Here is a 56,082-nt window from a genome sequence, read left to right as displayed (position 1 = left end):
ACTCTTTTTAGATTACAATCATTCTTTTAAAGTATTTTAAAAACTCAGCTAAGATTAACAATACAATCATTTTAAATTATTTTAATACAATTAAAAAGAAGTGAAGAGGATTGAAGATTAATACATTTGGTTGCGAAGGGGAGATTTGAACTCCCGACCTTCGGGTTATGAGCCCGACGAGCTAACCACTGCTCTACTTCGCGGCATATAAGATACTTTGAAATATAAAATAAGAAGTGGATGGGGTAAAGGGATTCGAACCCCTGAATGACAGGACCAAAACCTGTTGCCTTGCCGCTTGGCGATACCCCAATAAATATTTTTTAAAAGTTTAATTATAGTGAATTTTAATTTATTTGTCAAGCAATTTAAGTTATAATTTTAAAAATTTTAAGGAAATAAAGGTGAAATTTGTTAGCGTAGAACAAGCGATTAAGGATTTGCAAGCAGGAAAAATGCTTGTTATGGTAGATGCAGAAGATAGAGAAAATGAAGGCGATTTAATCTTTCCTGCGCAATTTAGCACTCAAGAAAAAGTAAATTTCATGATAAAAGAAGCTCGTGGTGTGGTTTGTGTAGCTTTAGATGAAACTTTGGCAAAAAAATTTGAACTTCCTTTAATGGTGCCTAAAAATACTTCAAACCACGAAACTGCTTTTACCATAACCGTAGATGCAAAAGATGCTACAACGGGAGTTAGTGCTTATGAAAGAAATATGACTATACAAATTTTTGCTGATGATAATGCTAAAGCGAGTGATTTTGTAAGACCAGGACATATCAATCCTTTAATCGCAAAAAAAGGTGGGGTTTTAGAACGCACAGGTCATACAGAAGGCACGGTTGATCTTTGTAAATTAGCAGGATTAAAAGGTGCTTGTGTGATTTGTGAAATTGTAAAAGATAATGGAGATATGGCAAGAAGAGAAGATCTAGAATTTTTTTGCCAAAAGCATGATTTAAACATGATAGCCGTAAGCGATCTTATAGAATATCGCCTAAAACATGAAAGCCTTATTAAGCTTGAAGAAAAAAGTCAAAGTGTTTTAGCAGGCTTTAAAGCAGAAAAATTTATCTTTAGCGATCATAATCAAACCCAACACATAGCTTTTTGCTTTAATGATATCAAAAAATGTGAAAATGTAAAATTTCATATCAGTGGTAGTGATTTTGAGCTTTTAACTTCAGATAAATTTTCAAAACTTTTAGAGCAAATCAAATTTCTTAGTGAAAATGGTGGCGTTATAGTTTTCATGCAAGGAGAAAAATTCAGCACCACTCAATACAAAAACTATGGTATAGGAGCACAGATTTTAAGATATTTTGGTATAGAAGAAATTAAACTTTTATCTCAAAGTTGTGATAAAGACTATATAGGCTTAGAAGGTTTTGGTTTAAACCTTAAAGCTTGTAATTTTAACTAAAAAGGAAAAAAATGACTTTAAAAGAACAAATTTTAAACGATATCAAAGAGGCAATGAAGCAAAAAGATGATTTTAAAAGAGATAGTTTAAGAACTCTAAATGCAGCTTTTAAGCAAATAGAAGTGGATGAAAGAATAGAATTGGATAATGAAAGAATTTATAAAATCATTGCAAGTGAAATCAAAAAACGCAAAGACGCAATCGAACTTTATCTTAAGGCAAATCGTGAAGATTTAGCACAAAAAGAACAAAATGAAATAAGTCTTTTTGAAATTTATTTGCCTAAACAACTAAGTGATGAGGAGTTAACTCTAGCCTTAAAACAACTTATAGAAGAATTGGGCGTAAGTTCACTAAAAGAACAAGGTTTGGTGATGAAAGAAGCTAAAATAAAATTAGGTGCGAGTGTTGATGGCAAAAGACTTAATTTGGCACTTAAAGAGCTTTTACAATAATTTTTTGGAGTGTTATTATGAAAGAGTTAAGCGGTTCAGCAATGATTTGCGAGGCTTTAAAAGAAGAAAATGTTAAAATTGTTTTTGGCTATCCTGGAGGCGCTGCGCTTAATATTTATGATGAAATTTACAACCAAAAGTATTTTAAACATATTTTAGTGCGTCATGAACAAGCGGCTCTGCATGCTGCTGATGCTTACGCAAGAATGAGCGGAGAAGTGGGCGTAGCTATAGTTACAAGCGGACCAGGTTTTACAAATACTGTTACAGGTCTAGCTACGGCTTATAGTGATTCTATCCCTTTAATATTGATTTCAGGGCAGGTGGCAAATTCTCTTATTGGTACAGATGCTTTTCAAGAAATTGATGCAGTAGGTATTTCAAGACCTTGTGTAAAGCATAATTATTTAGTTACTTGCATAGAAGAGTTTCCACGCATTTTAAAAGAGGCTTTTTATATAGCAAGAAGTGGTAGACCTGGGCCTGTGCATATAGATGTGCCAAAAGATGTAAGTGCAACTTTGGGACTTTGGGAATATCCTAAAGAAATTTCTATGAAAACTTATAAGCCTGTTTATAAGGGCAACTCAAAGCAAATTAAAAAATTTGCAGAGCTTTTAAAAGAAGCAAAAAGACCTTTATTTTACTTGGGTGGAGGTTGTATCAGTTCTAATGCAAGCGAGCAAATCAGAGAGCTTGTAAAATTTACAAAAATTCCAGCAGTTGAAACCTTAATGGCGCTTGGAACTTTAAGAAGTGATGATGTTTTTAATCTTAAAATGGCAGGTATGCATGGAAGCTATGCCGCTAATATGGCTTTAAGTGAGTGTGATTTGCTCGTGAGTGTAGGAGCGAGATTTGATGATAGGATTACAGGAAAAACAAGTGAATTTGCCAAACATGCGACTATAGTTCATGTTGATATTGATCCTAGTTCTATTTCAAAGATTATCAATGCGCATTATCCTATAGTAGGAGATATTAAAGAAGTTCTTAAAGAGCTTTTAGAAGAGCTTAAAAAGGAAAATTTCAACACAACTTTTAAAGAATGGCACGAAACTTTAAAGCGTTATAATGAACTTTATCCACTTTCTTATGAAGATAGCAATGAAGTTTTAAAACCGCAATGGGTGATTGAAGAATGTGCGAAGATGGCTCCTGATGCAAGGATTATTACCGATGTGGGTCAGCATCAAATGTGGGTAGCACAGTTTTATCCTTTTAATTATCCAAGACAGCTTGCAACAAGTGGAGGGCAAGGAACTATGGGATATTCTTTGCCTGCTGCTTTGGGTGCAAAGCTTGCTGTGGATGAAGAAGTGGTGATTAATTTCGTAGGTGATGGATCGGTTTTAATGAATATCCAAGAGCTTATGACTGCTCGTGAGTATGGTATAAAAACTATAAATATTATTTTAAATAATGCCTTTTTAGGTATGGTAAGACAATGGCAAAGTATGTTTTATAAAGAGCATTTTTCACAAACAGATTTAAGCACTCAGCCTGATTTTATCAAAATTGCTCAAGGCTTTGGTTGCGAAGGTTATGAAATTTCAAGCAAAGAAGAATTCATTCAAGCTTTTAACCAAGCTTTAAAAAGTGATAAAACCTCTCTTTTAAATGTAAAAATTGATCGCTTTGAAGATGTTTTACCTATGGTGCCTGCAGGAAGTGCGATTTATAATATGATTTTACCAAAGGCAAAGGATAGACAATGAGAAGGGTTTTATCGGTAATTGTTTTAAATGAGCATGGGGTTTTATCTCGTATAGTAGGACTTTTTTCAGGAAGAGGTTATAATATTGACTCGCTCACAGTAGCACCTTTGGAAAATAAAGAATTTTCGCGTATTAATATAGTCACTTCAGGAAATGAAAGAACTTTTGAGCAGATAGTCAAACAACTTCATAAGCTTATTCCTACTTATAAAGTGATAGAAAGTGAAGAATTTATTGACAAAGAAATGGCTTTGGTGAAAATTCCTTTAAATGAAAATTTAGGTGGACTTGATGCCGTTTTGAAAGCTTATAATGGTACTATTGCAAATAGTAATGAGAATTTTTTGTTTTTAATGGTTGCTGATGATGCAAATCGCATTGATAATTTTTTAAAAACAATTAAAAAATACAATCCTAGTGATATAGTTCGCAGTGGATCTGTTTTGATGGAGATTAAATGAAATTAAGTGAAATAGCAGAATTTTTAAGCTTGGAGTATAAAGGTGAGGATATAGAAATCAGTGCTTTAAATTCTTTATTGAAAGCAAATTTTACAGAGCTTACTTATTGTGATGGTGAGAAAAATACCAAAGATATACCTCATACAGGAGCTGCTGCTATTTTAGTATCTAAAGAATATGAAAATTTAGTGCCTAAAGATACTAAAGCTTTGATTACTCAAAATCCACATTTGAATTTTGCTTTTTTAAGCAAGCTTTTTGCTAAGCCTTTGATAAGCACAGCTAAAGAAAAAGTGCAAAATATCGCAAAAAGCGCAAGAATTATGCCTAATGTCTATATAGGTGATAATGTCTATATAGGTGATAATGTAATCATTATGGCAGGAGCTTATATAGGCGATAATGTCAGCATTGGCGATGAGAGTATTATCCATCCTAATGTAGTGATTTATAATGACACTAAAATAGGTAAAAAATGTCATTTGCTTGCTAATTGTGTAATAGGAAGCGATGGTTTTGGTTATGCGCACAATAAAAACGGCGAACATTATAAAATTTATCATAATGGCAATGTGATTTTAGAAGATTTTGTAGAAGTGGGGGCTTGTACAACTATAGATAGAGCAGTTTTTGATAGTACTATTATCAAAGCAGGCACTAAGGTAGACAATCTAGTTCAAATCGGACATAATTGCAATATAGGTCAAAATTGTATCATTGTAGCACAAACTGGAATTTCAGGTTCAAGTGAGTTAGGACGCAATGTTATTATGGGTGGTCAAAGTGCAACGAGTGGACATTTAAAAATAGGCGATTTTAGTACTATAGCTGCAAGAGGCGGTGTGAGTAAAAATTTAGAAGGCGGGCGCGTTTATGGTGGTTTTCCTATCATGCTTCAAAAAGATTGGCTAAAACTTCAAGCTAAAATAGCAATAAATTTTAAAGAAAAATCACAAGATTAGCATCGCATCGCCATAAGAGTAAAAGCGATATTTTTCTTTTATGGCAAGTTCATAAAGTTTTAAACACTGTTCTCTACCGATAAAAGCTGAAACTAGCATGATAAGAGTAGATTTTGGTAAATGAAAATTGGTCAAAAGATGATTTTGTCTTATAGGTGGATTTTGCGGGTGTAAAAAAAGATCACAAAAACCATTTTTTGTTTTAGTTCTTGCGTAATATTCTATAGTTCTTGTTACCGTTGTTCCTACGCCTAAAATAGCTTGTTTTGAATCTATAATTTCACATGCTTGCTGCGGAATATTAAAAAATTCGCTATGCATTTTATGCTCTTGTATATTTTCACATTCCACGCTTTTAAAGGTTCCAGCTCCTACATGTAAGGTTAAATGATAAATTTCGTGTTTTTTTCTTAAATTTTCAAGCATAGTCTCACTAAAATGCAAACTTGCAGTTGGAGCAGCTACCGCGCCTAAATTTTTTGCAAAGATACTTTGATAATCTTTCAAATCACTTTTTTCATCCTCCCTTTTAATATAAGGAGGCAAGGGTATATGTCCTATCTTGTCAAGCAGGTTGTAAAGATTTGAGGTGTCTAAGGTTTTATCATTTTGAAAAAATTGAACTTTTCGAAGACCATCATCTAAAAGTTCTACAACGTGCGCTTTTAAATCCTCTCTAAAATATAAGATTTCATCTTTTTTAACACGCCCTTTAATTTGAGCTAGAAAAAGTGGATTGTGAGAATTTAAAAAAGGTTGATGCAAGAAAAGCTCTATTTTTCCTCCGCTTGCTTTATTGCCATAAATTCTTGCTTTAATAACTTTAGTATCATTGAAAAAAATCGCGCAGTTGGGTAAAAAGTCTTGTAAATTTTTAAAAGTAGTGTGAAAAATTTCTTTGTTTTTGCGATCAAAAACCAAAAGCCTAGCATTTTCTTTTGGATTTGCAGGATAGTTAGCTATGAGTTCATTAGCTAGAGTGTAATCATAGCTTGAAAGAAGTAAGTCTTTATTCATCACTTTCTTTATCTTTTGGGGCAGGATTTACCTTTTGAACAATTAAAATAGAAAGTCCATAAAGTCCGCAAAGTGGTCCTGCCATTAAAAATTGAGATAAAACATCAGGTGGAGTCATAAAGGCTGAAAAAACAAAAATAACTAAAACAGCTATGCGAAAATGGCGTTTTAAAAAACTATCATCTATAAGCCCGATTTTAGCAAAGAAAAAGGCAATTACAGGCATTTCAAAAGCTAAACCAAAAGCCACAACAACTTTTGTAAAAAAATCTACATAAGTTCCTATGGTAATCACAGGATTAAAATCTTCATTTAAACCAAAATTAATCAAAAATTTAAAAGCCAAAGGCACTACAACAAAATAGCAAAAACAAGCCCCTAAGGCGAACATAATGCTTGCAAAGCTAACAAAAGGCACCACAAGGCGTTTTTCATTATCATAAAGTCCTGGAGCTACAAATTTCCAAAATTGCCAAAAAATTACAGGTAAAGAAAAGATAAAGGCTGCAAAAAAACTAACTTTCATTGCAGTAAATAAGGCTTCTTGTACTTCAATTACATTCACATGTTTGGCTACTTCGGGCAAAACAGCTATAAGTGGAGCTTTTAGAATATCTAAGATATAGCTTCGTAGAGCAAAACATACAATAAACATAACTACAATGCAAGCAACGCTTATAAAAAGGCGTTTTCTAAGTTCTATTAAATGAGGTCTTAATTCTTCAAACATTTATTTTTCCGTTTTATCTTGTGTTTCTAATTTGCTAAGATTTGGTTTTTCTTCTGTATTTAAATTTTGTCCGCTAAGGTTATTTTTTGTGTTATCATCTCTGCTATCAAAGGTTAAATCTACCTTTGTTTTATCTAAAATATCTCTTTTAAGGTCATCAAATTCTTCAAAACTGAGTTTTTTGCGTATGTTTTCATTAGTGCTTGAAAATTCATCTTTGTATTTCTTAGCTTCTTCTTTTAAGTCATTGATGCGTATTTCTTTTTCTATGCTTGATTTTGCATCATCTATGTTGCGTTTTACAGCTTTTAGAATTTTTGCTATTTGTACTATAGCTTCTGGAAGTTTATCAGGCCCTAAGACTAAAATCGCTACAACTAAAATAACTATAATTTCACCAAAACTCATTAATCGTTACTCTTTGATTTGATATTTTAAATAAATATTTTACTTAAAAAACTTAAATTTAAGATGAGAGATATAAAGCAAGCTCATCGCTAATGAGAAAATTAGGATTAAAATATCTTTTATTTTTGTAAAAAAGTTTTTTTTCTTTTAATAATATATTTATTTTGTCTTTTTGCCATTGATTGAGTTTTGTTTCATCAATCCCTACTATACTTCTAAGTCCTAAAAATAGGTGTTCTAAATTCAAGTCTTTAAAACTTAGCTGCTCTATAGATCTAAAAGTGGGATTTTCTATGTAATTTTTTAAATTTTTTGCTGTATAAAAACGCTTGTTTTCATAAAATCCTACCGCACTTAATCCACAAGCTAGGTAGTTTTTTCCTTGCCAATAAGCAAGATTATGTTTGCAAATTTGGGCTTTGGTTTTTGAAAAATTACTGATTTCATATTGAAAAAAGTCAAGCTCTAGGAGTTGTTTGATGAAAAATTTCATTAAATTAAGAGCATTTTTTTTAAAGTGTTCTTTTTTGGCAAAGGCTGTGTTTGATTCTATGGTTAAATTATAAGCACTAAGGTGTGTGATTAAAGCCTTGATTTGTTTTAAGTATAAGAGTTCAAATTCAAGCATTTTTTTATTGTCTAATTTTGTATCATAAATAAGATCTAAATTGATATTTTTAAAACCTACTTTATTTGCGTTTTCTAATGCTTTGATAATCATTTCTTGATTATGAATTCTTCCAAGAAAGTGAAGTTTTTTAGGATGAAAACTTTGAGCTCCAAAAGAAATGCGATTAACTCCTAGATTTTTCATATTTTTAAGCCAATTTAATGCTGCTGAGTTGGGATTAGCTTCGCATGAAATTTCTACATTTTTATCTAGTAAAGGATATAAAATTTTAAAAATATCTTCATAATTATACGCATCAACACAACTTGGTGTTCCTCCGCCTATGAATAAGGTTTTAATTTGATTTGATTGAATGTTAAATTGTTTTAATTGAAAAACAATATCTTCTTTTAAAGCCTTAAAATAGGCTTTTTCATAATCATTTTTTTTCAAACTTGTAAAAGCACAATAATTACATTTGCTTTCACAAAATGGAATATGGATATAAAAATGCATAAAAACCCTAAAATATTTTATTAAATTTTTTTAATGTATTTTAATAAAAATTTGATTTGATTTAGGTTAAAATTATTTCCTTTAAATTAAGGAAAAATATTGTGGAAAACGAGAAAAATTATAGACCAAATGTTGCAGCTGTTATTTTGTCAAGTTCTTATCCTTTTGAGTGTAAGATTTTTATAGCTAGAAGAAGTGATATGGATAATATTTGGCAATTTCCACAAGGAGGTATTGATAAAGGTGAAAGTGTCAAAAACGCTTTATTTAGAGAACTAAAAGAAGAAATAGGCACCGATGAGGTTGAAATCATTGCTGAGTATCCAGAATGGTTGAGTTATGATTTTCCGAGTAAAATTGTTAAAAAAATGTATCCTTATGATGGACAGATTCAAAAATATTTTTTAGTGCGTTTAAAGCACAGTGCTACAATCAATATCAATACCAAGCATCCTGAATTTGATGATTATCAATTTGTGAGTGTTAAACAAATTTTTGAAATGATTAATCATTTCAAAAAAAATATTTATGTTAAAGTGATCAAATATTTTGAAGAGAAAGGTTATATCTAAAATGCTTATAGTTCAAAAATATGGTGGAACAAGCGTTGGAACACTTGAGCGTATCGAAGCAGTAGCCAATAGGGTTATTCAGAGTGCGCAACAGGGTAATCAACTTGTTGTTGTAGTATCTGCAATGAGTGGGGTGACAAATACTCTTATCGAGCAAGCTGAATATTTTAGTAAAACTCCTAATGGCAAAGATATGGATATGCTTTTAAGTAGCGGAGAGCGTGTAACAAGCGCTTTACTTTCTATTGCTTTAAATGAAAAGGGTTATCCTGCTATATCATTTTCTGGGAGAAAAGCAGGAATTATTACAGATAGTGTTTTTACAAAGGCAAGAATTCATCATATTGATACAAAAGCGATAAAATCAGAACTTCAAAATGGTAAAATAGTCGTTATAGCGGGTTTTCAAGGTGTAGATGAGGAAGGTAATGTAACTACTTTAGGGCGTGGCGGAAGCGATTTAAGTGCTGTGGCAGTAGCAGGTGCCTTAAATGCGGATTTGTGTGAAATTTATACCGATGTTGATGGGGTCTATACAACAGATCCAAGAATTGAACCAAAGGCAAAGAAATTGGATAAAATTTCTTATGAAGAAATGCTTGAACTTGCAAGTTTGGGTGCAAAAGTTTTGCAAAATCGTTCTGTAGAGCTTGCAAAAAAATTAAATGTTAACTTAGTAACCAGAAGTAGTTTTAACAATAACGAAGGAACAATGATAACAAAGGAAGATGGAATGGAACAAGCTTTAGTAAGTGGTATTGCTTTAGATAAAAATCAAGCAAGAGTGACTTTAAGAAATGTAGAAGATAAACCTGGAATCGCAGCTGAAATTTTTTCTGTTTTAGCAAATGAAAATATTAATGTAGATATGATTATACAAAATGTTGGAGTTGATGGTGCTACAAATTTAGGTTTTACAGTTCCTCAAAATGAACTTGAATTAGTCAAAAATGCTATGCAAAAAATTTTAAGTCCAAAAACAACCATAGAAAGCGATAGCGCTGTGGTAAAAGTTTCCATAGTGGGTGTAGGTATGAAGTCGCATTCAGGGGTGGCAAGCAAGGCTTTTAAAGCTTTAGCTGATGAGGGTATTAATATCGGTATGATTTCTACTAGTGAAATAAAAATTTCGATGATAGTTCATGAAAAATACGGAGAACTTGCAGTTAGAGCACTACATGAGTGCTATGGGCTTGATAAATAAATGAGTGATTTTTTAAGCTTTACTCTTGAAAATATTCGCAATGGCGGAGCTTTTATGGCATGGTTGGAGTCGCGTCGTTTAGAATGGGCTCCTTTGATGGCTGCAAGACTTAAATATCTTTTAGAGGGACGCACTTTTGTCTTAATGTGTGATGAACAAAGATCTTGGTATGAAGAGTATTTTTTAAAAAATATAAATTCAAAAGCCGCTCGTCCCATGCTTCCTTTTGTGTCGTTAAATTCTTTATGTAAAAAGAAAGTGCAAAGTTCAGAGGATATAGCTTTGCTTAACGACTTGCTTGACATTTCTTTTCCTAATGGTTATGTGTATTTTTATATAGGAAGTGCTTCTGATAATAAATCTTTAATCGCTAAATCAAGAGATGATAGTTTATTGTGGCTTTTTGATGAGCAGTTGCAAGATAGTTTTTATTTAAATTCTAAAGATAAAGACTTGGATATCAAGCTTATTAGTTTATATCAACTTTTTGATGTAAGTTTGGATGCAATATTATTTTCCAAGGTGCAATTAGGATAAATATTTTGTTTATTAGTAAGATTATTATCAGTGAAGATTTTTTAGGTATTAAAGAAGAAATGATTAATAATTTTGGTATTAAAAAATTAAGATTTTTTATGCCACAAAATGAATTTTTACTCGATGATGCAAGAGCAGTTGAAAAAGAAAGCTATATCGCAGAAACTGAAGAAAAAATTATTGTTTTAATGGCGGATTCTTATAGGGTAGAAGCACAAAATTTTTTACTTAAACTTCTTGAAGAACCTCCAAAAAATATTAAATTTCTTATCGTGGTACCTTCTAAAAATTTACTTTTGCCCACTATAAAATCACGTCTTATTTGTGAAAAAAGAAAAGTTGAAAAGGAGGTTAAAAAACTTGATTTGGATCTTAAAAGAATGGATTTAAGAATGCTTTTTGATTTTTTGCAAAAAAATGAAAATTTGGATAAAAATGAACTTATGGATCAAATCGCATTGCTTGCTAAAGAATGTGTGAAATATAAAGATTTTAACGCTGAAGAATTAGAGTTTTTTTATGAAAGTTATGAGCTTGCAAAATTAAATTCTAAAAGCGGGGTACTTTTGGCTACTCTTTTATTAAATTACTATACAAAGAAATAAAATGAAATTTTTTAAAATCAATCCAAATACCGATTTTAATTTACTTTGTTCTTTCATAAACCCTCATAAAATGGGGCAAAAGATTATGAGTAAAAAAACAAAAATTCATTTTATTTTTATCAAAGATATTTCTACTCCTGCAGCAAATATTTTAAAACAAGATGCCTTAAGAGTAGGAGCTGAGCTCATCACCCATAAAGAAATAATTACCGCAAAAATCACTCATTCAAATGCACTTTTAATGGCAAGTAAAGAACAAATTCAAAAACTTATTGCTAAAGAAAAACTTCAAGATTTTGGACTTAAAAATTTGGCTCTTTTTTTGCAAAAAGATTTTTTAAAACCAAAAAAAGCTGAGCTTATGGCAGTGATTAATGTCAATGAAGACAGTTTTAATGCAAAAAGTCGTGTGAGTGAAGAAGACTTTGAAAAAAGGCTTAATGATTTTCTTGCTTTAAAGCCTGAGTATATCGATATAGGTGCGGTTAGTTCGAGACCTGGGAGTGAGTATTGTGGCAAGGAAGAGGAATTTAAAAGACTAAAAAAAATACTTGACTTAATTTATGAGAAAAATTATCATGAAAAAGCGATTTTTAGTTTAGATAGTTTTGATGAATATTGCCTAGAATATGCTTTAAATAAGGGTTTTAAACTTATAAATGATATTACAAGTTTAAGAAATCTTAATCTGGCTAAACTTGCAAGTAAATATGAGGCAAAATATTGCTTAATGCACATGCAAAACAATCCGAATAACATGCAAGATAATCCTTTTTATGAAGATTTGCTCGATGAGATGACTTTGTTTTTTAAAGAAAAACTTGAACTTTTAGAAAGTTTTGGAGTAAAAGAAAGTATTTTAGATGTAGGTATTGGTTTTGGAAAGAGTGCGGAGCATAATATGATTTTAATCAAACACTTAGAGCATTTTTTGCAATTTAATAAACCTTTACTTATAGGTGCGAGTCGCAAAAGTGTGATTAATGCGTATTTTCAAAGCGAGATTAAAGATCGTTTAGCAGGAACTTTGTATTTGCATTTAAAGGCTTTTGAAAATGGTGCTAGTATTATAAGAGTGCATGATTTATACGAGCACAAACAACTTTTTGCTTTAGCACAAGCAATGGACAATATAGGAGTTTAGATGAAAAAAGAAGAGTATTTAGAAAAAGTTGCTTTAGCAAATTTGTGGATGAGGGCATATTATGAAAAAGATGAACCCTTGGCTAGCGATGAAGAATACGATGCTTTAATCAGAGAATTAAGAGTTTTTGAAGAACAAAACAAAGATGAAATTTCAAAAGACTCTCCAACGCAAAAAATAGCTCCTACTATACAAAGCGAGTTTAAAAAAATAGCTCATTTAAAGCGTATGTGGTCGATGGAAGATGTGTTTGATGAGAGTGAGCTTAGGGCTTGGGCAAAACGCACAAAATGTGAAAAAAACTTTTTTATAGAGCCTAAATTTGACGGAGCGAGTTTAAATTTACTTTATGAAAATGGTAAATTAGTAAGCGGTGCCACTAGGGGTGATGGCGAAGTGGGCGAGGATATAACGCTTAATGTTTTTGAGATAGAAAATATACCTAAAAATATAGCCTATAAAGAAAGGATAGAAATTCGTGGAGAAGTGGTGATTTTAAAAGATGATTTTGAGAAAATCAATGAAAAAAGAGCCTTTTCAAATCAAAGTTTATTTGCTAATCCACGCAATGCTGCAAGCGGAAGTTTAAGGCAGCTTGATACAAGCATCACTAAAGAAAGAAATTTGAAATTTTATCCTTGGGGGGTAGGGGAAAATACCTTAAATTTCACCAAACACAGCGAGGTGATGCAATTTATCAGAGAGCTTGGTTTTTTAAAAGATGATTTTGTAAGACTTTGTGTTAATTTAGACGAGGTTTTAAAGGCTTATAATGAGCTTTTAGCTTTAAGAGAAAAAAAGCCTATGATGATGGATGGAATGGTGGTAAGAGTTGATGATCTTGCACTTTGTGAAGAATTAGGCTATACGGTAAAATTTCCAAAATTTATGGCAGCTTTTAAATTTCCTGCACTTGAAAAAACCACGCGTTTAATAGGGGTAAATTTACAAGTTGGGAGAAGCGGGGTGATCACTCCTGTGGCGGTTTTAGAACCTGTAAATTTAGATGGGGTTGTAGTAAAATCAGCCACGCTTCATAATTTTGATGAGATTGCAAGACTTGATGTTAAAATCAATGATTTTGTAAGCGTGATAAGAAGTGGTGATGTTATTCCTAAGATCACTAAGGTTTTTAAAGAGCGTAGAGAAGGTTTAGAGATGGAAATTTCACGCCCTAAGCTTTGTCCTACTTGTCAAAGTGAGCTTTTTGATGAAGGAACTTTAATAAAATGTCAAAATATAGATTGTGAAGATAGACTTGTAAATTCTATCATTCATTTTGTTTCTAAAAAATGTCTTAATATCGACGGACTTGGAGAAAATATAGTAGAACTTTTATACAAGCATAAAAAAATCACTACGCTCGAGAGTATTTTTCATTTAAAATTTAGTGATTTTGAAGGCTTAGAAGGCTTTAAAGAAAAGAAAATTAACAATCTTTTAAATGCCATAGAGCAAGCAAGAGAATGTGAGCTTTTTCGTTTTATTACGGCTTTAGGGATAGAGCATATTGGCGAGGTTGCGGCTAAAAAATTAAGCTTAAGTTTTGGCGCACAATGGCACAAGCAAAGCTTTGAAGCTTATGCCAATTTAGAAGGTTTTGGAGAGCAAATGGCTTTAAGTCTTTGTGAATTTACACGTGTTAATCATACAAGAATTGATGAGTTTTACAAGCTTTTAAATTTGAAAATAGAAAAACTTGAAATCAAAAGCGATGGTGTGATTTTTGGTAAAACTTTTGTGATTACAGGCACTCTTTCACGTCCAAGAGATGAGTTTAAGGCTTTGATAGAAAAACTTGGGGGTAAGGTAAGTGGTTCGGTTTCTAAAAAGACTGACTATGTGCTTTTTGGAGAAGAGGCAGGTTCTAAGCTTAGCAAGGCTAAAGAGCTTGAAGTAAAATGTATAGATGAAAGTGCTTTTAATGAGCTTGTTAAAGAATAGTTCTTATATTTTAACGCTTTTAAGCCTTTTTGGCTTTTTGCTAACTTGGCAAAGGAGTACTTTTTCTTTGTTTTTTTTAATTCCTATTTTTTTAACACTTTTTTGGGAATTCTTTTTATTTTTAAAGCTTAGAAAAAATATTATAAAAGAAGCTACTTTGATTAAGGGAAGTTTGTTTTATCGTGTTAGTATGGGGGATTTTTATCTTTATATTTTTAGTTTTTTCTTGGCGATTTTTGGACTTATTTCTTTATTTTTAAATTTTTTAAATCTTGAAAAAATTGATTTTGTTTTTATATTTATAATTTTGCCTTTATTGATGATATTTTTAAAAAAAGAATTACATTTGCAATTTGTAGATAATGCTTATAATGACTTTAGAATAGTTGTTATCGCTAGTTTTTTTACTGCTTTATTTTATGCATTTTATGGGCTTTTTTTTACTTACAATGAAATTTTAAATTTAGAACTTTTTTCTAGGAAAATCATTGCTTATAAGAGTGCTTCTTTTGTTTATTTTGATTTTTTATCTGAATTATTGTATTTTGTTTCAAATTTAAAATTTTTTATTTTTTCTTATTTTGGATATTTGGGATTTAGGGTTTTAAATTTTATTTTTGATTTTTTTAATTTTTTTATGTTTTGCTCTCTTTTGGCTTTTGTTTTTAATTTTGTTTTGAAAATAAAGATAAAAATAATTGTTTTATTTTTGTGTTTTATCATGGTTTTAGCAAGTTATTTTTTAAAAGAGCAAAGAAATAATGCCTTAAAATCTGAACAAGAACAAATACTTTTATGGATGAATAATTTTAATTTTTTAAAAGATCATAATTTAAGTTTAATTCAAAAAGAAAAAGATCTTTTTGAAAAAGATCTTAAAGATCTTAGAGAAATTTTTAAAAAAAATGCTTTTGAAATAGGCATTTGGTGGTTTTCTAAAGAAAAAGAAGACTTGGAAAAAAGAATAAATGAGAGTTTAAAATGAGATTTGATTTTTTTGTTTCAAAGCGTTTAAATATCAGTAGAAATAAAGCTTTAGAGCTTATAGAAAATGAAGAGGTTTTGCTTAATGGTAAAAGTTTTAAAGCTTCTTTTGATGTGAAAAATTTTTTAGAAAATTTAAAAAAAACGCAAGATTTAAATCCTGAAGATATACTTTTAGCCAATGAGTTAAAATTGGATCTTTTAAGTGAAATTTATGTTTCAAGAGCAGCTTTGAAATTAAAAAATTTTTTAGAAGAAAATGATATTGAAATAAAACATAAAAATTGTCTTGATATAGGATCTAGTACGGGTGGTTTTGTACAAATTTTACTTGAAAATCAGGCTTTAAAAATCGCTGCTCTTGATGTGGGTAGTAATCAACTCCATCCAAGTTTAAGAGCAAATGAAAAAATTATATTGCATGAAAATACAGATCTTAGAGCCTTTAAAAGTGAAGAAAAATTTGAGTTTATTACTTGTGATGTGAGTTTTATTTCTCTTATTAATTTACTTTATTATATTGATAATTTAGCTTTAAAGGAAATTATTTTACTTTTTAAACCTCAGTTTGAAGTGGGAAAAAATATCAAAAGAGATAAAAAAGGTGTTTTAAAAGATGGCAAGGCAATCTTAAAGGCAAGAATGGATTTTGAAAAAGCATGTGCTAAGTTAGGTTGGCTTTTAAAAAATACGCAAAAATCAAGTATTAAAGGAAAGGAAGGTAATGTTGAATATTTTTACTACTATATCAAAAATTAATATTACTTCTTTAGCTATAGGTTGTTTTGATGGTATACATTTAGGGCATCTAAAACTTGTAAAATGTTTAGATGAGAATGGGGCTTTGTTGGTTATTAATAAATTTAAAGGTCAATTTCTTTGTTCAAATCGTCAAAAAGAAGAAATTTCAGGAAAAAAAGTTATAGAAGTGGATTTTGAAAGTATAAAATCTTTAGATGGTAAAGATTTTTTAAGCTTTTTGAAAAAAGAATTTGTCAATTTGAAATTTATAGTAGTGGGATATGATTTTTCTTTCGGAAAAAATAGGGCTTATAGTGCTAAAGATATCGAGTCTTTAAGTGGGATAAAAACTATAATAGTTGATGAATTTAGCATAGGTGGAATAGGTGTTCATGCAAGTTTAATTAAGGATTTTTTATCAAAAGCAAATTTACAAAAAGCAAAAGAATTTTTAGGAAGAGATTATAGTATCAAAGGAAAGTTGATTAAAGGACAAGGTTTGGGTTCTAAAGAACTTTTTGCGACTATAAATTTAGATTGCGAAGGCTATTTTTTGCCTCAAAATGGTGTTTATGCTACTTTATTAAAAAGTCAAAGAAAAATTTATAAAAGTGTGAGTTTTTTAGGTGTAAGATCAAGCGATGAAAATTTTGCCATAGAAAGTCACATTTTAGAAGAATTGGGTGAAAATTTCACACAAGGGGAGTTTTTCGAACTTGAGTTTATATCTTTTCTAAGAGAGAATCAAAAATTTCAAGATTTAAAAAAACTTAAAAATCAAATTGCCAAAGACATAGAACAAGCTAAAAAAATATTGAAGGAAAAATGATGAAAGATGAACTTTTTAAACAAAGCCCTAGAAAACAATTTGAATTTGATAAAAGTGTGGCTAGTGTTTTTGATGATATGATTAATCGTTCTGTGCCATTTTATAGAGAAAATTTAGAACTTTGTGCTAATTTATTGGCTAAAATTTTACTTGCAAATGCAAGTGTTTGTGATTTGGGCTGTTCAAGTGCTAATTTTTTGATTTTTTTAGCAAATCTAAGAAAGGATTTTAAACTTTTTGGCGTGGATAATTCTGCTTCTATGCTTGAAGTTGCAAAGTCAAAAACTAAAGCTTATGGACTTGATATAAGTTTTTTTGAAGCTAATTTATGCGAATTTGATTTTTTTACTTGCGATGTTTTTGTGGCAAATTATACCATGCAGTTTATTCGCCCTCCTAAAAGACAGGAATTGCTTGATAAAATTTATAAAAATTTAAACCCTAAAGGCATTTTGATTATGAGTGAAAAAATCCTTTATGAAGATGCTTTTTTGTCTAAAAATATCATAGAGCTTTATGCAGACTACAAAGAAAAACAAGGCTATTCTAAATTTGAAATCGCAGCTAAAAGAGAGGCTTTAGAAAATGTTTTAATTCCTTATAGTCAAAAAGAAAATTTAAATATGCTAGAAAAGGCAGGTTTTAAAAAAATAGAAAGTATTTTTAAATGGGCAAATTTTGAAACTTTCATAGCTTTTAAGGATTAGAAATATTTTCATCTTCCCATTCATCTTTTGGAAAACCTACCTTATATGCATTAACACAATCTTGACTGATGATAGCTTTGTGTCTGCATTCTAAACTTCTTTTTTTTGCTTCTTCAGGGTGATTTTGATAATATTCTACACTTTTGGTTTGTTCGCATGCTGCAAAAAATATACCAATAAGGCTTAAAAAAATAGTTGTTTTCATGGTAACTTTTCCTGTGTTATGTTAATATCATCACTAAAGATAGAACTTTGATTGTCATCCTTTGTTTTAGAAGGATAAATTTCAGAAGGTGTTTCTGCTATAGGTGGTATTATAATACTTTCATTATTTTCTGAACTTTGGTTAATATCTTTTGTGGTTAAATCATTTTGTTTTAAAGCTTCTAATATCTGATTATCAGATTTTTTTGGTGTGTTTGGACTGTATTTACTCTCTTCATTTGTTGGTTTAACACCAACTTTTAATGCATTAATACAATCTTCGCTAAGAGTTCCGCTTTCTTTGCATTCTTTCGCTTTTTCTTTTGCTTCACTAGGATGATTTTTGTAGTAATTTTCTGTTTTGCTATCGCAAGCTGTTATATTAATAACTATTAAAATCGTAAGTAAAATACTTAGTCTTTGCATTTATCAATCTCCTAAAATTTCTAATATCTTAGCAAACTTGCATAAAGCAACGATAAATTATTTTTCTTCATTGTAAGAAAAAATAGGTAAAGACCATTGATATTTGATAGCTAAAAGCCTTGCAAAAACTCCTATAAAAAGAGTTAAAAGTGTGCAAACTAAGGCATTAAGTTCGAACCAAACTATAAGTGAATAGTAGATTGCTCCTGCAATTATGGCAATTCCTGCATAAATTTCTTTTTGAAACACCAAGGGGATTCTCATACATAAAATATCTCTTAAAATTCCACCAAAAACACCGGTAATTACAGCAGCAGCAACGGCTATGATAAAGCCATGGTTTTGATCTATGGCTATTTGAGCTCCAAGTATGCTAAAAACAACAAGTCCTATAGCATCAAGAGTTAGAAATAAAGCCTCAAGCTTGGTTACTACGCGTGGAATTTTTGTAGCTACAAGGGCGCAAAAACAGATTAAAATAATATATTCAGGATGTTTAACCCAAGTTAAAGGATAATGTCCTAAAAGCACATCTCGTATGCTTCCACCTCCAATTGCTGTTACGAGAGCAATAAAAATAACTCCAAAAAGATCCATTTTATGGCGTCCTGCAGCTAAAGCCCCTGTCATTCCTTCTGCGGAAATACCTATGATATAAAGAGTGGTTATTGTAAGAGCATTTATCTCCATAATTTATACCTTAAAATTTATCACAATTTATTTGATACTGTTTAATATTTTCATCATTTACTTCGTGGTTTGGTACTTGATAGCATTCTTTAAATTTCGGAGTTTTAATAATTTTTACATAAAAACTTGGTATAGCAATACGGTTTTTAATGTATTGTGGTTCTTTATCGTAAAGTACTAAATTTAAAACTTCAATACTTTGAAATTTTAAAGCCAAATTTCTTTCTCTTTGTTCGATTTCATTCCAAATTTTATTATTTATTTGCGCATTTTGTGGGGTAATATTACTCATTAAAAATACTGAATTTTGAGCAGCTTTACTAAAGCTAAAAGAAGCATTGGGTGCAGTGTGTCCTCGCGTGTAGCCGCTGTTTTTATAATCACTCCAAGTAGTGCGGTATTTTTTAGGAATATTTGTATCATCTTCAAAGCGAGGGCGTTTTTTAATTTGTTTATTTTTTAAATTTGAAGCTTCTGCTTTATAAGCAATGGCTTTTGTACCTTTGAGTTTATAATCATAGCAATTTAGATAAAAAAACTTATCTAAGATTTGCGAGCAGTTTATGTTGTTAAAATAAGAAGAAAAATCAGCACTAGGCTTGTAAGATTCTAAGGCGAAAATATTAAGAAATATAGCGAGTAAAAAGATGAAAATTTTCATTTAAGTTCCTTATCTTTACTTTTGCAAAGATGATTTAAAAAACATTCTTTACATAAAGGTTTTTTAGCTTTACAAGTGTAGCGTCCAAAAAGAACCATGGCTTGATGAAGATAGTTAAGATTATCTTTAAATATGCGTGTTAAATCTTCTTCTGTAGCTTCTGGAGTTTTTGCTTTGCTAAGTCCTAAGCGGTGAGAAACTCTAAAAACATGAGTATCTACAGCCATGAAATTTGCTCCACACCATTCTATTAAAACCACATGGGCGGTTTTTTGTCCCACGCCTGCTAAGGATTTTAATTTCTCTTCTTCAAGGGGAATTTCTCCGTCAAAATTTTCACAAACTGATTTTGCCATTTTTATAAGATTTTGTGCTTTATTATTAAAAAATGAACAAGTTTGTATGTAGGTTTTAAGGCTTGATAAATTTGCATTTGCAAGGGATTTGATATCAGGATAAGCTTTAAAAAGATCAGGAGTGATGATATTAACTCTTTTATCAGTGCATTGGGCTGAAAGCATCACGCAGACTAATAGTTCGTATAAATTTGAAAATTTAAGTTCTGTTACAGGTTTTTCAAAATGTTTTAAAAAAAGCTCTTTGATTTCTAAATTTCTTTTCATTTTTTAATTTTAGTTAATTAGCTTTAAACCAAGTTTAGATATAATCGATTTTATATACATTTTATTAAAAAGGAAACCCAATGAAAAAAATTTCTTTAGTTGCAGCAGCTTTGATTGCAGGTGTAGCTTTAAATGTAAATGCAGCTACAGTAGCCACTGTTAATGGCAAGAGCATTAGTGATACAGAAGTAAGTGAATTTTTTGCCCCTATGCTTAGAGGACAGGATTTTAAAACTTTGCCAGATAATCAAAAAAAAGCTCTTATTCAGCAGTATATTATGCAAGACTTAATTTTGCAAGATGCTAAAAAACAAAATTTAGAAAAAGATCCTTTATACACAAAAGAACTTGATCGTGCAAAAGATGCAATACTTGTTAATGTTTATCAAGAGAAAATTTTAAATACAATTAAAATTGATGCGGCTAAAGTTAAAGCTTTTTATGATCAAAATAAAGACAAATACGTAAAACCTGCGAGAGTGCAAGCAAAACATATCTTAGTAGCGACAGAAAAAGAAGCTAAGGATATTATTAACGAACTTAAAGGTTTAAAAGGTAAAGAACTAGATGCTAAATTTAGTGAGCTTGCTAAAGAGAAATCAATTGATCCAGGTTCAAAAAACCAAGGTGGTGAGCTTGGTTGGTTTGATCAATCAACTATGGTAAAGCCTTTTACAGATGCTGCTTTTGCACTTAAAAATGGTACTATTACTACAACTCCAATAAAAACGAATTTTGGCTATCATGTAATCTTAAAAGAAAATTCGCAGGCTAAAGGTCAAATCAAATTTGATGAAGTAAAACAAGGTATTGAAAACGGACTTAAATTTGAAGAATTTAAAAAAGTTATCAATCAAAAAGGCCAAGATCTTTTAAATAGTGCTAAAGTGGAATATAAATAATGGGTGTTTTAGACATTGTAAAAGCAGGGGTGATTAGCGGAGATGAGCTTAATAAAGTTTATGACTATGCTAAAGCAGAGGGTTTTGCTATCCCTGCTGTTAATGTTGTAGGAACTGATTCTATTAATGCAGTTTTAGAAGCTGCAAAAAAAGTTAACTCTCCAGTTATTATCCAGTTTTCAAATGGTGGGGCAAAATTTTATGCAGGGAAAAATTGTCCTAATGGAGAAGTTTTAGGTGCAATTAGTGGGGCTAAACATGTACATTTACTTGCTAAAGCTTATGGTGTACCTGTGATTTTACACACTGATCATGCTGCAAGAAAACTTTTACCTTGGATTGATGGGCTTATTGAGGCAAATGCACAATATAAAAAAACCCATGGACAAGCTTTATTTAGTTCTCATATGCTTGATCTTAGCGAAGAAAGTTTAGAAGAAAATCTTAACACATGTGAAGTTTATCTTCAAAAACTTGATGCTTTAGATGTCGCGCTTGAAATAGAACTAGGTTGTACAGGTGGCGAAGAAGATGGAGTGGATAATACAGGCATTGATAATTCCAAGCTTTATACCCAACCAGAAGATGTAGCACTTGCATATGAAAGACTTGGAAAAATTAGTGATAAATTTTCAATCGCAGCAAGCTTTGGAAATGTACATGGAGTTTACAAGCCAGGAAATGTTAGCTTACAACCTGAAATTTTAAAAAATTCGCAAAAATTTGTCAAAGATAAATTTGCTTTAAATAGCGATAAGCCTATAAATTTTGTATTTCATGGTGGTAGCGGTAGCGAGCTAAAAGATATTAAAAATGCAGTAAGTTATGGCGTAATTAAGATGAATATTGACACAGATACCCAGTGGGCTTTTTGGGATGGGGTGCGTGAATATGAACTTAAAAATAGGGCTTATTTGCAAGGACAAATTGGAAATCCAGAAGGTGATGACAAGCCAAATAAAAAATACTATGATCCGCGTGTTTGGTTAAGAAGTGGTGAAGAAAGCATGATAAAGCGTCTTGAAGTCGCTTTTGAAGATTTAAACTGTATAAACAAAAACTAAGCATTTTAAAGGCTTAGTTTTATTTTGTTTTAAAAATTTTTATTAAATTTAGTAACAATCTTTAAAATAAAATTTAATGAGGTATTGGTTTCATGGATATTAAATCAGATGAAATTTCAGAACTTGTTTTGCCTGAAGGCAAAGATGCAAGAGGTTCTTTGGTTTATTTTAAAATTATTTTTATTCCAGCTTTTCTTTATATTTTGATTTTATCGGGTTATTTTAATGTAATTGATTTTAAGGTTGAATTACATACGGTTATTATGACAGGTGTGATTTTTTTTACAGCATTGATTTTTGCTAGACATAGTGCTGAGTATGCGTATAGTATTTTTGAACAACAAAAAGATGAATTTAAACAGGTTTTAAAAAGACATATTATGAGGCATTTTCTTGCCATAGGGAAAGACACAAAATCAAATGCCAATTTTGATGACTTTGCTTATGCATATATTAAAGGTGCAAGAAATGAGAACTTTGCTAGTATAGGTTCGGCAATTTTTCCAATGATGGGAATTTTAGGGACTTTTATCAGTATAGCTTTTTCAATGCCAAATTTTAGCTCTAGTGATACAGCCGCTTTAGAACAAGAAATTGCAGATTTGTTAAGTGGAGTGGGAACTGCTTTTTATGTTTCAATTTATGGAATTTTTCTTGCATTATGGTGGATGTTTTTTGAAAAATATGGTAAAAGTAAAATAGATCGTTTGCTAAATCGTCAAAAAAATGCTACAAGTGGATTTTTTTGGACAAAAGAAGAGCTTGATCAAAGGTATTTAACTGAGAGTTTGCAGCATTTTGAAAAAATGGGAGCAATTTTTAAACAAGTTAGTAATGATGATTTTTTTGCAGAGCTTGATCATGCTATTGATAGAAAATTTGGTATTTTTCAAGATATGCTAAATGTAGAAGAAAAGGCTATTAGATTAAGTAGTGAACACATCAAACAAACCATGGGTGAGCTTAGTAAAGCACAAAGAGATCAACGCGATCTTGGAAAGCTTTATAGTGAAATGTTAAATGGCATAGGTTTGCTCAATCAAAATTTGAAAGAAATCAATACAAGAATGTCAGAACAATATAATCGCTTGCTCGATATCAGTAGTGATAAAATTCATCATCTTGATAAGACGCTAAGTGCATTCGATGAAAAAGTAGAGCGTTTTGGTAAAAATTTTGAACTTTATGAAAAAGCAATGTTGGAAAGTCAAGAAAAGGTTTTTGAGGGATTTAAAGCAAGCTTGTTTGAAGGTATGCATAAATTTAAGGAAGTATATGAAGAAGAAAAAAGTATCGATGCTAAAATCAAAATGATGGATGAGCTTAAAAAAGAAATGAAAGCACTTGATGAAGAAACAAGTCAAATGATGAGTAAGCTTTCTGGGGATGGAAATCAAAATAAAGAAAATGAAACCAAACAAATAGAAGATTTTTCAGAGTCTAAGACTGAAGAAAATCAAGATGAAATTCAAGCAAAAATATCTAAGCAAGAAAGCAATGATGAGCTAAAAAATGAAGATAAAGAAAATAAATGAAAAATGAGACAAAAGAAGATAGCAATTTTTGGATAGCTTATGCTGATTTAATGGCAGGATTGCTGTTTGTTTTTATTTTGCTAATAGGTGCTATTGTTGTAAAATATGTTTTAACTCAAAGTGATTTAAAAGAAATTAAAGACAATCTCAATAAACAAGAGGCACGCTTAGAGGAGAGTAAAGAAGAGCTTAGAAATAAAGAAGCCATAGTGTTTAAACTAAGTTCTGATTTAAACAATGCTTCTAGTGCTTTAAATCTTGCTAATTCTCAAAAAGCAGAATTAGAGGCTAATATTACAAATTACAAGCAGTTAAGCAAAGATTTAAACTCAACTTTAGATAATAAAGATAAGCAAATTTTGATTTTACTAGGTCAACTAGAGAAAAAAGATGAAGAGCTTAAAAATTTACAAGAAGATTTTCAAAAAGCTAAAGAAAAGGTGCAAAATCTTGGTTTGATTCGTGAAAATTTAAGCAAGGAATTACAAAGCAAACTTGATAATAATATCACTATAGATGAAAAGACAGGATCTATTTCTTTGCCTGCTGAAGTACTTTTTGATAAAGATTCTTATGTGTTAAAAAATGAGGCAAAGGCAAGTTTGAGAAAAATCTTAAGCGAATATTTTGATGCTATTCTTGAAGATCCAAAAATTTTTTCCAACATTGAAAATATCATTATTGAAGGACATACTGATAGTGATGGATCTTATATTTATAATTTAGATTTGTCGCAAAAAAGAGCTTATGAGGTGATGAATTTTATCTATACTTTTTATAAGAGTGATAAGCTTCAAAAGCTTTTAATGGCAAGTGGACGTTCTTTTTCAGATCCTGTGTTTGTCAACGGAGTTGAAGATAAGGATAAGAGTCGTCGCATAGAAATAAAATTTAGCATTAAAAATGATAATGCTTTAAAGGATGTAGAAAAATTCTTTGAATTTCATTAAAACAATTAGTCCTATACAAAAAATCAATTTTAACGGATTTGAATTTTATATTAAAAGAGATGATTTATTAGGAGAAATTAATGGAAATAAAGCTAGGAAACTTGCTTTTTATATCCATCAAAGATATCCTAAAAATCAATCTTTTGTAAGTTATGGAGGAAGCCAAAGTAATGCTTTGGCGGCATTAAGTATTTTTGCTAAACAAAGATCATATAAGCTTGTTTTTGCTTGTGAAAAAATTTCTACTTTTCTTAAGAATAATCCTTGTGGAAACTATGCTTTAGCTTTAGAAAATGGTGTTAATTTTGTAGAAAATATCCATTCTTTATCCTCCTTAAAGCAATTTGCCTTGTCTTTGTGTAAAAAAGATGATATTTTTATAGAACAAGGCATGGCTAATTTAGAAGCTCAATATGGCTATATGGAGCTTGCTCAAGAAATTCAAATGCAAAGTCAAAGTTTAAAGCTTGATTTTGATATTTTTTTACCTTCGGGTACAGGCACTTCGGCAGCTTTTTTGGCAAAGTATTCTAAATTTAAAGTATTTACTTGTGCTTGTGTAGGTGATATTAAATATCTTAAAAAACAAATTTTAACATTAGATCCAAGCTATGATTTTTCAAATTTAGAATTTTTAACAAGTGATAAAAAATATCACTTTGCTAAGCCGTATAAAGAATTTTATGAGCTTTATATGGATTTAAAGTTAAAGTGCAATATAGAATTTGACTTGTTGTATGATATTTTAGGATTAAGTATAGCATTAAAACAAGAGTGGAAAAAACCATTGCTTTATATACATCAAGGTGGAATTTTAGGAAATTCCACTATGTTAGAGAGATATAAATTTAAAAAATTAGTTTAAAATTCCATAGATAAAAATGATTAAAATAATCAAAGGTACTATATATTTTACATAATAAAACCAAATTCCAAACCATGAACTTTTAAGTGTATTGTTATTGCTAAGTTCTTTTAGACTTTCTTGTTTGCCTAAAATCCAACCTACATAAATGCAGCAAAAAAATGCAGTTAAAACAAACAAAATATTTCCACTAATGAAATCAAAACTATCAAAAATGTTTTTTCCTTTGATGATAACAATATCACGCCAAGGCCCATAAGTTAGAATACAAGGAAGATTGCCAAGTATGAAGATAAACCCTAGAGTTAGGTTAATAGAAAGATTTTTAGAATATTTAAATTTTTCTTCTAATACGCTAATAATAACTTGATAAATTGGCAAGCTTGTGGTTAAAGCTGCAATCAAGAGTAAGATAAAAAATAAAATACACACAATGGTGCCAAAATGGATATGAGAAAATGCTATAGGTAAAGTTTCAAAAACCAAAGAAGGCCCGCTATCTGGAGCAAGTCCCGCTGAGAAAAGTGCTGGAAAAATCATAAAACCAGCCAAAACAGCTATGATAGTATTTAAAACCCCTGTATAAATAGCGGTTTTTGCCATATTTTCATTTTTATTAAGATGAGATGAAAGTGTTATCATCACCCCAAAACCTAGGGATAAAGCAAAAAAAACTTGCCCTAAAACATCGATTAAAAGTTTTGGTGATAAAATTTTACTAAAATCAGGTTCAAGATAAAATTTAACTCCAGCTATAGCTCCATCAAGGGTTAAATTGCGTCCTACAACAATAATAAGACAGATAAATAATAAGGGCATTAAAAATTTTACAGATTTTTCTATACCATCTATAATGCCTCTTTTTAAAATAATGTAATTAATAATTACAAAAACAGTGGTAAAAATACCGACCCCCAAAGGATTGAAGGCTATCTTGTCGTTAAAAAACTGATGAGTAAATTCTTTGCTTACTACATTGGCAAGGCTAAAATTCCCTAGGGTTAATTCCCAAATATAAACTAAAACCCATCCTCCAAGTACCATGTAGTAAGCCATTATGCCAAAGCTTCCTAAAAGTCCCATGTATCCAATACTTTGCCATTTTTGTTTAAAAGCATCTACGCTATTTGTCATCGCTTTTCTGCCTATGACATTTTCAACTAAAATAACAGGAATGCCTATGATAATCATGGCTATACAAAAAACTAATACATAAGCGCCGCCACCATTTTCTCCTACAAGATAGGGAAAACGCCAAGTTGCTCCAAATCCTATGGTTGCTCCAGCAACTGTTAGAATATAAGTTAGTGTGCTACTCCATGTTTGTCTTTGCATGATTATCCTTTCAAAAAAGGATTATTTTATCTAAAAATAACTTTAAAAACTTATAAGCTATCCATATAACTTGTATCGTAAGTATTTTTTAAGCGTTTGTGTATCGTTTCGTGCCAATTTTGAGATATGAGAGAGTTTAATTTTTCTAATTTATCTAATTAAATTTGGATTTTTCTTAAGAATTTGATGTGGGGAGTAAAAAAGTTGATTGAGTTTAAATATACTAAGTGAAGTAGATTTTTTTTCTAAAATTTTAATGTTTTCATACTTTCGTATTTGTTCAACTTGTAAAACTTTATAATACCATCCACTCAAGCCCATTTTAAAAATTTCATGTGTAAAATTTGGATTATTGTGAATTTTAGAAATTTTTACACAAGGTTTTCTAGGTTCGCTTACTTGCAGTTTTGCATTTGAAATTTGATGTATATCATCTATGCAAACATTTTGTTCATAAAGCCCATCGATGCTCAAATTTTCACTCATTGAGCCAAAATTTAGCTTTTTATTAAGAAATCTTTCTCATATAGGATAGTTTTGACAAGAGTTGGCAAAAATACCTTATGGTAGCCTCCGTGATGAATTTTATTAGCTATTTGATCATCTAAAATACCCAGAAAATCAATCTATGTTTTTTCTAGGTAAATATCTTTAATAAATGCGTTTTGGAAATTTTTATGGTTTTTTTAATTTTCCCTATTTGCAAACTTTGAATTTTCATGGTTCTAGTTTTTTTAATAAATCATCAGCACTGATAAAACCCGTGATTTTTAATTTTTCTTTTCCATTTTCAAAGAAAATTAAAACAGGTGGGCCAAAAACATTAAATTCTTTCATGGTTTTAATTTGTTCATTATTATTTTCGCTTACATCAACTTTGATAAGTTTGTAATTTTGCATTTTTTGTATGATTCTTTCATCGCTAAAGGTTAATTCATCTAAAAGTTTGCAATTTTCACACCAAGATGCAGTAAAATCAAGCATTATGGGCTTTGTATTTGTTTGTATTTCTTGCTTTAATTGTTCAAAATTACTGATATAATCATAGCTTAGAGCAGGTTTTGAGGTAGATGTAGTATTGAAATTTAAAGGATTTAAGAAATTTTTAACCCCAAAAATTCCCCCTAGGAAAATGCTTAGAGAATAAGCTAAAATAAGAATTAAAATACTTTTTTTAATTTTAGAAATTATCGTAAAACTTTTTTCAAAAATTCCCATAAAAACACTAAAAAATACACCTAAAATTCCATAGGCAATTAAAATGTAATTTTCTTCAATAATTCTAGAAAGTATCCAAATAGCCATAGCCAACATAACAAAAGCAAAGAAAATTTTTACTTTTTCCATCCAAAAACCAGGCTTAATAAAACCTAATCCTAAGCCTATGAAAAGCAAAGGTATACCCATGCCAAAACTCATGATAAAAAGTGCACTACCACCTAATAAAGCATTGCCTGTATTGGCTATATAAATTAAAGCACCTGCTAAAGGGGCTGCTACGCAAGGACCTACTATTAAAGCAGATAAAAATCCCATAATAGCTATACCTACAACTCCCTTTCCTTTTTCGCTTTTTTTATGTATAAAGGTTTGAAATCTTAATGGTAATTCGAAACGAAAAGCTCCAAACATAGCAAAAGCAAAAGCTATGAAAATTAGAGCAAAAAGAATTAAAATAATAGGTTTTTGTAAAATTCCTTGAATACTTGCTCCTAGAAAACTTGCTATAACTCCAGCAATAGCATAGGCTAAAGACATGAAAAAAACATAGATAAAAGAGAGAAAAAAACTATATTTTTTTGAAAATTTAGCATTACTTTTTGCTACGATAAGAGAAGATAAAATCGGAATCATAGGTAAAATACAAGGCGTTAAGGAGAGTAAAAGTCCATAGCCAAAAAAACTTAGCAAAATCCAAAAAAAGTTATCTGTTGCTAAAAAATTTGCTATAGAGCTTTCTTCAGATTCAATTTTAGTTTTTTTATCTGTTTTTTGAGCTTTATAAGGTTTTGAAATTTCAAAAGTATCTTTTTTAGAAATGAGATCAAAGTACCAAGTTTGAGGATTATAACACAAGCCTTGTTCAGAACAACCTTGAAATTCGAGTTTGATTAAATTTGTAGTATTTTTTGCAAAGCGCTCTAGTAGTAAATTTGGCAAAGCTAAATTTAATTTTTGATAATAAACATTTTCATTGCCTCTTGTAGAGCTTTGAGGTAAATTAATCAAAGAACTTATATCTTTTTCATTTATATATAATTTAAGTTTATTAGAATAAAGATAAATATCTTTTCCAAGTTCAATATCAATTGAGATAGAGTTATTATAAGAGTTTGATTTTACATTAAAAGCTTCATTTAAAGACAATATAGAAGCAAAACATAAACAAAAACTTAATAAAATAATACCAAAAATACGCATAAATTTCCTAAAAACTTATTTTTCCTTTATCTTTAGCTTCAATTATAATTTATTATGGTAAATTTGCTTTAAATACTTTATAAAGGTTTGAAAATGCAAGAAAATAATTCTCTAAAAACACAAGGGGCTGTTAAAAAGAATGAAATTTATATTTCCGTTAAAAGAAAGAAAAGTACAATAGAATATGAAAAAGATTTAAAGAATTTGCAAATTGAACTTTTGAAATTTCAAAATCATGTTAAAGCCAAGGGTTTAAAGGTTCTTATACTTATAGAAGGACGCGATGCAGCTGGAAAAGGTGGGGCGATTAAACGTTTGATTGAGCATTTAAACCCGCGTGGTTGCCGCGTTGTGGCTCTTGAAAAACCTAGCGATGTGGAAAAAACACAGTGGTATTTTCAGCGTTATATAGCACATTTGCCCTCAGCCGGTGAGATTGTGATTTTTGACAGATCTTGGTATAATCGTGCAGGAGTAGAACCGGTGATGGGTTTTTGCACACCGCAACAACATAAAGATTTTTTAAGAGAAGTGCCTTTGTTTGAAAATATGATTTCAAATAGTGATATTACTTTTTTTAAATTTTATTTTTCGGTATCAAAAGATGAGCAAAAAAAACGTTTTGAAAAACGCCGAAGTGATCCACTTAAACAATATAAATTATCTCCTGTAGATCAAAAATCGCAAGAATTATGGGATAAATATACTTTAGCTAAATACTCTATGCTTTTAGCATCTAATACCCCAACTTGTCCTTGGACTATTATTTCTTCTGATGATAAGAAAAAAGCAAGATTAAATTTATTGCGTTTTATACTTTCTAAGGTAGAATATCCAAATAAAAAAACTGGAGATTTTTCCAAAATTGATGCAAAATTAGTGCGTAGTGGAGAAGAAGAAATACGAAAAATGGAGGCGAATTTGGAAAAACTTGACAGTAAAAAAGCAGATGAAAAAATAAAAGATTTAGATTAAGGAAAAGAATGCATAAGCTGGTTGAAAATTTAGCACTAAAGTACTATGATAAAGTAGTTGATTTAAGACATCAAATTCATATGCATCCTGAGCTTGAATTTGAAGAAGAAAATACAGCTCATTTAGTGTGTAAAATTTTAGATGAGTTTGGCATTAAATATCAAAAAAATATTGCAAAAACAGGAATTTTAGCTATTATAGAAGGAAAAAAGAAGAGTCAGAAAAAACCAAAATGCGTTCTTTTAAGAGCGGATATGGATGCTTTGCCTGTACAAGAAAAAACTAATCTAAGTTATGCTTCAAAAATTGATGGTAAGATGCACGCATGTGGACATGATGGACATACAGCAGGACTTTTGGGAGCTGCTTTGATATTAAATGAGCTCAAAGATGAATTTTGTGGCACGATTAAATTTATGTTTCAGCCCGCAGAAGAGGGAAGCGGTGGAGCTAAACCTATGATAGAATCAGGTGTATTGGAAAATCCTTATGTTGATGCAGTTTTTGGTTGTCATTTATGGGGGCCTTTGCTTGAAAATACTGCTCAAATTGTAAGTGGTGAAATGATGGCTGGAACGGATATTTTTGATTTGGAATTTATTGGCAGAGGAGGACATGGAGCTCATCCGCACACTTGTATAGATCCTATAATTATGGCAACGCAATTTGTAAATAATATACAAAGTGTTGTTTCTAGGCGTTTAGCCCCTTATGAAGCAGGGGTGATTACCGTAGGTCAAATTTGTGCAGGAACTACTTATAATGTTATTCCTACAAATGCTTATTTAAAAGGAACTGTGCGTTTTTTAAATGATAAAACACAAGATATTTTAAAAAGTTCTCTAGAAGAAGTGGTTGCTGCTACAGCAAAATCTAATGGTGGAGATTATAAACTTAAATATACTAAAGAATTTCCTCCATTGATTAATGATGAAAAAGCTGCTTTAATAGCAAGAAAAGCTTTTGCAAAGGTCTTAGGAGAAGAAAATATCATTGTTTCTTCTAAACCTGACATGGGGGCTGAAGATTTTGCTTTTTTAACACGAGAAAGAATGGGAGCTTATGTATTTGTTGGAATTTCAAAGGATTTAAATCACCCAGCTTTGCACCATAGTTCTACTTTTTGTTGGGATGATGAAAATTTAAAAGTTTTAATGCAGGGTGATGTGATGATGGCTTTAGAATTTTTAAATTTATAAAATAGAATTAAAAATTCACAAAAAATTCACAAAAAATGAGTAAAATTTAATCTTGATTTTTCTTTAGGATTTGTTATTATGAAAAAGAAGATTGTTTTAATCATTTTAATTGCAATACTTGGAAGTGTTGGGGCTTATTTTATTTTTTTTAATAATGATGAAAAAATCAGCTATTTAACTCAAAAAATACAAAAAAAAGATATATCTCAAACCATAGAGGCAGTAGGAAAGGTATATGCCAAAGATCAAGTTGATGTGGGTGCTCAAGTTAGCGGACAAATTATAAAACTTTATGTGGATGTGGGAACTCATGTAAAGCAAGGTGATTTGATCGCTCAAATTGACAAAGATAAACAACAAAACGATTTAGATATTACAAAAGCTCAGCTTGAAAGCGCTAAGGCTAATTTAGAGAGTAAAAAAGTTGCTCTTGAGATTGCGAATAAGCAGTATCAAAGAGAGCAAAAACTTTATGCAGCTAAAGCAAGTTCTCTTGAAAATTTAGAAACTCAAAAAAATAATTATTATACTTTAAAAGCCAATGTTGCAGAGCTTAATGCTCAAGTAGTTCAGCTTGAAATCACTCTTAAAAATGCACAAAAAGATTTAGGTTATACAACCATTACTGCTCCTATGGATGGTGTTGTGATTAATGTAGCTGTAGATGAAGGACAAACAGTTAATGCTAATCAAAACACTCCTACTATAGTCCGTATAGCTAATTTAGACGAAATGGAAGTAAGAATGGAAATAGCAGAGGCTGATGTGAGTAAGATAAAAGTAGGAACAGAGCTTGATTTTTCTTTGCTTAATGATCCTCAAAAAACTTATCATGCTACTATTGCAAGTATAGATCCAGCTGATACTGAAGTGAGTGATTCTAGTACAAGCTCAAGCTCATCAAGTTCGAGTTCTTCAAGCTCAAGCTCATCAAATGCTATTTATTATTACGCAAAATTTTATGTAGCCAATAAAGATGATTTTTTGCGTATTGGTATGAGTATACAAAATGAAATTGTCGTAGCGAGTGCAAAGGCTGTTTTAGCAGTGCCAACTTATGCAATTAAAAGCGATCCAAAAGGCTATTATGTTGAAATTTTAGAAAATCAAAAAGCTGTTAAAAAATATGTCAAACTTGGCATTAAAGATTCTATCAACACTCAAATTTTAGAAGGTGTAAATGAAAATGAAGAATTGATAGTAAGTTCAAGTGCTGATGGCTTAGCTCCTAAAATGAAGTTGAGATTTTAATGATTTTTCTTAAAAATATTTGCAAGAATATAGGCGAAAATGCCATTTTAAAAAATGTAAGTTTAAGTATAGAAAAAGGTGAATTTGTTGCTATTATAGGACAAAGTGGAAGTGGTAAAACTTCACTTTTAAATATCATAGGAACATTAGATGCGCCAAGTAGCGGAACTTATGTTTTTGATGAGTATGAAGTCACTAAACTTAATAACGACGAAAAAGCAAGATTAAGGCGTGAAAAAATAGGCTTTATATTTCAAAGATATAATCTTTTAAGCTTGCTTAGTGCTAAAGAAAATGTTTCTTTACCTGCAGTTTATGCGGGAAAAAATTTACAAGAAAGAAGTCAAAATGCTAAAAAACTCTTAAATGATTTAGAATTAGTTCACAAGTTAGATTCTAAACCGAATGAATTAAGCGGAGGGCAGCAACAACGCGTTTCTATAGCAAGAGCTTTAATCAATGGTGGAGAGCTTATTTTGGCTGATGAGCCAACGGGAGCTTTGGATAGTAAAAGCGGTATTATGGTGCTTGAAATTTTACAAAAACTTAACGCACAAGGTCATACTATAGTCTTAGTAACTCACGATCCAAAAATTGCAGCACAAGCTAAAAGGGTTATAGAGATTAAAGATGGAGAAATTTTAAGCGATACTAAAAAGGAAAAAGCTCAAGAAAAACTTATTTTAAAAACAATGCCCAAAGAGAAAAAAACACTTACTTTGCTTAAAAATCAAGCCTTTGAGTGTTTTAAGATAGCTTATTCTTCCATACTTGCACACAAACTTCGTTCTATTTTAACTATGCTTGGAATCATCATAGGTATTGCTTCTGTAGTTTGTGTTGTAGCTTTGGGATTGGGCTCTCAAGCTAAGGTGCTTGAGTCTATTGCGAGACTCGGGACAAATACTATTGAAATTCGTCCTGGAAGGGGTTTTGGAGATTTGCGTTCGGGTAAAACAAGGCTTAATTTTAGCGATTTAGAAACGCTAAGATCCCTAGAATACTTAGAAGCAGTGGATGCTCATTCAAATACTTCAGGAGTAGCAACTTATACTAATATTTCTTTAAGCGCAAGAGCTGAAGGAGTGGGGGTAAATAATTTTGCTATAGAAGGCTTAAGGATAGATGCGGGAAGAATTTTAGATAATGATGATGTAAAAAATAGCACCAATGTTGCTGTATTGGATTTTAATGCTAAAAAAAATCTTTTTCCTGATGAAAAAAGTGAAAATATTTTAGGTCGTGTGGTACTTTTTAATTCTCAACCTTTTAAGATTATAGGAGTTTTACAAAAAGATACAGACAAACCTATAGAAGATAATGTAGTGCGTCTTTATATACCCTATACAACACTGATGAATAAGCTTACAGGAGATAGAAATTTGCGTGAAATCATAGTTAAGGTTAAAGATGATGTGAGTTCAACTTTGGCTGAAAATGCTATCATAAGAATTTTAGAAATTAAACGCGGACAAAAGGATTTTTTTACTTTTAATTCTGATACCTTTAAGCAAGCTATTACAGCAAATAAACGCACTACAACCATACTTACCGCTTGTGTGGCTGTGATTGCTTTGATTGTTGGGGGTATAGGAGTGATGAATATCATGCTTGTTTCTGTAAGCGAAAGAACGAGAGAAATTGGCATACGCATGGCTATAGGGGCTAGAAGAGAAGATATTATGATGCAGTTTTTAATCGAAGCGGTTATGATTTGTACCATAGGGGCGATTTTAGGTGTGATTTTATCGATTTTTGTTATTTTTGCTTTTAATACTTTAAGTACGGATTTTCCTATGATTTTAAATGCCTATTCTGTGCTTTTAGGACTTTTAAGTTCTATGTTTATTGGTGTGATTTTTGGTTTTTTCCCTGCAAGAAATGCAGCAAATTTAAATCCTATTAGTGCATTATCAAAGGAATAAAATGAAAATAATATTCAGCATTTTTTTAGCATTTTTCTTGAGTGCTTGTGGTGCAAAACTTAGCTTGCCTAAAGAAGTTGATTTAACTCAAGAACAAATGAAAGATTTAAATCTCACTTATGATTGGTATAAATCCTACGATAATGCAAAATTAAATGAATTTCTAAATTTTGTTTTATTGAATAATAGTGATATTAATATTGCTAGAAAAACTTTGTTTTCAGCTTTGGCTAGAGCTGATTTGATTGATTATGATTTATATCCGACTTTAAGTGGAAATTTGGGTTTTGGTGGAGATAAAGATTTAAATTCAGGCAAACAAAGTAAAAATTTCAATAATTCTTTAAATTTAAGCTATGAGCTTGATATTTATGGCAAATTAAGAGATAGCGCAAGTGCAAGTGAATTTAGTGCGAAAGCAAGTGCTTATGATCTTGAAAATTTAAAAATAAGCATGATCAATACAGCTTTAAATAATGTGTTTGAGCTGGCTTATTTTAACGATGTAGATAAATTGCTTCGAGTCTATCTTTCAAATTTAGAACAAATGAAAGAGCTTTATAGCTATAAATACAAGCTTGGAAAAATAGAAGAATTAGATCTTTTAAACATAGAACAAAGCTTATTAAGAGCTAAACAAAATTTATTAAGCAATGATAAAAATCGTAATTTACTCATAAAAAATTTACAAGATTTATTGGCAAAGCAAGAAGGTTTTGCCTATATAGAGTATTTTAAAACTTTATCTTTAAATGATTTTAAAACCTTAAGTCCTGATTTTAATATACCTTTAAAAGCCTTAGCATACCGTGCAGATGTGAGGTCTAAACTCAATAGCTTAAAATCAGCTTTTAAGGATTATTCTTCCATGCAAAAATCTATTTTGCCTAGCATTTCTTTAGGTGGAGCATTAAGCGGAAGTGATAAAAAAATCGATGATAGTTTTAAATTTGAAATTTTAAGTGGCAATGTTAAGATTTCTTTACCTTTCTTAGATTATGGTAGAGTAAAGCAAAATATCAAAATTTCACAATTTACTTATGAGCAACTTTTAATTTCTTATGAACAGGCTTTGCAAAGTGCGATGAATGAATTTGCATTGAATTATAAAGACTATCAAAGCGACACCTTGCTTTTGCAAAATTTGCAAAATATTAACATTAAACAAGAGCTTATCGCTAAGGCGTATTATGAAAAATATATTTTAGGAAAAAGCGAATTAAAAGATTATTTGGATGCAAATAATACTTTAAATTCTACCCAGCAAGAATTTTTAAGAGCTAGATTTAATCTTTTAAAAACCATTAATTCTTACTATCAAATCACAGCTTTAAGTTTCAATGATGAAAACTTAGAATTTCCTAAGTATTAAATTTAATAATCGATGATATTTTTTAAATCCTCGAGTAACTTTTTAGCCATCAGCTCATAGCCTTTTATAGTAAGATGTACATCATTGAGCGAAAGCTTTTGTTCTATCCATTTGTTTTTTCCCCCACTATCTTGCATAAACTGATGCATATCAAAGATAAGAGTTTTTTCTTCCTTAGCAACTTCATATAATGCTTTGCGTATGGTAAAAAAATCAGGAGCAAGCTTATAGTTTTTACCCTGTTTTTGAACTACGGTTGGTGGAGAGATTAGCATGATAACAGCGTTTTTATTGTAAGTTTTTAAAATGCTAATCCATTTTTTTAAGTTATTTTTGAATTTTTGTTTTTCAAACCCTTTAAAGAGTGCATCATTAGAACCATAAGCAAGAATAATTAAATCATTGTGTAAAAGTACTAGTTCTTTTTTTACAACTGCTTGATTCCAAGAGAGCCATAAATCACTTTTGGCACCATTGATTGCAATAGTATCTAAGAAAACATTATTATTTTTATTTGTGATGAAATATCCTCCTAGCTCAGCATCCTTTTGTAAGGCTGAAATTTGCAAAGGAAGATCAAGTTCTAGTTCTTTATAGGACCATTTATTAATTTGTGTGGTTCTTAACTCATAGCTTCGGTTTTTTGCATCTTTGATGCTAAAAGCATTGGTATTTTGTTTGGCTTTAAATAAAAACCCTATTTTGAATTTTTTTTTATCTAAGGTTGTATCAAGGTTGATTTTTGCACCTTTGATTTTTGCTTTGGCTATTATCCCACCTAGTGGAAAATTATGTCCAGCATTAACAGGATTTCTTGAGTTTAAAATTTCAAAGTTTTTATAAGAATAAACAAGATTAAGATTTTGCTGATATTTAGGTTGTAAAGGATAGGCAAAACCTATAGAGTTAGAGCGGATTAAATATCCTCTTATGACACGCGGAAAGAAATCAGCCGCCATGTGAGAATCTCCATAAATTCTAATTCCTATGTTTTGATTTTTTTCTAATTTTTTTTCTAGATTTTTAAGATCTTTTTTTGATACATAATTTGCTAAAGCAGGGTGATTTTTGTTTTGATTGAGTATGGAATCTATTGTGTCATTTGTATTTAAATTTTGTGCATAAGAGCTAGTAAAAATAATAAAAAACAATAAGATAATTTTAAATTTATTTACTAGCATTTTCTTCCTTAAGTTTTATGTGTTCTAATAAAAGTTTAGACATTTCTCTTGCACCACTTGGGGTAAAGTGAATCCCATCATCTGTTCTTACTTTTATACTTCTATTGTTTTCATCTTTTATATAAGCTGAGTATTCATCATTGACACTAAAAAATAGTTTAGTGTTGATAAAAATTTCTTTATTTTTAAGAATTTCATTGCTGTAAATTTTATTGAGCACTTGTATTTTTTTGTTCAAATCTTCTTTTTTTACAGGAGGGATTTCAAACCAAAAAACTTTGGCTTTATGTTTTTTAGCGATTTTAATGATTTCATCTACACGATTTGTATAAATATCTATCCAAGAAGGGGAGCCAAAACGATGGTAATTTCCTCCTTTTTTAATATCCCAAGGATCATTAGCACCAAGAAGAACAACAAGATATTTAATATTTGAGTTTTTAACAAAAGCTTCATTGGTTGCTTTTGACCAGTTAAAATAGGATTTATAAGAAAGGCCTGTATTTTGTTTACTAAGATCGGTTACCTTAAGATTTAAATTTCTTAAATCTCTATTTAAGGCTATTGCAACACCTTGCATTAAAGAATCTCCGATAAATAAAAACTCATCTCCATTTTGTAGCTCTAATTTGGTATTGTCGATAAAACTAATATTTGCATCTTGGATTAAGGTTAGATTTGTTTCTTTATGAGAAGTGTTTTCATCATTTTCTAAAGTGTTTAAAACTTTATCTATTTTACTTAAGTTTTCATCTGTTGATTTACTTTCTTGATTTGTATCTTCTTCATTGGTTTGAGGCAAGGGTTCGTTGCTTAAAATTGCACGAATTTGTTCTAATTTAATTTTGAAGCCATTGGCTTCTTTTAAAAGATCATTATGAGGATAGAATGCAAAATGATATTTTTGTTCTATATAAGAGCTAATGCTCTGATTCATAACTACAACAACCAAGCCAAGTACTATAATCAAAATGAAGAAAAATCTAACTGCACTCATCTAAAAACTCGAATAAATAAAATCAGGAATTCCATCTGGCATAAAAGCAAAAACCAAAAGTAAAATAAAAGCTATGATAAAAGGTTTTAGTAAAAATGGAGTAAGGTTTAAAATCTTAATGCAATATTCTTTAAAATTAATAAATAAAGGATAGATCATAAAAAGAACCCCAAAAGCAACCAACATGTAAATATCATTATAGGATGGAATTTGGAAGAAATTATAATAACAAGCTTTAAAATATTCTATTGCATCTTCTAGATTTTTGCTATAATAAAAGAAAATCCAAGTAAAACATACAAATTGAAAGGTTAAAAATCTTCCTAAAGCTGGAATTTTTTGTAAACTAAATTTGCTTAAAGCTAGCAAATGTATAAAAACTATGCCAATGCCATGCAATAAACCCCAAACAATAAAAGCAAGTGTATTGCCATGCCATATACCTGAAAGTATAAAAGCGATGAGTATATTAACTATAGTGCGTGGCATTCCTTTTCTATTGCCCCCTAAAGGTATATAGATATAATCTCTTATAAAGGTTGAAAGACTGATATGCCATCTAGCCCAAAAATCTTTTAGATTTTTTGCAAGATAAGGCATGTTAAAGTTAGGTGGAAGGGTAAAACCTAACATTAAAGCAAAAGCACAAACTAAATCAACATATCCGCTAAAATCGCAGTATATTTGAATCGCATAGGCGTAAATTGCGCTTAAAAGTTGTATGAAATTATAAGATTGTGGAAAGTCTAAAATACTTTTAGCATAAATTCCAAGGTAATTGGCTATTAAAACTTTTTTAACTATACCAAAAACAAGCAAGATGATGATTAAATTTGCATGTTTAAATTCGCGTTTTTGATAGGCTTGTTCAAAGAAAAAAGAACTTCGCATAATAGGCCCTGAAAGTAGTGTTGGAAAAAATGATAAGAAGGTTGCTAAATTTAAAAAGCTTTCTAAACGGCGTTTTTGGTAAACTTCTACAAGATAAGTGATAGAAGTAAAGGTATAAAAACTAATTCCTATTGGAAATACTAAATCAATATTTAAAAATTCTAAACCGAAAAAATCTAATATCTCATCAATACTTCCTTTGATGCTAGGAAAGTATTTAAAAAAACATAAATTTAAAACAATAAAAGCCATACAAGTAGCGAAAATATAACGCTTGCGACGCACAAAAATAAGCAAGGCAAAATAGTGTATAAAAAAGGTGTATATAAATAAAACCAAGGCGAAATAAGGATTGATTAAAATATAAATAATATAAGAGAAAATTAAAATTAAAATATTTTGTATTTTGTAATCATTTTTAAAAGTCCAATAAATAGCAAAAAAAGCTATCATTAAGATACTAAATTCTAAAGAAAAATAAGTCATACCTTCAATCCAAAGCGAGATTTGCCCATAATAGGGCAAAGATTATTTTTTTCTGCTTAATGCAATATTTTTGATGTATTGATCAGCTAAATAAAGTCCATTTCCGTGTTCTCCGATTAATTTAATCTTGTCAACTATACCACGGAAAAGTGCTTCTTCTTCGTGTTGTTCGCTTACATACCATTGTAAGAAATTAAAAGTAGAATAGTCTTTATGTGTTAGCATGTGTTCAACTAAAGTATTGATTGATTTTGTGATAAATTGCTCATGTTCATAGGTTTTTTCAAAAACATCAAGCAAGGATTTGAAATTTTGTTCAGGCTGTTTTACTTCTTGAAGCTCTACATGAGAATCTGTTTCATTAAGATAAGTGATAAGCTTTTTGGCATGATCGCTTTCTTCGCTTGCATGTGCAAACAAGAAGGCTCCAGCTCCATCAAGACTGTTTTCATAGCACCAAGAGCTCATACTAAGATATAAGTTCGCTGCATACATTTCTTTGTTTATTTGTTCATTGAGTAATTTTACAACTTCTTTAGAAAGCATTCTTATCTCCTTATTAAAATTTAAAATGTTTTATAATGATATATTATTTTTTTAAAAACAAGCTAAATTTTTTGATAGTTAAAAATTATATTTAAGAAAAATGCAAAATAAAAAATGTTTCCAAAATGTTTCCAAGTTTTTTTAAACTTCCATTACTTTTTTTAAAGTTAAGGAGAAAAAATGAAAAAAATTCTATCTTTAAGTGTGGCAAGTTTTGCGCTTTGTGGTGCTTTAAATGCAGCAGATTTAAAAATCGCAGGTTCATCGACTGTGTATCCTTTTACTTCTTTTGTAGCTGAAGAATACGCTTCGATTAAAAATACAAAAACTCCTATAGTAGAGAGCTTGGGAACAGGGGGTGGATTTAAGGTATTTTGCGAAGGAACTACTGATATTTCTAATGCTTCAAGACCTATGAAATTAAGTGAATTTGAAACTTGCAAAAAAGCAGGAGTAACTGATATAGTAGGGATTATGATAGGTTATGATGGTATAGTTTTAGCTCAAAATAAAACCAATGCTCCATTAAATATCACAAAAAAAGAACTTTTCTTAGCATTGGCAAAAGAAATTCCACAAAATGGAAAACTTATACCAAATCCTTATACAAACTGGAATCAAATCAATAAAAATTTACCAAATCGTAAAATTAGTGTTTATGGTCCACCATCAAGTTCAGGAACAAGAGATACTATAGAAGAGCTTGTTATGAGTGATGTGTCTAAAAAAATTCCTGAGTATAAAGGCGAGTATAAAACTTTGCGTCAAGATGGTGCTTATATCCCAAGCGGTGAAAATGATAATCTAATCGTTTCAAAACTTACTATTGATAAAGATGCTTTTGGAATTTTTGGTTATAGCTTTTTAGTGAGCAACTCAGATAAAATCAATGTCGCTACTATCGATGGTGTTACACCAAGTGAAGAAAATATTGCAGATGAAAAATACGAACTTGCAAGAAGCTTGTTTATTTATATCAATGCTAAGAAAAATCCAAAAGAAGCCTTTGATTTTGCAAAAATTTACATGAGTGATGATTTGGCAAAAAGTGGCGGAGAACTTGAAAAAATAGGACTTGTTCCTTTAAGCGATGATAAATTAAAAGCTTCTCAAAAACATATAGAAGATAGAAAAATTTTAAATGATGAGCTTGTAAAAGCTGGAAAAGTTTTTTAAGGAAAAACTTTGCTAAAAGAAAAAATAATCAAATTTGCACTTTTTTTATGTGCTTTTGTAAGCGTGATAGTAAGCTTTGCTATCATGCTTACAATTTTAATTGAAGCTTTAAAATTCTTTCAAAAAGAAAGTGTTGCTACCTTTTTATTCTCAAGTCAGTGGGCAGCTGATGCAGCTTTTATGAATGCAGATGGCACGAGCAAACAAGGTGTTTTTGGAGCGCTATCGCTTTTTTGGGGAACTTTTTATATTTCATTGATTGCTATGCTAACGGCTTTACCTTTAGGGGTTATGTGTGCTATATATTTAGGTGTTTTTGCTGGCAAAAAATCTAAAAATTACTTAAAACCTATTTTAGAAATCATTGCAGGGATTCCTACTGTTGTTTTTGGATTTTTTGCAGCTATAGTCGTAGCGCCTTTTATAGTGTGGTTTTTTTCTTTATTTGGCATACAAGCAAGTTTTCAAAGTGCTTTAGGCGCAGGTTTTATCATGGGGATCATGATAGTGCCTATAGTGGCTTCGTTATCTCAAGATTGCATTGAAGCAGTAAGCGAGAAAAGGATTAATGGCGCTTATGCTTTAGGTATGACAAAAAAAGAAGTGGTTTTTGCTGTGATTTTACCTGAGGCTATTCCTGGTATAGTTGCAGCTTGTCTTTTAGGACTTTCAAGAGCCTTAGGCGAAACTATGATAGTGGTAATGGCAGCTTCTTTGCGTCCAAATTTAACGATGAATTTTTTAGAAGATATGACAACAGTAACGGTAAAAATCGTAGAAGCTTTAAGCGGAGATCAAGCTTTTGATAGTTCTTTAGCTTTGAGTGCTTTTTCTTTAGGTTTGGTGCTTTTTATCATCACTTTAATCATCAATATGTTTAGCGTTTATCTCATTAATCGCTTTCACAAAAGGAAAAATTTATGAAAAAACTTTTTAAAAAAAGACAAAAAGCTTCAAAGTCTTTTAAAAGACTTTGTAAAATGGGGCTTTATATTAATTTAATTTTTCTTTGTATCTTTTTAGGAAGTGTGGGTTATCTTGGAATTGGAGCTTTTAAGCAAACTTATATTTTTGTAGAGGCTAATAGAAATTCTCCTGTTTATGATCTTTTATCTCGTGCTGAGCAAAGAAAAATAAGAACAGGGCAAATCACTGAAAAAACTTGGCTTTTGGCAAATTCAGAAGTGGATCAATATATGAAGCAAAAATATAATCGCCTTAGTGAAAAACAAAGAACTTTAGTCGATGATCTTGTGCAAAAAGGCGATATAGAGCTTAAATTTAATAGCAATTTCTTTTTAAATGGGGACTCAAAATCTCCTGAAAATTCAGGAATTTTATCTTCAGTTGTAGGGACTTTGCTTGTTATGCTTGTTTGTATGGTTGTGAGTGTTCCTATAGGCGTTGCAGCAGCAATTTATTTAGAAGAATTTGCGCCACAAAATATCCTTACACATTTTATAGAAGTGTGTATTAACAACCTTGCAAGTATTCCAAGTATCTTGTTTGGACTTTTAGGACTTGGAGTGTTTATCAATCTTTTTGGAATGCCTCGATCAAGTGCTTTAGTGGGTGGGCTTACTTTGGCGATCATGAGTTTACCTATTATCATTGTTTCAACCAAAGCGGCTTTAAAAAGTGTGGACATTAACATGAAAAATGCTGCTTATGCCTTAGGTATGACAAAGGTTCAAATGGTAAAAGGTATTATGTTGCCTTTGGCTATGCCTATGATTTTAACAGGTTCTATTTTGACTTTAGCTGGGGCTATAGGCGAGACTGCACCTTTGATGATTATCGGTATGATAGCATTTATCCCTGATGTAGCTAGTTCGATTTTTGATCCAACTAGCGTTTTGCCTGCTCAAATTTACTCATGGTCAGCTATGCCAGAGCGTGCATTTTTAGAAAGAACAGCAGCGGGTATTATTGTGCTTTTAGGACTTTTAGTCGTGTTAAATCTTAGTGCGATATTATTAAGAAAATATTTTCAAGGAAAATTAAAGTGATAGCAAAAACAACAAATTTAAATTTATTTTATGGAAAAAAACAAGCTTTATTTGATATCAATATGCAAATAGAACAAAACAAAATTACCGCACTCATTGGTGCTTCAGGATGCGGTAAATCCACTTTTTTGCGTTGTTTTAACAGAATGAATGATAAAATTGCAAAAATCGATGGTTTAGTAGAAATTGAAGGAAAGGATGTTAAAAATCAAGATGTAGTAGTCTTGCGTAAAAATGTAGGCATGGTTTTTCAACAACCTAATGTTTTTGTAAAAAGCATTTATGAAAATATCTCTTATGCACCAAAACTTCATGGTATGATTAAAAATAAAGATGAAGAAGAAGCTTTGGTGGTGGATTGTTTGCAAAAAGTAGGGCTTTTTGAAGAAGTTAAAGACAAACTAAAGCAAAATGCCCTAGCTCTTTCAGGCGGACAACAACAACGCCTTTGTATCGCAAGAGCTTTAGCAATAAAACCTAAGCTCTTGCTTTTAGATGAGCCAACTTCCGCACTTGATCCTATTAGCTCAGGTGTTATAGAAGAGCTTTTAAAAGAATTAAGTCATAATCTTTCTATGATCATGGTTACGCATAATATGCAACAAGGTAAACGCGTGGCTGATTATACTGCATTTTTTCACCTAGGTGAGCTTATAGAATTTGGTGAAAGTAAAGAATTTTTTGAAAATCCAAAACAAGAAAAAACCAAAGCTTACTTAAGCGGTGCTTTTGGGTGAGATTTATACAAAAACAAGTATCTTTGTATTAAAATTATATCCTTAAAAAAGAATTTCATAAGGATATAGTTTTGTTTGAAACACTTTTAAAACTTAGCGAAGAGCCTTTAAAAAGCAAGATTAAGGATTTGTATTTTTCTAAGTTTAATTATGTAGGTACTAAGATTGATTTTTGTATCACTCAAAATTTAGGACTTTTAGGCGAAGTTAATTTACTTTGGGCTGAAGCCAAACAAGGAAAAAGCGAGCTTAAAAAGTCTTTTGTTCAGCTTGTGCTTACCATAGGAAAGTATAAATTTTATACAGAGCAAACTCCAAATTTACTTTGTGCTTTTGACGCTGAAAAGATAGCCTTTTTACCTTTTTCTTCTTTGCAAGAAATTTTTTATCAAAGTGATATAGACTTTAGTGTAACACCTAGCAATCATAAAAGTGAGCAGTTTTTAAAACTTCTAAAAGAACTAGATAGCATTTTAAATACAGCACAAATTTTTTATTATGAAAAAAATGATGAAGAATTAAAAAATTTCATAAAAGAAAATCTTACGAGTGAAAATATAAGCAAATTTAAAATCGATAAAAATAATTTTGTAAGTATTTATCACAAATGGAACAAAATGGTTAAAGATACCATCAGTATTGATTGGAATTTGGCTAAAGAAAGTGGGATCATAGATGCTGATTTTTATTTGGCTGATTTGCTTTCAAATGAAAATGAAACCATCAGTCAAAATTTATTTGCTATTCTTAAAAAAGATTATTATGAGTTTAATAAAACAAAAAGTGATTTAGGCTCTATCATTAACGAACGCACTTCTTTTAAAGATAATCAAAAAGCTCATCATGAATTTTGGGCGATTTACGAGCGTCCTCCAAGAAAAGAATTTTGGGATTATATTATAAAACGCAGAGATTTATTAGTAGATCAAGATATAAGAGAGCGAAAAGGAGCGTTTTTTACTCCTAGAATTTGGGTGGATAAGGCTTGTGAGTATCTTTCTAAAACTTTTGGTGAAAATTATGAAGAGGAGTATTATATATGGGATTTAGCGGGTGGAACAGGAAATTTACTGGCCAATTTTACCAATGCAAAAAATATCTTTTGTTCTACTCTTGATAAAGCCGATATAGATGTGATACATGAGCGTATAAAAAATGGTGCGAATTTGTTTGAAAATCATATTTTTGAGTTTGACTTTTTAAATGATGAATTTTTTGATGAGGTAGATGATAAGGGTAAAATCATCCAAAAATCAAAATTACCTTTAAATTTACAAGAGATTTTAAAAGATGAAAACAAACGCAAAAAACTAATAATCTTTATCAATCCACCTTATGCGGAAGCTAGCAATTCAAAAACTGCTAGTGGTACTGGAAATCATAAAAGTAAAGTAGCAAGAGAAAATAAAATTTGTGAAAAATACAAAGATATTTTAGGTAAGGCAAACAATGAGCTTTTTGCACAGTTTTTTATCAGAATTTATTGTGAGATAGAAGATTGTTTAATGGCTAGTTTTTCGACTTTAAAATATGTAAATTCTACCAATTTTATAAAATTTAGAGAGAGTTTTAAGGCTAAGTTTTTAAAAGGTTTTATGGTGCCTGCTGATACCTTCGATAATGTAAAAGGAAATTTTCCTATAGGATTTTTGATATGGGATATGAGTAAAAAAGAAGAAATTAAAAAAATAAAACTTGATGTATTTAATGAAAATGGAAATTTCTTAGGAGTGAAGTATTTTTATAATGATAAAAAAGAAAGTATCAATAAATGGCTTAGAACATTTAATAAAAAAGATGGCAATAATATAGGTGTATTAATGGCTGATGCACCTGATTTTCAACAAAATAATCATATTGCAATTTTAAATAAAAAAAGAAATGTGCATTTAATTTTTCAAGATATCAATGAAAATATCATTAATATAGCTATATATTTCTCAGTGCGTCATATAATAGAGCATACTTATATAAATCATAATGATCAATTTTTGTATCCTAATGATTTATATAAAAATGATAATGAGTTTAAAAGTGATTGTTTATCTTTTATGCTTTTTCATGGTAAAAATCGCATAAGTGCAAAAGAGGGGATAAATCATTTTATACCTTTTAGCGAAAAAGAACTAGGTATCACAAAAGAAGCTTTTAAGAGTGATTTTATGTATAAATTTATAAAGGGCAATATAAAAGATGAAAACTCGCTTTTTGATGATGAGTTAGCCAAGATAGAATTTAGCCCCCAAGCAAATAAACTTTTAAAAGCTGGAAAAGAACTTTTTAAGTATTATCATACTCATAGTGAAGATAAAAACTATCTAGCCAATGCTTCGCTTTATGATATCAAAGAATTTTTTCAAGGCAGGGATGAAAAAGGCAGGATGAAGCTTCCTAGCCAAGCAAAAGACGAGCATTATAAAGCTTTACTGAGTGATTTAAATGCAAATTTAAAAATTTTAGCTAAAAAGTTAGAGCCAAAAATTTATGAATACGGCTTTTTAAAAGAATGATCATGGCAAAAAAACAACTTTCTTTAACAAGACTTAGTATTCCTATATTTTGGGATTTGCTTTCTAAGTATTTAACTGTGATTATCAATACTGCTATGGTGTCTCATTATTCTAATTTTCTTGTCGGTGCTATGGGGGCTGGAAATCAAATTTTAGATCTTTTTATCACTATTTTTTCATTTTTAAGTGTGGGTTGTAGTGTGGTGATAGCTCAGGCTATTGGTGCAAAAGATCATGTTTTAGCAAGAAAAGTGATTCATCAAAGTTTGTTTTTAAATGCACTTTTAGGCTTTGTATGTGGTGCGCTTATTTTATGGCATGGGGAGTATTTGCTTTATCTTTTAAAAATCCCACAAGAATTGCTTAAAGACAGCGAAATTTACTTGCATATGCTTGCAATTTGTTTGTTTTTTGATGCCATAGGTATTGTTTTAGCGGCTATTGTAAGGGTTTATAATATGGCTTATTGGGTTATGCTTATAGGCTTTTTGATGGATATAGTGGTGATTTGTGGAAATTATTATGTTTTGCATTATACAAAATCAGAACTTTTTGGAGTAGGGCTTAGCAATATTTTTGCCCGTATTGTTGCTATAGTGGCTTTGCTTGTGATACTTTTTTATAAACTTAAAATTCATCTTAAAATCAAAGAAATGATAAAACTTGAAAAAGAGGTATTAAAAAAGGTTTTAAATATAGGCGGATTTTCAGCAGGGGAAAATCTTTTGTGGATAGTCCAATACACTATAGCTTTTGCTTTTGTAGCAAGCTTAGGCGAAGCAAGTTTGAGTGTGCAAACGATTTATTTTCAAATTTCAATGCTTATTATGCTTATAGGACAAGCTACAAGCATAGCTAATGAAATCATAGTAGGTAAATTAGTCGGTGCTAGATATGAAAATATCGCTTATAAACATGCTTGGCGTGCTTTATATTTTAGTGTGGTGGCAAGTGCTTTAGTGGCACTTTTGAATTATCTTTGTCAAGATTTTACAATGCAAATTTTAGGACTTAAAGAAGAGTTAAAAAATTTAATGATACCTTTATTTGCCCTTTCAATCTTTCTTGAAATTTCGCGAACTTTCAATATAGTCATGGTTAATTCCTTGCGTGCAAGTGGCGATGCTAAGTTTCCATTTTTTAGCGGACTTATTTTTATGATGGGAGTATCTTTGCCTGTGGGTTATGTGTTTTGTTTTCATTTTAATCTTGGAATTTTAGGGGTTTGGATAGGATTTTGTGCGGATGAATTTTTACGTGGAATGGTAAATTCATACAGATGGAAAAGCAAAAAATGGCAAGGCAAAGCTCTAGTTTAAAATCATTTATTTATAAAGATGAGTGCTATTTTTATTCTAAAAAACGCATAAAAACTTTAAGATTAAGGCTCAATGAAAGGGGTGAATTTGTTCTTAGCATTCCTTATTTTTGCACCTTTAAAAGCGTTTATGAGTTTTTAGATAAATCAAGTTCTTGGATAAATGAGGCAAAAAAAAGATTTGAAAAAAAAGTTTTAAAAGATGATGAGTTAATCTTTTTAGCTAAAAAATATAAAATTATATTTGATGAAAATGCCAAAAAAACTTATTTTGATAAAGATAAAATTCTTTGCCAAAATGAAGCAAAATTAGATTTATTTTTAAGACGAAATGCTAAAAAGATTTTTACTTTTTATCTTAAAAAATGGAGCCAAAAAACAGGTTTATTTTACACGCATTTAAGCATTAAAAATATGAAAACGCGTTGGGGTTCTTGCAATCATAATAAAGCTTACATTAATTTAAATTTAAAACTCATTCAAAAGAGTTTAAGAGCTATTGAATATGTGATTTTGCATGAAATCAGCCACTTAAAATTCCCTAATCACAGCAAAGAATTTTACGTTTTTATGGAACATTTTATGAGTGATTTTAGGCAAAGAGAGAAAGAATTTTTAAGTTAAAAATGTTATATTTAATGGTTTATTTTTCAAAAAAGGCATAATATGACTTTGGATTTTGATTTTATTTATAATGCGGATAATGATATTTTTGAATATTTATTGCGTTTTTATGCGAAAAATTACAATTACACCCTTAGCAAAGAAAAAAATATTTATCATTTTTCTATTAATGCAGATGAAGAAAATTTAAAGACTTTTTGTGATTCTTTAAACTTTATGAGTCATAGTGTTTTTTTGAAAAAATTTGATGTAAAAGCGGGACAGGATTTTAACCCTTGTATGCCAGAAGATAAAGAATTTTCAAAATTTTCTTATATTACTCATTTAAATTCTAATGCCTATCAAGAAAAAAAATTTTTAAATAAAAATGAATGGGGTGTGTTTTGTGAGTGTGAATTTTCAAGCAATTTATCAGAATTTGAAAAAATCAATGAAGAAAATTTCAATACTTTTTTAAATCTTGCCTTTGATTTGTTAAGTCAAGAAAAAAAGATTTATTTAAAAGATAAAAATGGCGTTTATGAATTTTCTTTGTTTAAGAACGAATTTATAGGAGATTTTTTACTTCCTTGTGATATTAAGGCTATAAATTCAGTTTTTGTTTGTTCAAATGAAAATTTAAAACTTCTTGCAAGTTTAGAAAAACCTTTGATGAAGCTAAGACTTAATGCCATGTTTAGAAAAAATCACAATCTTGATTTTAATGATTTTAAAATCAGACTTGCTAGAGATTTGTTTTGCTTTGCTTTAGGTTTAAAACTTTTTGAAAATGAATATAAATTTTTAAGCGTAAAAAAAATAGAAGAATACCAAAAAGATTTTTATATCAGTGCTTTAGATGAGCAAGTGGTGGTTTTGGAAGGCTTTGAATTTATCAATGCTAAGGCAAGAGAGCTTATTTTTTCTAAAGAAGATAAAAATATGGCAAGAATTTCTTATCTTGTAAGCTGTTATAAAGAAAAAGCTTTTATTTTAGAGCTAAGTAAGGATTATGAAGATATTTTGCTTATCAACAAAGAGCTTAATTTACTTAAACTTTCCTTACCAAAACACAGCAAAGAACTTTATAAAGAGATTAAAAAAGATGAAATTGGTGCAAGGCTTTTAGAAAATTTTAGCAAGGAATTTCCTCTTTTAGATGAAAATTTTGAACTTCAAAACAATTTTTATTCCTTGCTTGGCTTAGTAGGAAGAGTACTAAATTTGGGTAAAAATTTACAAGAGAGTGCTAGTGAGCTTTTAAAAATCGCTGATGAGTCAAAAATGCCTCGTGGAGTAAAGATTGATTATCGTTTGAAAGAAGATAAAAGTTTTGATTATACAAGAACTTTAAGATCTACTATGAGTTTTATGTTAGCAGGTGTAGATAGTGTTAATATCGCTTATGGAGCAGTTGAGAGTTTGGCTTATTTCTTGCGTGATACTTATGATGAATTAAGAGAGAAAAAGCAAAGTGATTTAGCGCTTATAAGTGGATCTTTGTTTGAACATAAATCTTTACTTAAAAATACCTTAAAACATCTTAAAAATTGTCAGTTAAGCGATGTGCCACTTAGGATATAAGATCAAAATTTCAGGTCTAGTTCAAGGGGTGGGTTTTCGCCCTTTAGTTTATGAACTAGCTTTGAAATCAAAGCTTTTTGGAGAGGTAAGAAATGATGGTTTTGGGGTAGAAATCATCCTTGCTTGTACTCAAAAAGAATGTGAAAATTTCATAGAAAATTTAAAAAATCATCTCCCACCTTTAGCAAGAATAGACAAGCTTATAATCACGCAAATTTCTATTTCAAACTATGAAAATTTTAACATCACTCCTTCTTTAAAGAATGCAAAAAGCACGCCTATGTTAAGTGATTTTGCACTTTGTAAGGAATGTAAAAAAGAATTTTTTGATGAAAAAAATCCACGCTTTTTGTATCCCTTTATCACTTGCACACATTGTGGGCCACGCTTTAGTATTATAAAAAGTCTTCCTTATGATAGAACCCATACTTCCATGCAAGAATTATTGATGTGTGAGTTTTGCAAAAGCGAATACGAAGATCCTAAAAATAGGCGTTTTCATGCTCAGCCTATTAGTTGTCCTAAATGTAAAATCAATGTTTTTCTTAAAAATCCAAAGGGTGAAATTTTAACCAAAGATCAAGAAGCTTTTATACAAAGTGCGAAGTTTTTAAAGGAGGGTAAAATTTTAGCCATAAAAGGCATGGGTGGTTTTCATCTCATGTGCGATGCTTTTAATAAAGAAGCTTTAAAAACTCTAAGACTTAGAAAAAATCGCCCCAAAAAACCCTTTGCTTTGATGTGTAAAGATTTACAAAGTGCTAAAGAACTTGCCTTTATAGATGAAAAAGAAGAAGCTTTGCTTGGTGGGGTTTTAGCTCCTATTGTGATTTTAAAGGCAAAAAAAGCCTTTTCTTTACTCGCACCTGATGTTGATAAAATCGGTATTATGCTAGCTTATACACCTTTACATCTTTTGCTTTTTGAGTATTTTAAAGGAAATCTTGTGGCAACAAGTGCGAATTTAAGCGGAGAAAGTATCATTAAAGATGAGTTTAATTTGTGTCAAAAACTTGATAAAGTTTTTGATTTTTATTTGGATTATGATAGAGAAATTATCAATGCAAGTGATGATAGCATAGCTCAAGTGGTAAATGGTAAAACTATGTTTTTGCGTACTTCAAGGGGTTTAAATCCTTTTTATTTGGAAAGAAATTTTAATAAAAAAGGCACTTTTTTAGCTTTGGGTGCGGAGCTTAAAAATGAATTTGTGATTTTTTATGAAAATAAACTTTTAATTTCTCCTTATATAGGGGATTTGAAAAGTCTTGATGTACATGAGAGATTTTTTAAACTTTTGGAATTTTTTAAACAAAATTATGATTTGAAATTTGATACGATTTTATGCGATAAACACCCGCATTTTAGCTATGCAAAAGAATTTGAAGAAAGGATTAAAATTTCTCATCATTATGCGCATTTTTGTGCGGCTTATTTTGAATATGAAGAAAATTTTGCAAAAGATGAAAAGGCTTTAGCTTTTATTTGTGATGGAACAGGTTATGGTGAAGATGGCAAAATTTGGGGTGGAGAAGTTTTTGTAGGAAATTTGAAAGAATATGAAAGAATTGCACATTTTGAAAATTTCACTCTTATAAATAGTGATATTAAAAATATACAAAATTTGGCTCTAAGTCTTATTTTTCATTATGATTTAGAAGATAAGGCTAAGGAGTTTTTAGCAAAAATTCCAAAAATCAAACTTGAAAATCTTAAAAAAATTTATTCACATTCTAACTTACAAACAAGTTCCTTAGGACGCATTATCGATGCTTTTGGAAGTATTGTTTTTAACTTAGAAAAAAGTTCTTATGAAGCTCAAGTTGGCTTAATGTGTGAAGCTTTTTATGATAAAAATCTTGATTTTTCTTACAAGCTTTTTGTAGAAAAAGGGCAGGTTAATTTTAAAAATTTAATCCTAGGGGCTTTACAAGATGAAAAAACTAAAGCAATTACAGGTATGTTTAATGCCTTGGCAAATTTTATCATAGATTTTAGCAAAGATTATGATTTAAAAGTGCTTTTAAGTGGAGGAGTTTTTCAAAACAAAACCTTGCTTGAAATTTTAAAAGCTAAAAATTTTGATTTTTTTGTACCTTTAAAATACCCTTGCAATGATAGCTCCATAGCTTTAGGACAAATGGTATATTTTTTAAATTTAGAAAAATAAAGCAAATATTCTAAAAACTCATAATTTTTTAATGCTTTTAAGGTTAAAATGAAACAAAAATTATAAAGGAAAGAAAATGTGTAAAGATTGCGGCTGTTCTATAAATTCAAGCCATACGCACGATCATCATCGCGAAAATCCAAGTTTAAAAGAGGGTAAAACCATAGAAGTGATTTCTAAAATTTTAAGCAAAAATGATGAAGAAGCTAAGCACAATAGGGCGCATTTTAATGAAGCTAACACGCTTTGTATTAATTTAATGAGTTCTCCAGGTAGTGGAAAAACTACGCTTTTAGAAAGTACGATCAAGGCTTTGAAAAATGAACTTAAAATCGCTGTGATTGAAGGGGATTTAGAAACCAATAATGATGCTCTAAGAGTAAAAAATGCCGGAGCTTTAGCGTATCAAATCACTACAGGACAAAGCTGTCATTTGGATGCTTTTATGGTGCATGAGGCTTTGCATCATTTAGCCATTGATGATGTGGATTTGCTTTTTATAGAAAATGTTGGAAATTTGGTTTGTCCTGCAAGTTATGATTTAGGAGAGCATTTAAATGTAGTTTTGCTTTCGGTAACTGAAGGAAGTGATAAACCGCAAAAATATCCTGTGATGTTTAAAAAGGCTGATATAGTTTTAATCACAAAGGCAGATTTGGCTCATCATTTTGATTTTGATGTTAAAGAGGCGACTAGGTTGATTAAAGAATTAAATCCTAGAGCAGATATTATCACTCTTGATGCAAAAAATGGTACTAATATGGAGCTTTGGTATAAGGTGCTTAAACTTAAAAAGGAGCTTTTTTAATGTGTTTATCTATACCTTCTGAAATTTTAGAAATCGATGAGTTAAACAATGCTTTAGTACAAACTTTAGGTGTGAAAAGAAAAGTTAATTTGGATTTGATTGATGAGCCTTTAAAACAAGGCGATTATGTCTTAATCCATGTAGGCGTTGCTATGGAAAAAATCGACAAAGAAGCTGCACTAGAAAGCATTAAAACCTATCAAGAAATAGTAGAAAAAATGAATAGCGGAGAGATAAAAAGCGATGAAGGAGATTTGGGTTTAAATGAATTTCATCGATGAATTTAGAGATAAAGAAAGCATTTTAGCTTTAAAAAAACTCATAGAACAAGAACTTAAAAATCCTATTAACATCATGGAAATTTGCGGTGGGCATACACATAGTATTATGAAATATGCCCTGCCTTCTATTTTGCCAAAGGAGATTAACTTTATCCATGGGCCAGGATGTCCTGTTTGTGTTATGCCAAGAGTTCGCATTGATACAGCTATCAAGTTAGCCTCTATGAAAGATACGATTTTTTGTACTTTAGGAGATCTTTTAAGAGTGCCTGGAAGTGAAATTTCTCTGCTTGATTTAAGAGCTAAAGGGGTTGATGTTAGAGCACTTTATTCTCCACTTGAAGTTTTGGAAATTGCTAAGCAAAATTTAAACAAAAATATCATCTTTTTTGCTATAGGTTTTGAAACTACTACGCCTATGAGTGCTTTACTTCTTCAAAAGGTTATAGAAGAAAAAATAAATAATGTCTTTTTTCATATCAATCATATCACAGTTCCAGCACCTGTAGAAGCGATCATGAATGATGAAAATGTAAAAATCAATGCTTTTTTAGGCCCTTCTCATGTGAGTGTGATAACAGGTTATGGTATTTATGAGCCTTTAGCAGCAAAGTTTAAAACCCCTATAGCAGTGAGTGGTTTTGAGCCAGTTGATATTTTAGAAAGTGTATTAAATATCATAAAACAAAGCAATGAAGGCACTTTTAAAGTGTATAATCAATACAAAAGAGCCGTAAGCAAAGAAGGCAATGTTAAAGCGCAAAATTTAGTAAAAAAATACTTTAGAGTGTGTGATTTTGAATTTCGTGGCTTAGGACTTATTAAAGATGGAGGCTTGGAGCTAAAAGAAGAATTTAGCGCCTATGATGCAAGTAGAAAATTTGATTGTGCGGTGCAAAGTAAAAATGAAAGCAAAGCCTGTATTTGTGGGCAAATTTTAAGAGGTTTGGCCAAGCCTTATGATTGTAAGGTTTTTGGTAAGGCTTGTACGCCAAGAAGTCCTATAGGAAGTTGTATGGTTTCTGGCGAGGGTGCTTGTGCGGCGTATTATAAATACTCAAAGGTGAATGCATGAAAAATATTTCCTTAGCCCACGGAGGTGGTGGAGAAGAGATGAATGAGCTTTTAACTAAGCTTTTTAAGATCTTTGATAATGAAATTTTAAACGCAAATAATGATGCGGCGATTTTGGGAAATTTGGCTTTAAGCACGGATTCTTTTGTTTTAAGTCCGATTTTTTTAGATGAAGAGGTTAATATAGGCAAACTTTGTGTTTGTGGTTCTATTAACGATGTTTTGATGGTGGGGGCTAAGCCAAAATATCTAAGCTTAGGACTTATCTTAGAAGAAGGTTTTGAGCTAGAAAAACTAGAACACATTTTAAAAAGCATTAAAGAAGAATGTGAAAAATGTGGAGTTACGTTAGTTTGTGGCGATACTAAAGTCGTTCCTAAGGGTAAGGCAGATGAAATTTATATCAACACTACGGCCTTAGGTGAAATTATTTCTAAAAAAGAAAGTAAAAATATCAAAGCAGGGCTTAGCATACTTCTTTCAGGCGATATAGGAAGGCATGGAGCTAGTGTTTTAATCAAAAGAAATGAGTTAGAAGCTGATATTAAAAGCGATTGTAAGGCTTTGGATAAAGAGGTTTTAGAGCTTTTAGAAAAAGATATAAAGGTTGTAGCTATGAGAGATGCTACTCGCGGGGGGCTTAGTGCGGTTTTAAATGAGTGGGCAAAGCAAAGCGGAAATGATCTTTTGATCTTTGAAGAAAAAATCATCGTTCAAGATGAGGTTTTAGGACTTTGTGAACTTTTTGGTTATGAAGCTTATGAGCTTGCCAATGAAGGCACTTTCATACTTTGCGTGGAAAAAGAAGATGAGTTAAAAGCCTTAGAAATTCTAAAAAAATACAATGTAAATGCGAGTATTATAGGAGAAGTTTTAGAAGAGAAAAAAGCACGCGTGATCTTACAAAACGCTTATGGGGCAAAACGCTTTTTAGAAAGCCCTAAGGGCGAACTTTTACCAAGAATTTGCTAATGCACGAATTAAGCATAGTAGAATCTTTAATCGAACTTTGTGAAGAAAATGCCTTAAACAATAAGGCTTGCAATGTGCAAGAAATTTATGTAAAAATCGGACGTTTAAGCGGTATAGAAGTGGATCTTTTTAAGCGTTGTTTTGAAACTTTTAAAGAAAACTCAAATATTTGTAAAAATGCCAAACTTTTTATAGAACTTGCTCCGCTTGAAATTTTATGCTTAAAATGCGATCAAACAAGCATTTTAGAAGAAAATGTTTTTAAGTGTCCCAAATGTGAAAGTATAGAATATAAAATCACAAAAGGTGAAGACTTGCATCTTATGCGACTTGTGATGAAATAATACATTGCGATACTTGGTTAAGTATAGCTAATTTATAGATAAAATATCTAAAAAATACAAAATCAAAAATTTTAAATTTTTATCCAAAATATAAAAACTAAAAAAATACACTTTTAAATTTATTTTAAATATAATTTACAAATACCACAAAAATATTTACAACATTTCATACAAATTTACTCTCATTAAATCAATTTTTTTATATAAAATAAAATTTAAATTGAAATTTTATTTTATATAATAATCAGTATTTAATTATACTTTAAGTTTAAATATTTTATTATTCCGCTATTTTATTTTTATATTTTATATTATTATTAAAAAATAAAAAATATGAAATTAATTTCAAAATAAATCATTTTAAATAAGGAAGGAGAAAAATATTTGAGTAAAAATATTATTTCAAGTAAGGTGTCTACGGGGGGGGGG

General features: G+C 30.3%; 52 protein-coding genes, 2 tRNA genes and 3 pseudogenes. 39 read left to right on the top strand and 18 right to left on the bottom strand.

What is annotated here, in order from left to right; all coding sequences use genetic code 11:
- Positions 1-127: 127 nt before the first annotated feature.
- Both AJ886_RS00355 and AJ886_RS00350 read right to left on the bottom strand, forming a co-directional pair.
- A tRNA-Met gene (locus tag AJ886_RS00355) sits at positions 128-203 on the bottom strand.
- Between the two features lie 34 nt (positions 204-237).
- A tRNA-Gln gene (locus AJ886_RS00350) sits at positions 238-312 on the bottom strand.
- 92 nt (positions 313-404) lie between these two features.
- Between AJ886_RS00350 and AJ886_RS00345 the strand changes: the two genes are divergently transcribed.
- From AJ886_RS00345 to lpxD, 5 genes are read left to right on the top strand one after another with little or no spacing between them, the layout of a single operon-like run.
- The gene (locus AJ886_RS00345; RefSeq protein ID WP_070287001.1) at positions 405-1,424 is read left to right on the top strand and encodes a bifunctional 3,4-dihydroxy-2-butanone 4-phosphate synthase/GTP cyclohydrolase II; all 1,020 of its coding nucleotides are present in this window, start codon (positions 405-407) and stop codon (positions 1,422-1,424) included.
- An 11-nt stretch (positions 1,425-1,435) separates the two neighbouring features.
- Complete coding sequence (locus tag AJ886_RS00340; protein ID WP_002852081.1) at positions 1,436-1,879, top strand: GatB/YqeY domain-containing protein; 444 nt, start codon at positions 1,436-1,438, stop codon at positions 1,877-1,879.
- Between the two features lie 17 nt (positions 1,880-1,896).
- The gene (locus tag AJ886_RS00335; protein WP_070287000.1) at positions 1,897-3,597 is read left to right on the top strand and encodes an acetolactate synthase large subunit; all 1,701 of its coding nucleotides are present in this window, start codon (positions 1,897-1,899) and stop codon (positions 3,595-3,597) included.
- Positions 3,594-4,058, top strand: coding sequence for an acetolactate synthase small subunit (ilvN, locus tag AJ886_RS00330; protein ID WP_002852211.1), 465 nt, complete (start codon positions 3,594-3,596; stop codon positions 4,056-4,058). Before AJ886_RS00335 ends, ilvN begins: the two co-directional genes overlap by 4 nt.
- Positions 4,055-5,020, top strand: coding sequence for a UDP-3-O-(3-hydroxymyristoyl)glucosamine N-acyltransferase (gene lpxD, locus AJ886_RS00325; RefSeq protein WP_070278477.1), 966 nt, complete (start codon positions 4,055-4,057; stop codon positions 5,018-5,020). Before ilvN ends, lpxD begins: the two co-directional genes overlap by 4 nt.
- Here lpxD and queA read toward each other — a convergent pair.
- From queA to hemW, 4 genes and pseudogenes are all read right to left on the bottom strand, one after another.
- The gene (gene queA, locus AJ886_RS00320) at positions 5,009-6,037 is read right to left on the bottom strand and encodes a tRNA preQ1(34) S-adenosylmethionine ribosyltransferase-isomerase QueA (RefSeq protein ID WP_070286999.1); all 1,029 of its coding nucleotides are present in this window, start codon (positions 6,035-6,037) and stop codon (positions 5,009-5,011) included. The genes lpxD and queA overlap by 12 nt on opposite strands.
- Positions 6,030-6,767 (bottom strand): twin-arginine translocase subunit TatC, encoded by a 738-nt coding sequence (gene tatC, locus AJ886_RS00315; RefSeq protein WP_002856930.1) that lies wholly within the window; start codon positions 6,765-6,767, stop codon positions 6,030-6,032. Before tatC ends, queA begins: the two co-directional genes overlap by 8 nt.
- Positions 6,760-7,175: pseudogene (gene tatB / locus AJ886_RS00310) on the bottom strand (Sec-independent protein translocase protein TatB). Before tatB ends, tatC begins: the two are co-directional and overlap by 8 nt.
- Positions 7,176-7,233: 58 nt before the next feature.
- Positions 7,234-8,301, bottom strand: coding sequence for a radical SAM family heme chaperone HemW (gene hemW / locus AJ886_RS00305; protein WP_070286998.1), 1,068 nt, complete (start codon positions 8,299-8,301; stop codon positions 7,234-7,236).
- A gap of 101 nt (positions 8,302-8,402) precedes the next feature.
- Here hemW and AJ886_RS00300 point away from each other — a divergent pair, with 101 nt between their 5' ends.
- From AJ886_RS00300 to cmoA, 10 genes and pseudogenes are all read left to right on the top strand, one after another.
- Positions 8,403-8,873, top strand: coding sequence for an RNA pyrophosphohydrolase (locus AJ886_RS00300; RefSeq protein WP_044794063.1), 471 nt, complete (start codon positions 8,403-8,405; stop codon positions 8,871-8,873).
- Position 8,874: 1 nt separating this feature from the next.
- The gene (locus tag AJ886_RS00295; protein WP_002880294.1) at positions 8,875-10,077 is read left to right on the top strand and encodes an aspartate kinase; all 1,203 of its coding nucleotides are present in this window, start codon (positions 8,875-8,877) and stop codon (positions 10,075-10,077) included.
- Positions 10,078-10,614: a HobA family DNA replication regulator gene (locus AJ886_RS00290; RefSeq protein ID WP_002861289.1), complete on the top strand. Its 537-nt coding sequence runs from the start codon at positions 10,078-10,080 to the stop codon at positions 10,612-10,614.
- Between the two features lie 5 nt (positions 10,615-10,619).
- Positions 10,620-11,219 carry a DNA polymerase III subunit delta' gene (locus AJ886_RS00285; RefSeq protein ID WP_070286997.1) on the top strand — a complete coding sequence of 200 codons (600 nt, stop codon included), beginning with the start codon at positions 10,620-10,622 and terminating at the stop codon, positions 11,217-11,219.
- Between the two features lies 1 nt (position 11,220).
- On the top strand, positions 11,221-12,363 hold the full coding sequence (gene folP, locus AJ886_RS00280; protein ID WP_070274909.1) for a dihydropteroate synthase: 1,143 nt from the start codon (positions 11,221-11,223) through the stop codon (positions 12,361-12,363).
- Positions 12,364-14,307, top strand: a complete 1,944-nt coding sequence (ligA, locus tag AJ886_RS00275) for an NAD-dependent DNA ligase LigA (RefSeq protein WP_070286996.1) — start codon at positions 12,364-12,366, stop codon at positions 14,305-14,307. It begins immediately after the preceding gene.
- Positions 14,288-15,292 (top strand): hypothetical protein, encoded by a 1,005-nt coding sequence (locus AJ886_RS00270; RefSeq protein WP_079860704.1) that lies wholly within the window; start codon positions 14,288-14,290, stop codon positions 15,290-15,292. The genes ligA and AJ886_RS00270 overlap by 20 nt, the downstream gene beginning before the upstream one ends.
- Complete coding sequence (locus tag AJ886_RS00265) at positions 15,289-16,050, top strand: TlyA family RNA methyltransferase (RefSeq protein ID WP_070286994.1); 762 nt, start codon at positions 15,289-15,291, stop codon at positions 16,048-16,050. Before AJ886_RS00270 ends, AJ886_RS00265 begins: the two co-directional genes overlap by 4 nt.
- Positions 16,016-16,871: pseudogene (locus AJ886_RS00260) on the top strand (bifunctional riboflavin kinase/FAD synthetase). The gene AJ886_RS00265 and the pseudogene AJ886_RS00260 overlap by 35 nt, the downstream one beginning before the upstream one ends.
- Complete coding sequence (gene cmoA, locus AJ886_RS00255) at positions 16,858-17,568, top strand: carboxy-S-adenosyl-L-methionine synthase CmoA (protein ID WP_074469916.1); 711 nt, start codon at positions 16,858-16,860, stop codon at positions 17,566-17,568. The pseudogene AJ886_RS00260 and the gene cmoA overlap by 14 nt, the downstream one beginning before the upstream one ends.
- Here cmoA and AJ886_RS00250 read toward each other — a convergent pair.
- From AJ886_RS00250 to nth, 5 genes are read right to left on the bottom strand one after another with little or no spacing between them, the layout of a single operon-like run.
- Positions 17,558-17,773, bottom strand: coding sequence for an EexN family lipoprotein (locus AJ886_RS00250; RefSeq protein ID WP_002871390.1), 216 nt, complete (start codon positions 17,771-17,773; stop codon positions 17,558-17,560). The two genes, cmoA and AJ886_RS00250, sit on opposite strands and share 11 nt — an antisense overlap.
- Positions 17,770-18,198, bottom strand: a complete 429-nt coding sequence (locus tag AJ886_RS00245) for an EexN family lipoprotein (protein ID WP_070286992.1) — start codon at positions 18,196-18,198, stop codon at positions 17,770-17,772. The genes AJ886_RS00250 and AJ886_RS00245 overlap by 4 nt, the downstream gene beginning before the upstream one ends.
- Positions 18,199-18,255: 57 nt before the next feature.
- On the bottom strand, positions 18,256-18,888 hold the full coding sequence (locus AJ886_RS00240; protein ID WP_070286991.1) for a trimeric intracellular cation channel family protein: 633 nt from the start codon (positions 18,886-18,888) through the stop codon (positions 18,256-18,258).
- Positions 18,889-18,898: 10 nt separating this feature from the next.
- Positions 18,899-19,549, bottom strand: coding sequence for a DNA/RNA non-specific endonuclease (locus tag AJ886_RS00235; RefSeq protein ID WP_070286990.1), 651 nt, complete (start codon positions 19,547-19,549; stop codon positions 18,899-18,901).
- Positions 19,546-20,172, bottom strand: coding sequence for an endonuclease III (nth, locus tag AJ886_RS00230; RefSeq protein ID WP_052949600.1), 627 nt, complete (start codon positions 20,170-20,172; stop codon positions 19,546-19,548). Before nth ends, AJ886_RS00235 begins: the two co-directional genes overlap by 4 nt.
- A gap of 80 nt (positions 20,173-20,252) precedes the next feature.
- Here nth and peb4 point away from each other — a divergent pair, with 80 nt between their 5' ends.
- The 5 genes from peb4 (at position 20,253) to AJ886_RS00205 (ending at position 25,488) form a co-directional block, all read left to right on the top strand.
- Entirely contained in the window at positions 20,253-21,074 is an 822-nt protein-coding gene (gene peb4 / locus AJ886_RS00225; RefSeq protein ID WP_002931939.1) for a peptidylprolyl isomerase PEB4, read from the top strand.
- Positions 21,074-22,138 (top strand): class II fructose-bisphosphate aldolase, encoded by a 1,065-nt coding sequence (gene fbaA, locus AJ886_RS00220; RefSeq protein ID WP_070274915.1) that lies wholly within the window; start codon positions 21,074-21,076, stop codon positions 22,136-22,138. The genes peb4 and fbaA overlap by 1 nt, the downstream gene beginning before the upstream one ends.
- A 92-nt stretch (positions 22,139-22,230) precedes the next feature.
- Positions 22,231-23,673 carry a MotA/TolQ/ExbB proton channel family protein gene (locus tag AJ886_RS00215; RefSeq protein ID WP_070285967.1) on the top strand — a complete coding sequence of 481 codons (1,443 nt, stop codon included), beginning with the start codon at positions 22,231-22,233 and terminating at the stop codon, positions 23,671-23,673.
- Entirely contained in the window at positions 23,670-24,623 is a 954-nt protein-coding gene (locus AJ886_RS00210) for an OmpA family protein (RefSeq protein ID WP_070274917.1), read from the top strand. The genes AJ886_RS00215 and AJ886_RS00210 overlap by 4 nt, the downstream gene beginning before the upstream one ends.
- Positions 24,610-25,488 carry a 1-aminocyclopropane-1-carboxylate deaminase/D-cysteine desulfhydrase gene (locus tag AJ886_RS00205; RefSeq protein WP_070274918.1) on the top strand — a complete coding sequence of 293 codons (879 nt, stop codon included), beginning with the start codon at positions 24,610-24,612 and terminating at the stop codon, positions 25,486-25,488. Before AJ886_RS00210 ends, AJ886_RS00205 begins: the two co-directional genes overlap by 14 nt.
- Here the strand turns inward: AJ886_RS00205 and AJ886_RS00200 are convergent.
- From AJ886_RS00200 to dsbD, 3 genes and pseudogenes are all read right to left on the bottom strand, one after another.
- On the bottom strand, positions 25,480-26,823 hold the full coding sequence (locus tag AJ886_RS00200; protein ID WP_070274919.1) for a sodium-dependent transporter: 1,344 nt from the start codon (positions 26,821-26,823) through the stop codon (positions 25,480-25,482). The genes AJ886_RS00205 and AJ886_RS00200 overlap by 9 nt on opposite strands.
- A 50-nt stretch (positions 26,824-26,873) precedes the next feature.
- Positions 26,874-27,544: pseudogene (locus AJ886_RS00195) on the bottom strand (MOSC domain-containing protein).
- The gene (gene dsbD / locus AJ886_RS00190) at positions 27,541-29,244 is read right to left on the bottom strand and encodes a protein-disulfide reductase DsbD (RefSeq protein WP_070233267.1); all 1,704 of its coding nucleotides are present in this window, start codon (positions 29,242-29,244) and stop codon (positions 27,541-27,543) included. The pseudogene AJ886_RS00195 and the gene dsbD overlap by 4 nt, the downstream one beginning before the upstream one ends.
- Before the next feature lie 93 nt (positions 29,245-29,337).
- Between dsbD and ppk2 the strand changes: the two genes are divergently transcribed.
- The 5 genes from ppk2 to AJ886_RS00165 all read left to right on the top strand — a co-directional run bounded on the left by ppk2 (position 29,338) and on the right by AJ886_RS00165 (position 35,966).
- A complete protein-coding gene (gene ppk2, locus AJ886_RS00185) occupies positions 29,338-30,219 on the top strand; it encodes a polyphosphate kinase 2 (RefSeq protein ID WP_070233268.1) in 882 nt (293 codons plus the stop codon).
- Positions 30,220-30,227: 8 nt separating this feature from the next.
- On the top strand, positions 30,228-31,418 hold the full coding sequence (locus AJ886_RS00180; protein WP_070284710.1) for a M20 family metallopeptidase: 1,191 nt from the start codon (positions 30,228-30,230) through the stop codon (positions 31,416-31,418).
- Between the two features lie 78 nt (positions 31,419-31,496).
- A complete protein-coding gene (locus tag AJ886_RS00175) occupies positions 31,497-32,669 on the top strand; it encodes an efflux RND transporter periplasmic adaptor subunit (protein WP_070276045.1) in 1,173 nt (390 codons plus the stop codon).
- A complete protein-coding gene (locus AJ886_RS00170) occupies positions 32,669-34,594 on the top strand; it encodes an ABC transporter permease (RefSeq protein ID WP_070283600.1) in 1,926 nt (641 codons plus the stop codon). The genes AJ886_RS00175 and AJ886_RS00170 overlap by 1 nt, the downstream gene beginning before the upstream one ends.
- Before the next feature lies 1 nt (position 34,595).
- Positions 34,596-35,966 carry a TolC family protein gene (locus tag AJ886_RS00165; RefSeq protein WP_070233272.1) on the top strand — a complete coding sequence of 457 codons (1,371 nt, stop codon included), beginning with the start codon at positions 34,596-34,598 and terminating at the stop codon, positions 35,964-35,966.
- Between the two features lie 2 nt (positions 35,967-35,968).
- On the opposite strand, the gene AJ886_RS00160 is transcribed toward AJ886_RS00165, so the two are convergent.
- The 4 genes from AJ886_RS00160 to ctf are packed head-to-tail and all read right to left on the bottom strand — an operon-like array spanning position 35,969 to position 40,067.
- Positions 35,969-37,147 (bottom strand): SGNH/GDSL hydrolase family protein, encoded by a 1,179-nt coding sequence (locus tag AJ886_RS00160; protein WP_070286989.1) that lies wholly within the window; start codon positions 37,145-37,147, stop codon positions 35,969-35,971.
- The gene (locus AJ886_RS00155) at positions 37,134-38,144 is read right to left on the bottom strand and encodes a DUF459 domain-containing protein (RefSeq protein ID WP_044780017.1); all 1,011 of its coding nucleotides are present in this window, start codon (positions 38,142-38,144) and stop codon (positions 37,134-37,136) included. Before AJ886_RS00155 ends, AJ886_RS00160 begins: the two co-directional genes overlap by 14 nt.
- Positions 38,145-39,521, bottom strand: a complete 1,377-nt coding sequence (locus AJ886_RS00150; protein WP_044780018.1) for an MBOAT family O-acyltransferase — start codon at positions 39,519-39,521, stop codon at positions 38,145-38,147.
- 42 nt (positions 39,522-39,563) lie between these two features.
- Positions 39,564-40,067 carry a non-heme ferritin gene (gene ctf / locus AJ886_RS00145; RefSeq protein WP_002852256.1) on the bottom strand — a complete coding sequence of 168 codons (504 nt, stop codon included), beginning with the start codon at positions 40,065-40,067 and terminating at the stop codon, positions 39,564-39,566.
- A gap of 180 nt (positions 40,068-40,247) precedes the next feature.
- Between ctf and AJ886_RS00140 the strand changes: the two genes are divergently transcribed.
- The 14 genes from AJ886_RS00140 to hypA all read left to right on the top strand — a co-directional run bounded on the left by AJ886_RS00140 (position 40,248) and on the right by hypA (position 55,653).
- Positions 40,248-41,243: a substrate-binding domain-containing protein gene (locus AJ886_RS00140; RefSeq protein ID WP_070274095.1), complete on the top strand. Its 996-nt coding sequence runs from the start codon at positions 40,248-40,250 to the stop codon at positions 41,241-41,243.
- 9 nt (positions 41,244-41,252) lie between these two features.
- Positions 41,253-42,167 (top strand): phosphate ABC transporter permease subunit PstC, encoded by a 915-nt coding sequence (gene pstC / locus AJ886_RS00135; protein ID WP_053872560.1) that lies wholly within the window; start codon positions 41,253-41,255, stop codon positions 42,165-42,167.
- Positions 42,164-43,252, top strand: coding sequence for a phosphate ABC transporter permease PstA (gene pstA / locus AJ886_RS00130; RefSeq protein ID WP_044780021.1), 1,089 nt, complete (start codon positions 42,164-42,166; stop codon positions 43,250-43,252). The genes pstC and pstA overlap by 4 nt, the downstream gene beginning before the upstream one ends.
- Complete coding sequence (gene pstB, locus AJ886_RS00125; RefSeq protein WP_038853906.1) at positions 43,249-43,989, top strand: phosphate ABC transporter ATP-binding protein PstB; 741 nt, start codon at positions 43,249-43,251, stop codon at positions 43,987-43,989. The genes pstA and pstB overlap by 4 nt, the downstream gene beginning before the upstream one ends.
- 71 nt (positions 43,990-44,060) lie before the next feature.
- Positions 44,061-46,499, top strand: a complete 2,439-nt coding sequence (locus tag AJ886_RS00120; protein WP_070278489.1) for a hypothetical protein — start codon at positions 44,061-44,063, stop codon at positions 46,497-46,499.
- A 2-nt stretch (positions 46,500-46,501) separates the two neighbouring features.
- Positions 46,502-47,818, top strand: a complete 1,317-nt coding sequence (locus AJ886_RS00115; protein WP_070286988.1) for an MATE family efflux transporter — start codon at positions 46,502-46,504, stop codon at positions 47,816-47,818.
- The gene (locus AJ886_RS00110; RefSeq protein WP_070287002.1) at positions 47,794-48,441 is read left to right on the top strand and encodes a M48 family metallopeptidase; all 648 of its coding nucleotides are present in this window, start codon (positions 47,794-47,796) and stop codon (positions 48,439-48,441) included. Before AJ886_RS00115 ends, AJ886_RS00110 begins: the two co-directional genes overlap by 25 nt.
- A gap of 42 nt (positions 48,442-48,483) precedes the next feature.
- A complete protein-coding gene (locus AJ886_RS00105) occupies positions 48,484-50,004 on the top strand; it encodes a hypothetical protein (protein WP_070286987.1) in 1,521 nt (506 codons plus the stop codon).
- The gene (gene hypF / locus AJ886_RS00100) at positions 49,985-52,174 is read left to right on the top strand and encodes a carbamoyltransferase HypF (RefSeq protein ID WP_070286986.1); all 2,190 of its coding nucleotides are present in this window, start codon (positions 49,985-49,987) and stop codon (positions 52,172-52,174) included. Before AJ886_RS00105 ends, hypF begins: the two co-directional genes overlap by 20 nt.
- A 76-nt stretch (positions 52,175-52,250) precedes the next feature.
- Positions 52,251-52,982 carry a hydrogenase nickel incorporation protein HypB gene (gene hypB, locus AJ886_RS00095; protein WP_070286985.1) on the top strand — a complete coding sequence of 244 codons (732 nt, stop codon included), beginning with the start codon at positions 52,251-52,253 and terminating at the stop codon, positions 52,980-52,982.
- Positions 52,982-53,263 (top strand): HypC/HybG/HupF family hydrogenase formation chaperone, encoded by a 282-nt coding sequence (locus tag AJ886_RS00090; RefSeq protein WP_002776342.1) that lies wholly within the window; start codon positions 52,982-52,984, stop codon positions 53,261-53,263. The genes hypB and AJ886_RS00090 overlap by 1 nt, the downstream gene beginning before the upstream one ends.
- On the top strand, positions 53,247-54,338 hold the full coding sequence (hypD, locus tag AJ886_RS00085) for a hydrogenase formation protein HypD (RefSeq protein WP_070233278.1): 1,092 nt from the start codon (positions 53,247-53,249) through the stop codon (positions 54,336-54,338). Before AJ886_RS00090 ends, hypD begins: the two co-directional genes overlap by 17 nt.
- Positions 54,335-55,309 carry a hydrogenase expression/formation protein HypE gene (gene hypE / locus AJ886_RS00080; RefSeq protein WP_002871360.1) on the top strand — a complete coding sequence of 325 codons (975 nt, stop codon included), beginning with the start codon at positions 54,335-54,337 and terminating at the stop codon, positions 55,307-55,309. Before hypD ends, hypE begins: the two co-directional genes overlap by 4 nt.
- Positions 55,309-55,653 carry a hydrogenase maturation nickel metallochaperone HypA gene (gene hypA / locus AJ886_RS00075; protein ID WP_070233280.1) on the top strand — a complete coding sequence of 115 codons (345 nt, stop codon included), beginning with the start codon at positions 55,309-55,311 and terminating at the stop codon, positions 55,651-55,653. The genes hypE and hypA overlap by 1 nt, the downstream gene beginning before the upstream one ends.
- Positions 55,654-56,082 lie beyond the last annotated feature (429 nt).

The organism is Campylobacter sp. BCW_6465, from assembly GCF_001762815.1.
GTDB classification, from domain to species: domain Bacteria; phylum Campylobacterota; class Campylobacteria; order Campylobacterales; family Campylobacteraceae; genus Campylobacter_D; species Campylobacter_D jejuni.
Note: the sequence above shows the minus strand (reverse complement) of the source record. Positions and strands in the feature narration are given on the sequence as shown.

What these genes read in the sequence shown, in the direction of transcription:
- AJ886_RS00340 (WP_002852081.1), top strand. Translation starts at nt 1,436, where the DNA reads ATGACTTTAAAAGAACAAATTTTAAACGATATCAAAGAGGCAATGAAG.
- AJ886_RS00335 (WP_070287000.1), top strand. Translation starts at nt 1,897, where the DNA reads ATGAAAGAGTTAAGCGGTTCAGCAATGATTTGCGAGGCTTTAAAAGAA.
- ilvN (WP_002852211.1), top strand. Translation starts at nt 3,594, where the DNA reads ATGAGAAGGGTTTTATCGGTAATTGTTTTAAATGAGCATGGGGTTTTA.
- lpxD (WP_070278477.1), top strand. Translation starts at nt 4,055, where the DNA reads ATGAAATTAAGTGAAATAGCAGAATTTTTAAGCTTGGAGTATAAAGGT.
- queA (WP_070286999.1), bottom strand. Translation starts at nt 6,037, where the DNA reads ATGAATAAAGACTTACTTCTTTCAAGCTATGATTACACTCTAGCTAAT.
- tatC (WP_002856930.1), bottom strand. Translation starts at nt 6,767, where the DNA reads ATGTTTGAAGAATTAAGACCTCATTTAATAGAACTTAGAAAACGCCTT.
- hemW (WP_070286998.1), bottom strand. Translation starts at nt 8,301, where the DNA reads ATGCATTTTTATATCCATATTCCATTTTGTGAAAGCAAATGTAATTAT.
- AJ886_RS00295 (WP_002880294.1), top strand. Translation starts at nt 8,875, where the DNA reads ATGCTTATAGTTCAAAAATATGGTGGAACAAGCGTTGGAACACTTGAG.
- AJ886_RS00290 (WP_002861289.1), top strand. Translation starts at nt 10,078, where the DNA reads ATGAGTGATTTTTTAAGCTTTACTCTTGAAAATATTCGCAATGGCGGA.
- folP (WP_070274909.1), top strand. Translation starts at nt 11,221, where the DNA reads ATGAAATTTTTTAAAATCAATCCAAATACCGATTTTAATTTACTTTGT.
- ligA (WP_070286996.1), top strand. Translation starts at nt 12,364, where the DNA reads ATGAAAAAAGAAGAGTATTTAGAAAAAGTTGCTTTAGCAAATTTGTGG.
- AJ886_RS00270 (WP_079860704.1), top strand. Translation starts at nt 14,288, where the DNA reads ATGAGCTTGTTAAAGAATAGTTCTTATATTTTAACGCTTTTAAGCCTT.
- AJ886_RS00265 (WP_070286994.1), top strand. Translation starts at nt 15,289, where the DNA reads ATGAGATTTGATTTTTTTGTTTCAAAGCGTTTAAATATCAGTAGAAAT.
- cmoA (WP_074469916.1), top strand. Translation starts at nt 16,858, where the DNA reads ATGATGAAAGATGAACTTTTTAAACAAAGCCCTAGAAAACAATTTGAA.
- AJ886_RS00250 (WP_002871390.1), bottom strand. Translation starts at nt 17,773, where the DNA reads ATGAAAACAACTATTTTTTTAAGCCTTATTGGTATATTTTTTGCAGCA.
- AJ886_RS00245 (WP_070286992.1), bottom strand. Translation starts at nt 18,198, where the DNA reads ATGCAAAGACTAAGTATTTTACTTACGATTTTAATAGTTATTAATATA.
- AJ886_RS00240 (WP_070286991.1), bottom strand. Translation starts at nt 18,888, where the DNA reads ATGGAGATAAATGCTCTTACAATAACCACTCTTTATATCATAGGTATT.
- AJ886_RS00235 (WP_070286990.1), bottom strand. Translation starts at nt 19,549, where the DNA reads ATGAAAATTTTCATCTTTTTACTCGCTATATTTCTTAATATTTTCGCC.
- nth (WP_052949600.1), bottom strand. Translation starts at nt 20,172, where the DNA reads ATGAAAAGAAATTTAGAAATCAAAGAGCTTTTTTTAAAACATTTTGAA.
- peb4 (WP_002931939.1), top strand. Translation starts at nt 20,253, where the DNA reads ATGAAAAAAATTTCTTTAGTTGCAGCAGCTTTGATTGCAGGTGTAGCT.
- fbaA (WP_070274915.1), top strand. Translation starts at nt 21,074, where the DNA reads ATGGGTGTTTTAGACATTGTAAAAGCAGGGGTGATTAGCGGAGATGAG.
- AJ886_RS00215 (WP_070285967.1), top strand. Translation starts at nt 22,231, where the DNA reads ATGGATATTAAATCAGATGAAATTTCAGAACTTGTTTTGCCTGAAGGC.
- AJ886_RS00210 (WP_070274917.1), top strand. Translation starts at nt 23,670, where the DNA reads ATGAAAAATGAGACAAAAGAAGATAGCAATTTTTGGATAGCTTATGCT.
- AJ886_RS00200 (WP_070274919.1), bottom strand. Translation starts at nt 26,823, where the DNA reads ATGCAAAGACAAACATGGAGTAGCACACTAACTTATATTCTAACAGTT.
- dsbD (WP_070233267.1), bottom strand. Translation starts at nt 29,244, where the DNA reads ATGCGTATTTTTGGTATTATTTTATTAAGTTTTTGTTTATGTTTTGCT.
- ppk2 (WP_070233268.1), top strand. Translation starts at nt 29,338, where the DNA reads ATGCAAGAAAATAATTCTCTAAAAACACAAGGGGCTGTTAAAAAGAAT.
- AJ886_RS00180 (WP_070284710.1), top strand. Translation starts at nt 30,228, where the DNA reads ATGCATAAGCTGGTTGAAAATTTAGCACTAAAGTACTATGATAAAGTA.
- AJ886_RS00175 (WP_070276045.1), top strand. Translation starts at nt 31,497, where the DNA reads ATGAAAAAGAAGATTGTTTTAATCATTTTAATTGCAATACTTGGAAGT.
- AJ886_RS00170 (WP_070283600.1), top strand. Translation starts at nt 32,669, where the DNA reads ATGATTTTTCTTAAAAATATTTGCAAGAATATAGGCGAAAATGCCATT.
- AJ886_RS00165 (WP_070233272.1), top strand. Translation starts at nt 34,596, where the DNA reads ATGAAAATAATATTCAGCATTTTTTTAGCATTTTTCTTGAGTGCTTGT.
- AJ886_RS00160 (WP_070286989.1), bottom strand. Translation starts at nt 37,147, where the DNA reads ATGCTAGTAAATAAATTTAAAATTATCTTATTGTTTTTTATTATTTTT.
- AJ886_RS00155 (WP_044780017.1), bottom strand. Translation starts at nt 38,144, where the DNA reads ATGAGTGCAGTTAGATTTTTCTTCATTTTGATTATAGTACTTGGCTTG.
- AJ886_RS00150 (WP_044780018.1), bottom strand. Translation starts at nt 39,521, where the DNA reads ATGACTTATTTTTCTTTAGAATTTAGTATCTTAATGATAGCTTTTTTT.
- ctf (WP_002852256.1), bottom strand. Translation starts at nt 40,067, where the DNA reads ATGCTTTCTAAAGAAGTTGTAAAATTACTCAATGAACAAATAAACAAA.
- AJ886_RS00140 (WP_070274095.1), top strand. Translation starts at nt 40,248, where the DNA reads ATGAAAAAAATTCTATCTTTAAGTGTGGCAAGTTTTGCGCTTTGTGGT.
- pstA (WP_044780021.1), top strand. Translation starts at nt 42,164, where the DNA reads ATGAAAAAACTTTTTAAAAAAAGACAAAAAGCTTCAAAGTCTTTTAAA.
- AJ886_RS00115 (WP_070286988.1), top strand. Translation starts at nt 46,502, where the DNA reads ATGGCAAAAAAACAACTTTCTTTAACAAGACTTAGTATTCCTATATTT.
- AJ886_RS00110 (WP_070287002.1), top strand. Translation starts at nt 47,794, where the DNA reads ATGGCAAGGCAAAGCTCTAGTTTAAAATCATTTATTTATAAAGATGAG.
- AJ886_RS00105 (WP_070286987.1), top strand. Translation starts at nt 48,484, where the DNA reads ATGACTTTGGATTTTGATTTTATTTATAATGCGGATAATGATATTTTT.
- hypF (WP_070286986.1), top strand. Translation starts at nt 49,985, where the DNA reads ATGTGCCACTTAGGATATAAGATCAAAATTTCAGGTCTAGTTCAAGGG.
- hypB (WP_070286985.1), top strand. Translation starts at nt 52,251, where the DNA reads ATGTGTAAAGATTGCGGCTGTTCTATAAATTCAAGCCATACGCACGAT.
- AJ886_RS00090 (WP_002776342.1), top strand. Translation starts at nt 52,982, where the DNA reads ATGTGTTTATCTATACCTTCTGAAATTTTAGAAATCGATGAGTTAAAC.
- hypD (WP_070233278.1), top strand. Translation starts at nt 53,247, where the DNA reads ATGAATTTCATCGATGAATTTAGAGATAAAGAAAGCATTTTAGCTTTA.
- hypE (WP_002871360.1), top strand. Translation starts at nt 54,335, where the DNA reads ATGAAAAATATTTCCTTAGCCCACGGAGGTGGTGGAGAAGAGATGAAT.
- hypA (WP_070233280.1), top strand. Translation starts at nt 55,309, where the DNA reads ATGCACGAATTAAGCATAGTAGAATCTTTAATCGAACTTTGTGAAGAA.